Origin of the sequence: Pseudomonas sp. lyk4-TYG-107, from assembly GCF_030209055.1 — a bacterium.
GTDB lineage: Bacteria > Pseudomonadota > Gammaproteobacteria > Pseudomonadales > Pseudomonadaceae > Aquipseudomonas > Aquipseudomonas putida_A.
Window position 1 is genome coordinate 57672 of the sequence record NZ_JARVST010000019.1, and the last position, 56979, is coordinate 114650.

Here is a 56979-nt window from a genome sequence, read left to right on the forward strand (position 1 = left end):
GCGTTGCGGTAATGCTCGAGAGCATCGCGGGCGTGCAGGTGTTTCTCTTCCAGCGAGCGGATCTGCTCGTCCTTGTCCTGCAGGCGCAATTCGAAATCAGCCAGCGCCTGATTGAGTCCGGCGTTGCGGGTTTGCTCGGTCTGCAGCATCGAGCGGGTTTCTTTTAGCGCTTCGGATTCCTTGGCCAGCGCCGCGCCTTGAATGTCGTGCTGTTGTTCCAGTTGCTCAAGTGCCTGGCGCACCTGCTTGAGTTCCGCTTCCAGGGTTTCGCGCTGCTCTTCGAACTGCTCGCGCGCTAGTTCGATCGGCTCTTGCGCCTGTTCTTTCAGGCGCTGGGCGAGACGCGAGACCAGTGCGGTCAGTTCGTCATTGATCGGTTCCGCGGACGCTTCGACCGGTTGGCTGCCGTCATCCAGCTCTTTCAGATAGCGATGGATCGTGGTTTTCGAACCGGTGTTGCCCAGTTCGATGCGTACTGCATCGATGCTGGGGTGTTCGCCTCGGGCCAGAATCGCTGAGCGCGCGATCTGCACCACTGCTTTGTTAACGCCACCACGGGCCATTTTAACTCCTACCATTACGTACTGTGGTACATGCCACCAAAGTACGCAGTGTACCACGCTGAAAATAAAGTTAAATGCTTGATTAATCACAGGCGGGATATACTGGTATTACCCAATGTCAGACCCCTGAATCGGGTTTTTCATCCAGCAATCAGTACGCCTGCGAGAACACTGCCCATGAGCGAGATCGATCGCTACCTGCAAGCCGCCACCCGTGACAACACCCGCCGCAGTTATCGTTCTGCGATCGAGCATTTCGAAGTGAAGTGGGGCGGCTTCCTGCCAGCGACCGCCGACAGCGTGGCGCGGTATCTGGTCGAGCATGCCGGGGTGCTGTCGATCAACACACTGAAACTGCGGCTGTCAGCGCTGGCGCAGTGGCACAACAGTCAGGGTTTTGCCGATCCGACCAAGGCGCCGGTGGTGCGCAAAGTGTTCAAAGGCATTCGCGCACTGCATCCGGCGCAGGAAAAACAGGCCGAACCGTTGCAATTGCACGATCTGCAGCAAGTGGTCGACTGGCTGGAGCAGGAAGCCAGTAGCGCCAGGCAGAATCAGGATCGTCCGCAGCTGCTCAAGGCCTATCGCGATCGGGCGCTGATTCTGCTGGGCTTCTGGCGGGGCTTCCGCAGTGACGAGTTGTGCCGTCTGCAGATCGAGCACGTGCAGGCGCACGCCGGCAGCGGCATCACCCTCTACCTGCCGCGCAGCAAGGGCGACCGCGACAACCTCGGGCAGACCTATCAGGCGCCGGCGCTGCTCAAGCTGTGCCCGGTGCAGGCTTATATCGACTGGATCACCGAGGCAGCCCTGGTACGCGGTCCGGTGTTTCGCGGCGTTGACCGCTGGGGCCATCTGAGCGAGGAGGGCTTGCACGCCAACAGCATCATTCCGCTGTTGCGTCAGGCGCTCGAGCGCGCCGGCATCCCGGCCGAGCGTTACACCAGCCATTCCCTGCGCCGCGGCTTTGCCACGTGGGCGCATCAAAGCGGCTGGGATCTGAAATCGCTGATGAGTTACGTCGGCTGGAAGGATATGAAGTCAGCCATGCGCTATGTTGAAGCCAGCCCCTTTCACGGGATGGCCCGGATTACGGATAAACCGGCTTCGTCGTAGATATGGTTTTCTTCTATTAATACAGTCTGCTAATAGCGAAAACAAATCAGCAGCATCAGGTTTGCCAATGAGCCATCCGTCGAGTGAGTGGGTAGGATTCACCCATCGAATTCACAACCCTGACGGAGAGTCATCAATGCCTATCATCAACAGCCAAGTAAAACCGTTCAAAGCTACCGCATTCAAAAACGGCGACTTCGTACAAGTCTCGGACGCTGACCTGAAAGGCAAATGGTCCGTAGTGTTCTTCTACCCAGCCGACTTCACCTTCGTGTGCCCAACCGAGCTGGAAGACCTGGCCGACAACTACGCTGCGTTCCAGAAACTGGGCGTGGAAATCTACAGCGTTTCGACCGACACCCACTTTGCTCACGCTGCCTGGCACAACACCTCGCCAGCCATCGGCAAAATCGAATACACCATGATCGGCGACCCGACCCACGTCATCTCCCGCAACTTCGACGTGCTGATCGAAGAAGCTGGCCTGGCTGACCGTGGCACCTTCGTGATCAACCCTGAAGGCCAGATCAAAATCGTTGAACTGAACGATGGCGGCGTTGGCCGTGACGCTTCCGAGCTGCTGCGCAAGATCAAGGCTGCTCAGTACGTTGCTGCTCACCCAGGCGAAGTTTGCCCGGCCAAATGGAAAGAAGGCGAGGCCACTCTGGCTCCGTCCCTGGACCTGGTCGGCAAGATCTGAGTCTGTGAGACACGCAACACAGGGCGGGACTCCGCACCTACTTCAGTAAGCTGCACCGCCCATTGAAAAAGCCCGGGCGAGATTCGCTCGGGCTTTTTTTCGCCTCGAATAAAGACACAGGAGATCGCCCGTATGTTGGACGCCAATCTTAAAGCCCAGTTGAAATCGTACCTGGAACGGGTTACCCAGCCGATCGAGATCGTTGCTTCCCTCGACGACGGTGCGAAATCCCGGGAAATGCTTGACCTGCTGAAAGACGTTGCCAGTCTTTCGAGCCAGATTACCCTGATCGACAGCGGCACCGATGCCCGCAAGCCGTCGTTCTCGATCAACCGTCCGGGTGCCGACATCAGTCTGCGTTTCGCCGGCATCCCGATGGGCCATGAATTCACCTCGCTGGTGCTGGCCCTGTTGCAAGTCGGCGGCCACCCATCGAAAGCCAGTGCCGAAGTGATCGAACAGATCCGCTCGCTCAAAGGTGAGTTCAACTTCGAAACCTACTTTTCGCTGTCGTGCCAGAACTGCCCGGACGTAGTCCAGGCGCTGAACCTGATGGCTGTGTTGAACCCGAACATCCGTCACGTCGCCATCGACGGCGCGTTGTTCCAGGACGAAGTCAACGATCGCAAGATCATGGCCGTGCCGAGCATCTACCTCAACGGTGAGAACTTTGGCCAGGGCCGCATGGGCCTGGAAGAAATCCTCGCCAAACTCGACACCGGCGCCATCGAGCGTCAGGCCGAGAAAATCAGCGCCAAACAAGCCTTTGATATGCTCGTAGTTGGCGGTGGCCCGGCCGGTGCGTCGGCCGCGATCTATGCCGCCCGTAAAGGTATCCGCACCGGTGTTGCGGCTGAGCGCTTCGGCGGTCAGGTGCTCGACACCATGGCCATCGAGAACTTCATTTCCGTGCAGGAAACCGAAGGCCCGAAACTGGCGACGGCGCTGGAAGAACACGTCAAGCAGTACGACGTCGATATCATGAACCTGCAGCGCGCCGACAAGCTGATTCCCGGCAAGAATGGCGAGTTGCACGAAGTCCATTTCGCCAGCGGTGCGACCCTGAAAGCCAAGAGCGTGATCCTGGCGACCGGTGCGCGCTGGCGTGAAATGAACGTGCCGGGCGAGCAGGAATACCGTAACAAGGGCGTGGCGTACTGCCCGCACTGCGACGGCCCGCTGTTCAAAGGCAAGCGCGTGGCGGTGATCGGCGGCGGTAACTCCGGCGTTGAAGCGGCCATCGACCTGGCCGGTATCGTTGCCCACGTGACACTGCTGGAGTTCGACGTGCAACTGCGTGCCGACGCGGTACTGCAACGCAAACTGCACAGCCTGCCAAACGTCACCGTGATCACCAGTGCGCAAACCACTGAAGTCACCGGTAATGGCGAGAAGGTCAACGGCCTGCGTTACAAGGATCGCAATACTGACGAACTGCGCAGCGTCGAGCTGGAAGGGATTTTCGTACAGATCGGTCTGCTGCCGAACACCGACTGGCTCAAAGGCACCATCGAGCTGTCGCCGCGTGGTGAAATCATCGTCGACAACCGTGGCGAGACGTCGATCCCGGGGATCTTCGCGGCCGGCGACGTGACCACTGTGCCGTACAAGCAGATCGTGATTGCAGTGGGCGAGGGCGCCAAGGCTTCCCTCAGCGCGTTCGATCACTTGATCCGTACTTCGGCGCCGGCGTAAAACGGCAGTCGCTGAAACGAAAAAACCCATGAGCGATCATGGGTTTTTTTATGCCTGCCACAATTTGAAGGTGGGAGCGGGCTTGCTCGCGAAAGCGTCCTGTCAGCCAGCATTTTCGCTGAATGACTCACCGCTTTCGCGAGCAAGCCCGCTCCCACAAAGGCTTTTATGTGGTCAGTTACAGCGGCGCAGGCTGGATGATTTCAACCCAGTAGCCATCCGGGTCCTTGATGAACGCCAGGCTTTTCATACGGCCATCAGTCAGGCGCTTCTGGAAATCACAGCCCAGCTCTTCAAAACGTGCGCACGCGGCAACGATGTCTGGCACCGAGATGCAGATGTGGCCGAAACCGCGTGGGTCGGTGTTGCCATTGTGATAGGCGAAGTCGGCGTCGTTTTCGGTGCCGTGGTTGTGGGTCAGTTCCAGAATGCCGGGGATCGACTTCATCCATTCGGTGCGGGCGGCGGCGTCGGCCGGGATCTGCGCCTTGTCGACCAGTGCGAGGAAGTACAGGCTGAATTCGGCTTCCGGGAAATCACGCTTTTCAACCAGCGAGAAGCCCAGTACGCGGGTGTAGAAATCCAGCGACTTGGTGATGTCCTTTACACGCAGCATGGTGTGGTTGAAGACGAAGTTGCGGGTTGCGCTGTCTGGAGTGGCGGTGACGCCGGGGAAAGTGTTCAGTTCGTGCAGGCTCATAGGCCCTCCGTAACAATGGGGCGAGTGAATGGGCGCAATGATACGCATGCGGGGCGGCATCGCCAAACCGAATGCGCGGCTTGCTCTGTGGGCGGCCGGGCCTCAGACTTTGCAGCTCAATCTGCGAGTGCCTCTGGTAATGATCCGACCGTTCAAAGCGCTGTTCGTTTGCCTTTTCTCATCGCTGCTTGCCGGTCCGGCGCTGGCGGATCAGCCCAGTATCACCTGGCCTGCAGGCTGGGAAGTAGAGGCGCTGCCTGATCAAGCCCCTCAGGTTTCGCGCCAGCGCGCGGTGAAAAACGATGCTGACGGCAATCAGGTGATGGTGATGGAGTTGACCATGAGCCAGGTTGAGGCAGGCCATCAGGTCAATGTGCAGGGTGTCCTGCTGGAAATGCGCAAATCTATTCAGAAAGACTTCTTCCAGGGTGGCTATCAAAGCGTTTGCAACAAGATACATCCGGCAAAACTCGCCGTTCTGGATGCACTGGAGACCACCTGCACGATCACCGAAAACGGCCGTCATGTGTTGTCGCAAACATTGGTTGCTGCGGTCGCGACGGATAAGGCTTATGTACTTTCTTACGCGGGTCAGGCTGAGGTTTATAAGGCGAGCGCCGAGGAAATAGTCGCAGTGAGAAACAGCTTGAAACTTTAAGCGTCTGTTTGCACCGCTACGGGTTTAGATACCCGAAGGAATTAAGCACAAAGTTTAGCGGTCGTTGCGGTTGCAACATCCCGGCGCAAAATGTTTAGCCTCACGGCTTGTGGGTGTTAAAGCAGATTGATAACTAGCGTGGCGGAAATCGTTGCTTTTGTTAGATATTGTCGAAAAAAAGCCCTGCATAGAGCAGGGCTTGTTTGTTGACGCAAGATTAACCGCGTAACCAGGAATCAACGGTGGCAGCACCGTACTGTTCTTTCCAGGCTTTCAGGCCGCGGTGATTGCCGCCCTTGGTTTCGATCAGTTCACCGGTGTGCGGGTTCTGATAGATCTTGACCACGCGAGCGCGGCGGGTTTTCGGTGCGGCAGACACTTGCAGGCCGGACTTGGACGGGTTCGGATCGAGGATGGCGATGATGTCTTTCAGGCCTTTGCCGTAGGTTTTCATCAGCCCCTGGAGCTTTTCTTCGAATTCGATTTCTTTCTTGAGCCCGGCATCGTTCTTCAGCGATTCCAACTGCTTGAGCTGTTCCTGAAGGGCCTTTTCAGCTGCACGAAATTCAGCGAGTCTGGACAATATCTTTACTCCAATAGTGTGTTTGGCTGATACCAACCGCAAACAAAGCTATAAGCCAAGAGCCTTGAAGCGACTCGGTGATAATGGCTCACCTGCCAATCTTGCACAGGCTGAAAAAATTGTAGTAGTTAATGCGCCAAGAGTAAATCCTGATCTTGTCGTCATGTAACAACAGTGGTGTTTTGTATCAATTTGGTGCGCCCGGTCGCAGCGCCGGGCTTAATTTATTTTTAGTTAATGGTGACTTAATGCATCGATGAAGTCGGCGCCAAGCATGGGTTTTCCGAACAGATAGCCCTGCAGGAAGTTGACGTGGTGTGCGGTCAGATAGTCAGCCTGAGCCTGAGTCTCTACACCTTCGGCAACAATACCCAAATCGAGCTTGGCCGACAGTTCGATAATCGTGTCCAGAATATGCCGCGACAGCGCATCAATGCCGATCATCGCGACGAAACTCTGGTCGATCTTGAGAAAATCGACATTGAATGTTCGCAGGTAGCCCAGACTTGAATGGCCGGTACCGAAATCGTCGATGGCGATCATCACCCCCAGCGCGTGCAACTGCTCGAACAATAGGTGCGTGACATCGGTTGGCTCAATCAGCTCGCGCTCGGTCAGCTCCAGCACCAGGTTGATACTGCCGGGGGCAAAAGCAGCGAGAAACCCGCGACAGTCTTCGACCAGTTGCAGATCCTGGCAATGGCTGGCGGTGATGTTGATGCCGATGTGGAACGGTTTGTCGAACTCCGCCGACAACGGGCCGAGCAGGGCGGCTGTCTGCTGCATCAGCGAACGAGTCATGGGCACGATCAGGCCTGAATGTTCGGCAAACGGAATGAACAGATCCGGACGCACCAGACCCTCCTTAGGGTGATTCCAGCGCATCAGCACTTCAGCGCCGGACCACTTCCGGCTGTCGCCATGCACCACCGGCTGGAAGTAGGGAATGAATTCGCCAGCCTCCAGCGCGCGCAGCATCTCATGGCTGGGCGAAGTGGCGCGCCGTTGCAGGACATGGGCGATAGCGCCCGCGATCACCCCGAAAAATATCAGCAGACTGAACAGCGGCGGGTATTCGCCGGCCATGTAGCGCCACGTTTGCCCCTGCGAAAAGCCTGCACTGACACTGAAGGCATAGCGCGAAGACGCGAGCATACTCTGCGCCACCGGTAACGGCGGCAGGGCGCCTTGATGCACCTTGCCATCGACGGACAGCCAGTTATCGCCGACCTGCAACAACAGCAGCGTCTGCCGGCCGATCAGGCGCAGGATGTTGCTCAGGTGATAACCATCGAGGGTGGTCAGCGCGCCACCGCGACCTTCGCTGAGGCGATACACCAACAGCGCGGTGTTGGGCGTGACGGGGTTGCCATTCATCAACCACAGTTTGCCCTGCGTATAGTCGCCCGGATTCACGGCCTCCTTGAACTCCCCGAACAGCGAGCTGCAATAGAGGTTGTTGTCCCACACCAGATTGGTCGAGCGCACAAAAGGTCGACGCGTCACCTGCTCACGCAAGGCCAGTTTCACGCTATCGCAGGGCTGGCCGGCCAATGGCAACAATTCACTGGCGGCCTGGGCGGTGTTGTCGAGCATCAGTTCAAACTGGCGCAACGCCTCCTCGGCAGTATTTTGTGTGCTCTGTTGCAAGGCGCGTCCGGCTTGCAGATACAGAATCCCGCCGCCTAGCAGGACGGGCAAAACACCACAAAGCAGGCTCACAAAAATGCGTACGCTGCGTTTGCGGCGGGGTCTGACGGTCAAGGGCATTGGCGCATCCTGTCGCGATGGGGTGGAACTCTCGAATGCAGGCCTGGCAACGGCGCACCGGTGAAAAACAGCGAAGTCAGAAGGGATGATAGATGGCCGTTGGCGCTTGTGCCGCTCACGGCTGGTTGATCTGCGTGGCGAGTTCGATAAATGCCCGCGTGGCGGGCGAAGCCTGACGCTGATCGAGGACTGCGAGGCCGATCAGGCGTTGTACCGCCGGCAACAGCGGTTTCTTCAGGTAACGGGGCGCTGGATCGTCCGGCAATGAGCCCTCGGCGACAACGGTGATGGCATCGCCCCGGCTGACGACGTCCAGCGTACTGAGCAATTGCGAGCAACGATAGCGAATGTTCGGTTGCAGGCGCGCGGCGCTGAACAGACGCGAAACCAGTTCCGATGAGCCGGCCTCGGTCAGCACAAATGGGTCGGCACACAGATCCTGGAGGCTCAGCGCCCCATGTGCGGCCATTGGGTGATCGAGGGGAAGCAGCGCAACCATCTGATCTTCGACCAGAGCAAAAGTGTCGAAGCGTTCCTCGGGCAACACCACAAAACCGACGTCGATTCGCCGCTCTTCCAGCCATTGCAGAACCTGCCGATCCGGCGCCTCATCAATGTGCACTTCGATGCCCGGATGCACTTCGCGATAGCGCTGCAGAATCTTCGGCAGCAACTTGATTGATGACGTCGGGCCGAACGAGCCAATACGCAACGTGCCGGTTTTCATGCCCCGCGCATCGGCCGCTTCCTGGCGCAACGTGTTGGCCAGACCGAGCATGGCCCGTGCGCGTTGGAGCAACTGCTCGCCGATATCGGTGAGCTCCACCTGCGACTGGTGCCGCCGCAACAACTCCACGCCCAACTCCTGTTCCAGCGATTTCATCGCGTGGGATATCGCCGACTGCGAAATCCCCAGACGATGGGCGGCGAGGGTAAATCCGCGCAGTTCGGCGACCAGCGAGAAGATCTCCAGTTGCGTGAGGGTCATGAGTTTTTACTCATTTTACGATGAGATGGCATGAGGGGAATGATACGCCATCCTTCAACTTCTTTCGTTTGGAACATCATGCGCAACCTTGAGCAAACCCACCTAACGGCCTCCGACCGGCCGGTTTACCTGACGCTGGCAGCGGTAACCATGATTTGGGGCGGGACCTTTGTCGCCGGGCGTTTTCTGGCGGGCAGCATCAGCCCGTTGTTCACCGCCAGCCTGCGCTTCCTGCTCGCCAGCGTGGCGTTGCTCGGGTTTCTGTGGATAGCGCGTATCCCGTTGGCGCGACCGACACCCGGGCAATGGCTGCAACTGACGTTGCTCGGGTTCTTCGGCATTTTCCTCTACAACCTGTGCTTCTTTTATGGCCTGCAGTACATCAACGCTTCACGGGCTTCGTTGATTGTCGCGTTGAACCCGGCCGTGATCGGTCTGGCCTCGTGGTTGTTGTTCAAGGAGCGCCTGGGTCGGGCGAAAGTCGCCGGTATCGCGATCTGCATCACGGGCGCCGGCCTGGTGATTGTCAGCCGTGACCCGCAATTACTTGCCGTGACACCCGATGCGTGGATCGGTGATCTGTTGATTTTTGGCTGCGTGTTGAGCTGGGGTGTTTACTCGCTGTTTTCCCGGGGGCTGAACCAATCCATCGGCCCGCTGCAGACCGTGACCTTTTCCGTGTTGATCGGTAGCGCGATGCTGTGGGCGCTGGCGACGCTAAGTGGCGAGGTGAGCGGGGCAGCCTTGATCAGCATTGGCACGGCACAATGGCTGAGTCTGATTTACCTCGGCGTGTTCGGCTCGGCGCTGGCCTACATCGGCTACTACGACGGCATCCGCAAAATCGGCGCGACCCGATCCGGCGTGTTCATTGCCCTTAATCCGCTGACCGCGGTGGTGCTCGGCGCGTTGCTGCTCGGCGAGCAGCTGACGTTGAGCATGTGCCTGGGCGGCGGGTTGGTGCTGACCGGGATTTACCTGTGCAACAAACCCCTTGCACCGATGCGAAAAAGGCGGATTTTATAGAGAGGGCAGACAACCCTATTTACGCTGTGTAGAATCGGGTTACGCATACAATAATAAACGTCTTCTGGCAGCAGAAGCCTCGCCCGCAAGAGCCTTGGGTCGACAATGAAGATATTCGGGTTTCAACTGATCTACGGTGACTTCCTCGCTCGCAGTGTGCGAGGCATCTCCTGCGCACCTCCCGCCGGTCTCAGCATTACTGACAAATAACTCTGGTTAATTGATAAGAATGATGAGGCGTCACCATGGCAGATTTATACGAAAACCCAATGGGACTGATGGGCTTTGAGTTCATCGAGTTCGCATCGCCGACTCCTGGCACCCTGGAGCCGATCTTCGAGATCATGGGCTTCACCAAAGTCGCGACCCACCGCTCCAAGAACGTGCACCTGTACCGTCAGGGCGCGATCAACCTGATCCTCAACAACGAACCCAATAGCGTCGCTTCGTACTTCGCGGCCGAACACGGCCCGTCGGTGTGTGGCATGGCGTTCCGCGTGAAGGATTCGCAAAAGGCCTACAGCCGCGCACTGGAACTCGGTGCTCAGCCGATCCACATCGAAACCGGCCCGATGGAGCTGAACCTGCCAGCGATAAAGGGCATCGGCGGCGCGCCGCTGTACCTGATCGACCGTTTTGGTGAAGGCAGTTCGATCTATGACATCGACTTCGTGTTCATCGAGGGCGTTGATCGCAACCCGGTCGGTGCCGGTCTGAAGATCATCGACCACCTGACCCACAACGTGTACCGCGGCCGCATGGCCTACTGGGCCAACTTCTACGAGAAGCTGTTCAACTTCCGCGAGATCCGCTATTTCGACATCAAGGGCGAATACACCGGCCTGACCTCGAAAGCGATGACCGCACCGGACGGCATGATCCGCATCCCGCTGAACGAAGAGTCGTCCAAGGGCGCCGGGCAGATCGAAGAGTTCCTGATGCAGTTCAATGGCGAGGGCATTCAGCACGTGGCGTTCCTCACCGACGACCTGATCAAGACCTGGGATCAGTTGAAGAAGATCGGCATGCGCTTCATGACCGCGCCGCCGGACACCTACTACGAAATGCTCGAAGGCCGCCTGCCGAACCACGGCGAGCCGGTTGACCAGCTGCAATCGCGCGGCATCCTGCTCGACGGCTCGTCGAACCCGGACGACAAGCGCCTGCTGCTGCAGATCTTCTCGGAAACCCTGATGGGCCCGGTGTTCTTCGAATTCATCCAGCGTAAGGGCGATGATGGTTTCGGCGAGGGCAACTTCAAGGCCCTGTTCGAATCGATCGAGCGTGATCAGGTGCGTCGTGGTGTGCTCGCAACCGAGTAATCCTCCACCAGAATGAAAAAATCCCGGCTTGCAGTCATGCACAGCCGGGATTTTTTTTGCATCAGCAAAACTGTGGGAGCGGGCTTGCTCGCGAATTCGGTCTTTGGTTCAAGGTCTTTGTTGACTGAACTGACGCTTTCGCGAGCAAGCCCCCTCCCACGGTAGTTTTGTGTTGCTTTTAAGACCTGCGTTGTCGCATCAGGTGTTTGAAGCCTTCGAAGATCAGCACCACAACGGCGAGCCAGATCGGAATGTAGGTCAGCCACTCGCCGGCCTTGATGCTTTCACCGAGCAACAGCGCCACGCCGAGCAGCAACACCGGCTCGACGTAACTGAGCAAACCAAACAGGCTGAACGGCAGCAAGCGGCTGGCAATGATGTACACCACCAGCGCCGAAGCACTGATCAGACCGAGCAGCGGAATCAGCCAGAGCAAGCCCGGATACTGATCGAACACGGCGAAGCCTTGCTCACCACCGCGCACGAACCAGTACGCCACCGGCAGCATCAAGGTCATGTCGACCCACAGACCGCCCAGGTTGTCGGTCTTCAGGCGTTTGCGCAGGACGAAATACAGCGGGTAACCGACCACGACCACCAGGGTCGCCCAGGAAAATCCGCCGACCCGATACAGCTCGTTCGCCACGCCGAGAACGGCAAAGAACACCGCGATTTTCTGCAGGTACGACAGGCTGTCGCCGTACACAATGCGACCGGTCAGTACCATCGCCAGCGGCAACAGGAAATAACCCAGCGACACATCGAGGCTGTAGCCGTTGAGCGGCGCCCACATGAACAGCCACAACTGCACGCCGAGCAAACCTGACGAAACAATCAGACCGCCAATCAGCTTTGGATAGCCCGCCACCTTGCGCAGCAACTCCAGCACCCGCCGCCATTCACCCGACACCAGCATGAACACGGTCATGCACGGCACGGTGAGCAGCATCCGCCAGCCAAAGATTTCCACGCCGCTCAACGGAGTGAGCAGCGAGGTGTAGTAATACATGACGGCAAACAGCACCGAAGCTGAAACCGATAGAGCGATACCTTTAGACAAACTGTCCTCGCGGATGGGTGATCAAACAGAGCGCGCAGGATACGTGGTTTTTGTGCTGAATATTGGCCGGGGCGGTCAATATTTCCCACATCCTGAAGATAAGCACAAAACCTGTGGGAGCGAGCCTGCTCGCGAAAGCGGTGTGCCAGACAACGCAGATGTTGAATGTGCCGGCCTCTTCGCGAGCAGGCTCGCTCCCACAATGGATTTGTGTTGCCCTCGTAATCTGCTGACGCCGCTGATGCCCGGCTTGTGAGGCTTTCAGGCCTGACGCGGTTTACGGCCTGACACAAAATGGCTCACATCGTTAAACCCCGGCGTCGAAGCATGCCCCGGCGTCACCAGCGAGTCGATAAACGCTTCATCCTCCGCCGTGATCTGCACCGCCTGCGCCTTGGTGTAAGCATCCCACTGCTGTTCGGTGCGCGGCCCGACAATCGCCGAGGTCACCGCGCTGTTGTTCAGCACCCAGGCAATCGCGAATTCGACAATCCCGACGCCACGGCCCTGGGTGTACTGCTGAATCTGCTGGGCGATGCGCAGCGATTCCACGCGCCATTCGGTTTCCAGAATGCGTTTGTCCTGACGCCCGGCGCGGCTGTTGGCGTCCGGGGTTACGTCGGGTGCGTATTTGCCGCTGAGCACGCCACGGGCTAGCGGGCTGTAAGGCACCACGCCGAGGCCATAGGTTTGCGCGGCGCTGATCTGCTCGGTCTCGGCCTGACGGTTGACGATGTTGTACAGCGGCTGACTGATCACCGGGCGGTCGATACCGAGTTTGTCAGCGATGCGAATCACCTCGGCGATGCGCCAGCCGCGATAGTTCGACAGGCCCCAGTAACGGATCTTGCCCTGGCGAATCAGGTCGCCAATTGCCGATACGCTGACTTCCAGCGGCGTGTTGTGGTCTTCGCGGTGCAGGTAATAGATGTCGAGATAGTCGGTGCCAAGACGGGTCAGGCTGGCCTCCAGACCATTGAAGATGTGCTTGCGGCTCAAGCCGCTGCGGTTCGGCACGCCGTCCGCCGGGCCGAAACCGACCTTGGTTGCCAACACCCATTCGTGCCGATGGCGGGCAATCGCCTCGCCGACGATTTCTTCCGAGCGGCCGTTGGTATAGACGTCGGCAGTGTCGATGAAATTGATGCCCTGATCCCAGGCCTTGTCGATGATGCGCAGCGAGTCCTCGGCGCTGGTTTGCTCGCCAAACATCATCGTGCCGAGGGTGAGGGTGGACACCTGCAACCCCGAGTGCCCCAGTGTGCGATAGCTCATGCCGAAATCCTTTTATCGGGTGGGAAAACTCCAATCAAATACCAGAAGCATCCGACGGGGCAAAGTGAATTATCGACTGAGCGCTGCGCAACGCGTCTGCAAAAACGCCTGCAACACCCGAACGCGCTCGGACACTTGCACCCGATGCGGGCACAGCAGATTGAACGGCACGCTCTCGCCATGCCAGTCATCGAACAGCGTCAGCAGGCGTCCGCCGCGCACATCCTCGGCGACGTCCAGCCAGGCTTTGTAGGCAATGCCATGCCCGGCCAGGGCCCAGCGCCGCGCGACTTCGCCGTCATCGCTGAAGTAATCGCCGTGTACTTCAACCTCCAGCGTTTCGTCCTCGCGACTGAAGCGCCAGGTGTTGTAGGGCCGACCATTGCGCAGGTAGAGCAGGGCGCTGTGTTCGCACAGTTCGCCGGGATGTTGCGGTGTGCCATGGCGGGCGAGATAGTCCGGGCTGGCGCAGGCAACACGGCGATGCGCCGGCAGAATCGGTATCGCCACCAATGTCGAATCGCTGGGCACGCCAAAGCGCAGTGCGACGTCCACGGTTTCGCGGAACAGATCGGCGTGCCGATCGTTGAGCAGCAATTGCAGTTGAATATTCGGGTGTTCACGTTTGAAGTCGTCCAGCCACGGCAACAACACGTTGCGTCCGAAGTCCGAGGGCGCCGCCAGTTGCAGCACACCGCTGAGGCCTTCGCCGTGTTGCTTCAGTGCCTGCTCACCTTCGGCCAGGGCGGACAGGGCAATGCGTACGCTGTCGAGATAACGCCGACCTTCTTCGGTCAGGCGCATGCTGCGGGTAGAGCGCGCGAGCAGGCGGATGCCGAGGCGGGTTTCCAGACGCTTCAGCGCGATGCTTGCGGCGGCCGGCGTCAGTTCCAGCGCGCGGGCAGCGGCGGAGATGCTGCCGGAGTCGGCCACGCGTACGAAGATCTCCAGATCGAGAATCGAGCTCATTGGTAAAAATCCTTTAAAGATCTGTGCGTTTTTGCGGGATTTTTCCGTGATTGGCAAGTCGGGGCGTTGTAATCATTAAGCAAAAAAGATCGCAGCCTGCGGCAGCTCCTACAGGGAAACGCGTATTTCCATGCAGGAGCTGCCGCAGGCTGCGATCTTTTGATCTGGAAGCGTGATTACGCGCGCAGCGTCCGCGTCATGCGCAATGCCAGCAAACTGCCGCCGACAATCACACCCGCCAGCAGATACAACGCCGCATCGGTCGAACCGGTGCTGTCCTTGACCCAACCCACCAGGTACGGGCTGAGGAAACCGGCCATCTGCCCCATCGAGTTGATCAACGCCAGACCACCGGCCGCCGCGCCCGCGCTCAACAGGGCAGTCGGCACTGGCCAGAACATCGGCAGGCCGGTCAGCGCGCCCATGGTTGCAAGGGTCAGGCCGAGGATGGCGATGGCCGGGTTGGCGGCGAAGTTCACGGCGATCAGCAGACCGAGCGCGCCCATCAGCATCGGTACGACCAAGTGCCAACGCCGTTCTTTGCGCAAGTCCGCCGAACGCCCGACCAGCAACATGAAAACCGCCGCCAGCAGATAGGGGATCGCACTCAGCCAGCCGATCACCAGGTTGTCGCTGAAGCCGAGGTTCTTGATGATCGACGGCAGCCAGAAGTTGATCGCGTACACGCCGCTCTGGATGCAGAAGTAGATCAGGCCAAAGGCCCAGATCGCCGGGTTCTTGAACACCGCGAGCAGCGAGTCGGAGGTGGTTTTCGGCTTGTTCGCCAAGTCTTCGGCCTGATCCGCCTCAAGCACCGCGCGCTCGTGCGGGCTCAGCCACTTGGCATTGGCGAAGCTGTCGCTGAGCAGGAAATAGGCGAGGGCGCCGAGAATCACGGTCGGAATACCTTGCAGCAGGAACATCCACTGCCAGCCGGCCAGTCCACCTTGCCCGGCGGCGAAGTGATTGAGAATCCAGCCGGAGAACGGGCTGCCAAGCAGGCCCGAGACCGGAATTGCCGACATGAACAGCGCCATGATCCGTCCACGGCGGAACGTCGGGAACCACTGCGAGAGGTACAGCACCACACCCGGGAAGAACCCGGCTTCGGCCGCACCGGTGAACAGGCGCAGGGTGTAGAACTGGGTCGGGGTGGTGACGAACAACAGGCAGGTCGACAGCGTGCCCCAAGTGATCATCATCAGCGCGATCCAGCGGCGCGGGCCGAATCTGGTCAGCGCCAGGTTGCTCGGCACGCCGCACAGCACGTAGCCGATGAAGAAGATCCCGGCACCGAGGCCGTATACGGTTTCACTGAACTTCAATGCGTCGAGCATCTGCAGTTTGGCGAAGCCAACGTTGACCCGGTCGAGGTAGTTGAACAGGTAGCAGATGAAGATGAAGGGGATCAAACGCAGGGTGATGCGTTTGTAGACGGCGTTTTTACCGTCGTCGATGGTCTGGGTAGCTGCGGCGCTCTGCGACATAGCGGCTCTCTCTTTATTATGATTTTTTGCGATGCACAGGTTAACGTTGATCGCCCCGAGAGTCTCGGCCACCTGTGGCCGGATTGTCTTTGTGCCTGAGCACAGGGTTTGCCGCCAGACCCTGTGCGGGTGAACAACCGTCCGCCGCCGCTGCTTAAGGATTTTGCCGATCATGTTCGAACTCGATCACGACCTCGCTCAGGATATCGTCGACCGGGCCATGGCCATTTTGCCCTACAACGTCAACGTCATGGACAGCCAGGGCCTGATCCTTGGCAGCGGCGAGCCGGAGCGCATCAACACCCGTCACGAAGGTGCGCAACTGGTGCTGGCCAACGGGCGGGTGGTAGAGATCGATGCACAAACCGCCGTGCACTTGAAGGGTGTGCAGCCGGGCATCAACCTGCCGCTGATGCTTGATCAACGCCTGATCGGCGTGCTTGGCATTACCGGCGAACCGGAGCAACTGCGCACCTACGCCGAACTGGTGCGCATGACCGCCGAAATGCTCGTCGGCCAGCGCAACCAGCAGGCCGAGCAGCAATGGCGGCGCCAGCGTTGCGATGACCTGTTGGCGTTGCTGTTGAGCGACGCCGGCGACTCGCCGCGACTGATCGATGAGGCGCAGCAACTGGGGCTCAAGCCGCAGTTGACCCGGGTGCCGTATCTGTTCGAACTGGGTCTGGAGCATGGGCCGGGGCAAACCGTCGAGGCGTTGAGCGCGTGGTTGACCTCGCGCTATCCGGACAGCTGGTGCGTGAGTTCGGCCAAGTCGTCGCTGCTGTGGTGCCGACCCGCAAGTCAAACGGTTGAGCATGATCGCCTGCTGGAAAAACTCGATGGCCTGGGCTGGAACATTCTGCGCATCGCTGTGGGTGGGCAGGCGGATGGGCTGGCCGGGTTACGCCGCTGTTATCGGCGGGTTGGCGATCTGCTGGCTTATGGCCGGGAAGTGCTGCCGAATTCGCGATTGCTGACGCTCAATCGCTATCGCTTGCCGGTGATGCTCTGGCGCCATCGCAACGATGATGCGCTGGATGAGTTGCTCAAACCGTTGCGCAAGGTCATCGCCAAGGACGGCAACGGCCAGTTGCTCGCAACCCTGCGCAGCTGGTGTGAACACGACGGGCAGAGTCAGGCCTGCGCCGATGCGCTGGGCATTCATCGCAACAGCTTGCGTTACCGGATGGAGCGGATTGCTGAGTTGAGCGGGGTTGATCCGCTGAAACTCGACGGGATGCTGGCGTTGTACCTCGGGGTGCAGTTGCTTCCTCAGACTGAGCCGGACTGATCGGGTGTTTTCACCGACGCCTTCGCGAGCAGGCTCGCTCCCACATTTGAAATACATTCCCCTGTGGGAGCGAGCCTGCTCGCGAAAGCGTCGGTACATTCGACACAGTCTTTTGTAGAAATGAACAATAAACGCCAACCGCCCTTGTGCAGCGGACCGGCGTCAATGCGCAGGCCGACTGGCAGCATGAGGTGCATTGGAACTGGAGAATTCGCATGAAGATCGTCATCGCCCCCGATTCGTTCAAGGACAGCCTGAGTGCCCAAGGCGTTGCCGAAGCCATTGCGCTGGGGCTGGCGCAGGTCTGGCCGCACGCAACACTGGTCAAATGCCCGATGGCCGACGGCGGCGAGGGCACGGTGGAATCGATTCTCGCCGCTTGCGAGGGTGAACTGCGCCGCACCCGAGTACGCGGGCCGCTGGGTGCGCCGGTCGACGCCGCGTGGGGCTGGTTGCCACACAATCACACCGCGATCATCGAAATGGCCGAGGCCAGTGGTTTGCAATTAGTGCCTACGGGGCAACGCGATGCCTGCATCACCAGCACCTTCGGCACCGGCGAACTGATTCGCGCCGCGCTGGATGCCCGCGCGCAACGGGTGATTCTGGCGATTGGCGGCAGCGCCACCAACGACGGCGGCGCCGGCGCGATGCAGGCGCTCGGGGTGAAATTGCTCGATGCGCAGGGTCAGCCATTGGTGCCGGGCGGCTTGGCGCTGGCACAACTGGCGCGACTGGACTTGAGCGAGCTTGATCCGCGTCTGGCCCACGTGCGCTTCGACATCGCCGCCGACGTTAACAATCCGCTGTGCGGCCCGCACGGCGCCTCGGCGATTTTCGGCCCGCAAAAGGGCGCGTCGCCGGCGCAAGTGCAGCAACTGGATCAGGCGCTGGGGCATTTCGCCGAGCTCTGCGCGCAAGCGTTGGGCAAGGACGTTCGCGATGAGCCGGGCAGTGGTGCAGCGGGCGGACTGGGTTTTGCGGCCAAGGCGTTTCTCGGTGCGCAATTTCAGGCCGGCGTAGAGGTGGTCGCCGAGTTGGTGGGCCTGGCTGAAGCGGTCAACGGCGCCGACCTGGTGATCACTGGCGAAGGGCGCTTCGACGCGCAGACCTTGCGCGGCAAGACCCCGTTCGGCGTGGCGCGGATTGCCAAGCAGCACGGCGTGCCGGTGATCGTCATCGCCGGCACCTTGGGTGAGGGTTATCAGGAACTCTACGAGCACGGCATCGACGCCGCATTCGCCGTCACCAGCGGCCCGATGACCCTGGAGCAGGCCTGTGCCGAAGCTCCACGCTTGTTGCGCGAACGGGCGACTGACATTGCCCGCGTCTGGCAGATGGCCAAACTCAATGACTGACTTCCTGAAGATTTTGTGGAGAGGGGATAAATCCCCTCTCCACAGGGGGTTAGTGTCAAGGTGTTTTAGTGGTGAAACACCTTGAAAAATATTTTCGCTTTACACCAAATCTTCCTAAAGCGCCGCCGATACAGAGATCAGGCGCACACAGATTCCCTCGAACAGTGACGCCTGACTGGTCCCGCCCCCGAGGTCCAGTGATGATGGCAAGGACGCTCGCAGTTACCTCTATCCGAGAGTCCAATCATGTCCTTGCGTAACCTGAATATCGCACCCCGCGCCTTCCTCGGTTTTGCCTTTATCGCTTTGCTGGTGATTGTCCTTGGTGTGTTCGCCGTCAACCGCATGTCGACCATCCGCCAGGCTTCCATCGACATGGATACCAACCAACTGCCCAGCGTCACCTACCTTGGCGTGGTCACGGAAAACGTTCTGCGCCTGCGGATTCTGTCGTTCCGGATTCTGGTCAACCGCGACCCGGCAGGTCTGCAAGAAGCTCAAACGCGCATCGGCGTGCTGGTGGACAAGGTGCGCAGTGCTCAGGCCAGCTACGCCGCGTTGCCGGCAGAGAGCGAAGAGCGTGCGTTGTATCAGACGTTCGCGACCACGCTCGACAACTACCTGCAAGCGCAAAACCAGATGATGGAGCTGTCGCGTCAGGACAAGGTCGACGAGATGCGCACCTTGATCAACACGCGAATCAAGGACGGCACCGACCAGATGGGCGAGCAACTCAACAAGCTGATCGCGATCAACGCGGCGGGTGCGAAAGTCGCCTCCACCCAGGCCGGTGAGCATTACGACAGCGCCATTACCGGCATCATCGTTGTTGCCGTGGTCGCCGCGCTCGCCACGGTCGTGTTGGCCCTGCTGCTGACCCGCAGCATCGTCACCCCGTTGAACCGTGCGGTACAGGCTGCGCAAACCATCGCTGGCGGCAACTTGACCCAGTCGATTGAAGTCGACGGCAAAGACGAAGCCACCCAACTGCTGCAAGCCCTGTCCACGATGCAGATCAACCTGCGCAAAACCATCGAACAGATCGCCGGTTCCGCGACTCAGTTGGGCGCGGCTGCCGAAGAGCTGAGCGCGGTCACCGAAGAGGCTTCCCGTGGCCTGCAACAGCAGAACAACGAGATCGAACAAGCCGCCACCGCCGTCAACGAAATGACCGCCGCTGTGGAGGAAGTCGCACGCAACGCGGTATCGACCTCCGAAGCCTCGAACCAGTCGACCCAGGCTGCCCGTGAAGGTCGCGATCAAGTGGTGAAAACCGTCGACGCGATCCAGACCATGACCCATGACGTGCAGAGCACCGCGCAAATGATCGAAGGCCTCGCCGCGCAGGGGCGCGACATCGGCAAGGTGCTGGATGTGATCCGCGCCATCGCCGAACAGACCAACCTGCTGGCCCTCAACGCGGCGATCGAAGCAGCGCGTGCCGGTGAGGCCGGACGCGGTTTTGCGGTGGTAGCGGACGAAGTACGCGCCTTGGCCCATCGCACTGCGCAATCGACTCAGGAAATCGAAAAAATGGTCGCTGGCATCCAGAACGGTACCGGCGAAGCGGTGTCGTCGATGCAGCAAAGCAACCAGCGCACCCAGACCACTCTGGAAATGGCCCGCGCTGCGGGTGTGGCGCTGGAGCAAATCACCCAGTCGATCCACCAGATCAACGAGCGCAACCTGGTGATCGCCAGCGCCTCGGAAGAACAGGCGCAGGTCTCCCGTGAAGTTGATCGCAACCTGGTCAACATCCGTGATCTGGCCACGCAGTCCGCCGCCGGCGCGAATCAAACCAGCGCCGCGACCCATGAACTGTCGCGTCTGGCGGTGGATTTGAATGCGATGGTGGCGCGCTTTGTGATTTGAGAAATACGCAGTTGCCTGAAGTGGGCCGAACCAGATGAGTGTTCGGCCCACCTCGAAGAGTCAGCGCTTCAAGACAGGTCCACGTTGACTTGCTTAAACGAAGATAGTTGCCCAAGGTTTCCTGCACGATCGCGCAGCCTGTAAAACGCGAACATGGTGCCGGAGCCTATCCCACGGATAGTCGCGCCACTCAGTTTGATAACGGTAGATGAAGTTGCGTCACGCACCGTTTCAATGATGACCGGCTTCGACGCAAGTGAGCCAAAGTGAAATTCGATACTGTCGCAGGCTAGCTGCTGCATATAGATGCCAATGGTTACCAGAACTTCATCATTGTGGGTGGCGAGATACTGCTGTGTGATCCCCTCACTGTCGATTTCTGGTGGAAATTGCGGAGGCTCTCCCGGATTGCCGAAGTTGGGAGCCGTTAGATCAACCGTAATCGGCGTGCTTCTTGCCGGCGCTGTATTCCCGCCAATATTGACGATATATGAAACCTCGTGCTCGCCTTCCTGTGCCAGGCAGGTCTCAGGGATATGGGCCGCAAATGGGAAAAGCGCCGGGTCGATGGGTGTCGTAAAAGGATAGTCCGCCACCGGTTTCTCATTTAACAACAGCGTCAACAGTACTTGCACTGGCACTGGTTCAGGAGGTGAACACTGCCAGTCTGGAATCAACACCTTTAGTGGCGATACCAATGCACTCAATGGCAACAGGTTAACCTGACTGCCAGGGAAATTGGGTTGCGCATCGGGGATTTCCGGTGCGTCCAATAAGATGATTTTTTCATTTAGATTCGTCATCGTTTCAACACTCCGTCGTTTCTATTAGAGGTGGCCGCAGTTGTTTCCTCATGTTGATTAAGCGAGCATTTGTGAAGTGGGTCTACTGTCAACTCTGACAGGTAGTCAGTCGACCGCTAATCGACCACAGTACGAAGTTCTTCTTTAAATTCATCCAAAGGACAAAGCGGCTGGCGCGGTTTGTGATTTGACCTAGGGTGAAGGCTGGAAACCGCGCAATCAGGAGACGTGCATGCGCTATTCAGCCTTGACCCAACGCATCGCCGGGGAGGGCGCCGCAGCCTGGCAGATTCATGACCGAGCGCTGGAGCTGCGCGCCGAGGGTGTCGATATCCTGCTGCTGAGTGTAGGGGATCCGGATTTCGACACGCCGTTGCCGATCATCCACGGCGCCATCGACAGTCTGCTGGCCGGCGATACGCATTATTCCGAAGTGCGTGGCCGCTTGGCGCTACGCAAATTGATCGCCGCCCGCCACCAGCGGCGCAGCGGCCAGATGGTGGATGCCGAGCACGTGATCGTGCTGCCCGGCGCGCAATGCGCGGTGTATTCGGTGGCCCAATGTCTGTTGGATCCGGGTGACGAAGTGATCGTCGCCGAGCCGATGTACGTGACCTACGAGGGTGTGTTCGGCGCGTGCGGCGCGACGGTGGTGCCGGTGCCGGTCAGGCCGGAAAATGGCTTTCGCGTTGACCCCGCCGATGTCGCTGCGCGGATCACGCCGAAGACCCGCGCGATGTTGCTCAACAGTCCCAACAATCCTTCCGGCGCGAGCCTGTCGCTGCTGATCTGGCAAGAGTTGGCGGCGCTGTGCGTGCGCCACGATTTGTGGCTGATCAGTGATGAGGTCTACAGCGATCTGCTCTACGAGGGCGAACACATCAGCCCGGCGAGCCTGCCGGGCATGGCCGAACGCACGGCAACCATCAACAGCCTGTCGAAATCCCATGCCATGACCGGTTGGCGCATTGGCTGGTCGATCGGGCCGAAGGTGCTGGCCGAGCATCTGGTTAACCTGTCGTTGAGCATGCTTTTCGGCCTGCCGGATTTTGTGCAGAAAGCAGCGGAGGTCGCGTTGGCAAGCGATCTGCCGGAGGTGACGCAGATGCGCGAGGAATATCGGTTGCGCCGCGATCTGGTGTGCGAGCGCTTGCGTGGTTGCCCGGGGTTGCAACCGATTCGCCCGGATGGCGGGATGTTCGTGATGGTCGATGTGCGCCAGACCGGGTTTGGCGCGCAGGCGTTTGCCGAGCGATTGCTGGAAGGTTATGGGGTCTCTGTGCTGGCTGGCGAAGCGTTCGGGCCGAGTGCGGCGGGGCATATTCGTATCGGGTTGGTGCTGGATCGGGTGCAGCTGGCGGATGCCTGTGCGCGGATTGCGTTGTGTGCGGTGCAGCTGTTGCAGGCGCGTAGTGCCTGACAGTGTTGTGTTGCCTGAACTGGCCTCTTCGCGAGCAAGCCCGCTCCTACAGTGGATGGGTGTGTACATAATGTTATCTGTACACACCGAACCCTGTGGGAGCGGGCTTGCTCGCGAATGCAATCCGCCATTCAGCGCATTTTTCAGCCCTGCCAAGCCACCGGATTCACCAGATTCACTGGCTTCTCCCCAGCCAAAGCCGCCAGCAGATTGTCCACCGCACACCGCGCCATCGCCTCCCGCGTCTCATGCGTTGCCGAACCCATGTGCGGGGTTGCCACCACATTATTCAGCTGCAACAACGGCGAATCATGATTCAGCGGCTCACGCTCGAACACATCCAGCCCCGCCGCACGAAGACGCTGATGGCGCAACGCGTCGATCAGCGCCGCTTCATCCACCACTTTGCCGCGCGAGATATTGATGAAGATGCTCTCGGGGCGCATCAGCGCAAACTGCTCGGCGCCGATCAGGCCTTCGGTTTGCGCAGTCAGCGGCAGGGTCAGGCAGATGAAATCAGCCTCTTGCAGCAGTGCCTCAAGGCTGCGGTACTGCGCCGCAAAACGTTCCTCAACCGCCGGTTTGCGCGACTGGCTGTGATAAAGCACCGGCATGCCAAAACCGAAATGCCCGCGCTGCGCGAGCGCTTCGCCGATGCGGCCCATGCCGATGATGCCCAGGGTCTTGCCGTGTACATCGGTGCCGAAATGCGCCGGGCCGATGTTGCGATGCCACTGGCCGCTGCGCACCATGTTCGCCAGCTCGACCACGCGCCGGGCGGTGGCGAGGATCAGGGCGAAACCGGTGTCGGCGGTGGTTTCGGTGAGCACGTCCGGGGTGTTGCTGAGGAGGATCTTGCGCTGAGTCAGGTAGTCGATGTCATAGTTGTCGACACCCACCGAGACGCTGGCAATCGCCTCAAGTTGTGGCGCCAGATCGAGCAGCGCGGCGTCGAGTTTCAGGCTGGCGCCGAGCAAACCGTGGGCGCCGGGCAGGGCGTCGCGCAGTTTCATCAAGCCGTCGGCGTCGAGGCTTTCGATCAGCGTCACTTCACACTGTTGCTGCAGACGCGACATCAGCGCCGGCGAGAGTTTCTTGTACAGCACGACTTGCTTTTTCATGAGCAAAAATCTCTTCAGGAATGCGCCGGCACGGGACGCGTGATTACGGCTTTGGCCACGACGCGATCACTGGCGCCAGGCTTGAGAAAAATCGTCAGCACCACCGACAGCAGCAACGCGCCACTCATCAGCAGGTACGAGGCACCGGGCGAACCGGTGGAGCTGTTCAGGTAGCCGACCAGGTACGAGCCGCCGAACGAACCCAGCGCGCCCATGCTGTTGATCAGCGCCATGGCACCGCCGGCGACGTTGGCCGGCAGGATCTCCGGAACGATGGCGAAGAACGGCCCGTAAGGTGCGTACATGCAGGCACCGGCGATCACCAGCAGTGTGTACGACCACCAGAAATGTTCCGCGCCCAGGGCGTAGGAGCCGTAGAACGCAATGGAGGCGATCAGCAGTGGCGGCCAGACGAAGCGTTTGCGCTTCTGCAGTTTGTCCGAGCCCCACGACACCGCGAGCATGCCGATCACCGCCGCCAGATACGGCAGCGCCGACAGCCAGCCGGCCTCGATCATGTCCATTTGTGCGCCGGCCTTGAGGATCGACGGCAACCACAGCACAAAGCCGTAGACGCCGATGCTCCAGCAGAAAAACTGCAGCGCCAGAATGATCACCTTCGGCGAGCGGAATGCTTCGGCGTAGTTCTTCACCGCTTTGATCCCGACCTGTTCGGCGGCGAGAGCGCTTTCCAGGTCGTGCTTTTCCTGTTCGCTCAGCCACTTGGCCTGAGCAGGACGATCATCGGCCAGTTTCCACCAGATAAACGCCCAGAGCACCGCCGGCAAACCTTCGATGATGAACATCCAGCGCCAGCTGAAGTGCTGCACCAGATAGCCCGAAACCACCGACATCCACAGCATCGTTACCGGGTTGCCGAGGATCAGAAAGGTGTTGGCCCGCGAGCGTTCGGCGCGAGTGAACCAGTGGCACAGGTAGACCAGCATCGCTGGCATCACGGCCGCTTCGACCACGCCGAGCATGAAGCGGATCACGATCAGCCAGTAGGCGTTGGACACGACGCCAGTCAGGGTGGCGAGGCCGCCCCAGAAAATCAGGCTGAAGAAGATCAGCTTTTTCACGCTGTGCTTCTGCGCGTAGATCGCTCCCGGTACCTGGAAGAAAAAGTAACCGAGGAAGAACAGCGCGCCGAGCAATGAAGACAGGCCCGGGGTGATCATCAGGTCGGCGGCCATACCGGAGGCGGCGGCAAAGCCGTAGTTGGCGCGATCCAGATACGCCAGGCTGTAGGTGATGAACACGATGGGCATGATGTACCACCAGCGGCGGGCGGCGAGGGTTGCGGTTTTCATGGTGTTGCTCCTGAGCTTGTTGTTTTTGTCGCAGCAGGTTCAATTAATGGGTTGTCTGAGCGGGCCTCATCGCTGGCAAGCCAGCTCCCACAGGTATCTCGGATAAGTCGACTATTGCATTCCCACCGCCGAACCCTGTGGGAGCTGGCTTGCCAGCGATGGCGGCCTCGAATTCGCTGGAGAGTTCAGACCGGGTCGGCAACCCCTCCATATCCCCGCGACTCTGCACCGCCCGACTGCCAATCCAGTTCGCGCGTTGCACCGCCTCGGCAAAACTCTGATGCTCCAGCAGGGCACTGATCATGCCGACCGCAAAGCCATCACCCGCACCCACGGTGTCGACCACGTTGGCCACCGGCACCCCGGCGACAAAACCCTGATCCAGATGCGTGCGGTAATAGGCACCTTGCGGCCCAAGCTTGATCGCCACGGCTTCGGCGCCCTGATCGAGATAAAACGCTGCGATGTCCGCCGGGTCTTCGAAGCCGGTCAGCAAGCGACCTTCGCTCAAGCCCGGCAAGACCCAATGGGCGAGGGCGGCGAGGCGGTTGATCTCGCGGATCATCTCTTGCTCGGTGGCCCACAGGCTCGGGCGCAGATTGGGGTCGAACGACACGCTGCGCCCGGCATGGCGCATGCGTGTCATCAGCTCGAACGACATTTCCCGGGCGCTGGCTGACAGTGCCGGTGGAATCCCGGTGGCGTGCAGGTGACGGGCGCTGAGCAAGGTATCGGTGATCGACTGGACGGACAGACGACTGGCCGCCGAGCCACGGCGGAAATACTCGACCTGCGGATCGCTGCCGTCGTCGTTACGCGACTTGAACTGGAAACCGGTCGGGTGCTGGTGATCGACCGCGACGTGACTGCAATCCAGACCTTCCTTGATCAAGGTCTCGACCACGAAACGTCCGAGGGAATCGGCGCCGACCCGGCTCAGCCACGCGACGTTGAAACCCAGGCGCGACAGGCCGATAGCCACATTGCTGTCGGCGCCTGCGATGCGTTTGTGAAAATGCTCGACTGCAGCCAGATCACCGGTCTGCTCGGCGACCAGCATCGCCATCGTTTCGCCAAACGACAGAATATCGATGTCAGACATGGGCAGGCTCCAGACGCGATTGACCAAGGCGGGCGAGGGCGGCGACGTGCTCGGTGGTCAGTGCCACCAGGTCATCGCCCTGCAACGGGTATTCGGCGGCACGCATAACGCCTTGGGCCATGTGCCGCAGCAGTTGTTCCCACAAATGCAGGTCGCTGACGGCGGGCGGCACGGCGACCAGTTTGCCGTCGGCGCGGCGGGCCACGGCTTTGCAGTGCACGTAGCCGACGTGGCGTCCGAGCAGGCGTGCGGCGTTGGCGGCGGACTGGTCTTGCCACTGCCAGTTGCCGATATCGAAGGTCATCTTGATCGGCAAATCATGCTGCTCCACCGCCGCGAAAAAACGCTGGAACGGCTCGATGCGGCCGCCCTGCAGGGTCTGGTCGTTTTCCACCAGCAGCTGCACCGGGCTGGCCCCGAGCAGCTGTTTCAGCGCCTGCAAATCACAGTTGTCGGTGAAGTAACCGAGCGAGACTTTCAGCCATTTCGAGCCAAACGCTTCTGCATGTTGCAGGGCGTTGATCAGCTCGGGATTGGGCAGCGCCTGACCGGCGAGCCACAGTTCGCTCGGCGACGAATAGATGCTTTGCAGTCCCTGCGCCCGAGTGACGGCTTGCAGTTGCTCGGGCACTTCGCGGGTCAGCAGCTCTTCGCGCCACTCGATGCGATCAGCGCCAGCGGCGGCCAGCACATCGATGAAGAAGTCCTGCCCGCGTTGGCGCACAAGTTCGGCGCCGTAGCTGGACAGACTGATGGAAACGGCAGGTTTATTCATTGTTATCTACCTCTGAAACCGGTTTCATTTTTGTTCAAAAAAATCTGATTGATCTTCGTCGGGCGTTCGGGCGCCATCGCGAGCAGGCTCACTCCTACATTTGGAATGCGCTCCCCCTGTAGGAGTGAGCCTGCTCGCGATGGCGCCATAACAGTCACCGCAAAGATCCTCGGGTAGACCCGCGCTCAACCAGCACCGGCGCAAAATCCACTCTGCGCGCTACCTCGACATCCCCCCGCAAACGCTTGAGCAAACACTCAAACGCCCGCGCGCCAATCTCGGCTGTGGGCTGGGCGAGGGCGGTAATCCCGCTGCCGACCAACGGGTACCAATCCAGATCATCCAGGGCAATCAGCCCGACATCCTCGAACAATCGGCAACCGATTTCGCGCAAGGCCAGGGTGCAGGCCAACGCTGCCACGCCATTGGCGCAGAACAGCGCTTTCGGCCCATTCGCCGGTTGTTTCAAAAAGTGCTGAAGTTGAGTGGCGAGTTCTGCGCCGGTTTCCAGCACCGCCCCGGTCAACCCGGAGCGCTGGGCGATCTGCGTCTGAAAACTGCTGACCCGCTCGATCCGCGAACTGGTGCCGTCAAACGGCTCAGTCACCAGCAACACATCGCGATAGCCGCGCTGCTCAAGGTGCGTCAGGGCCATCTCGACCGCCTGCGGATTGTTCAGCCCGACCATGTCGCTGTCGAGGCCATCGACCTTGCGGTCCACCAGCACCAAGGGCATTTCCCGGTGCAACTCGTGGAGTTCGTCACGGTGATGGCCAAGGGTGTTCACGATCAGCCCCTCGATGTTGTACGAGCGCAACAGCGCCAGATGCTGGCGTTCCTGCTCGTCGTCGCGGTCGGTGTTGCACACCACCAGGCTGTAGCCGTGCGCACGGCAGGCGGTTTCCACCCCGTGCATCACGGCAATCGAATAAGGGTTGCGGATATCGGCCACCAGCATGCCGATCAGGCGCGTGCGCCCGCGTTTCAGACCACGGGCCATCTGGTTCGGGCGATAACCCAGCTCACTGATCGCCTGCTCGATACGCAAGGCGATGGCATCGGAGAGCAGGGCGCGGTCGTCGCCGATGAAGCGCGAGACGCTGGCCTTGGATACGCCGGCGCGTTCGGCAACATCAAGCATGGTCACGCGGCTGCGCTGGGCGGCGGAGAAGTCGTTCACGGTCTGAAACCTATTATTGGATTTATTCGTTTCATGCGCCGCGATGGCGCTGAAACCGGTTTCAGGAAACACCAGAAGCTGACACTCCGTCAAGTGAATGCGCGTGGTACTTCAACTTGGCGCCGACGGGCGGTGCTCAGCGTTATTGAAGTATCTGCGCAATGCTCAGCCAAACAGGCCGGCAGCAATATTGATCGAAAAGCCCAGAATCGCGGTGTTGAACACAAAGCCGATCAATGATTGCGCCAGGACGATCTTGCGAATGTCGCGGGTAGCCACGCCGACATCGGCAGTCTGCACCGCCACGCCGATGGTGAAGGAGAAATACAGGAAGTCCCAATAATTGGGCGTGGTCAGACCTTCAGCGAAACGCAGGGCCGGTTCCTTGCCGTCCCAGGTGTAAAACAGGCGCGCGTAGTGCACACAGAAGATCACCCCGATCACCAGCCAGGAACCTACGACGGTGACGGCGGTGAACGCGTAATGCAGAAGTTTGTGATGGGTATCCAGATCCTTGGTGCCGGCCAGTTCCAGGGTGATGGCGGCCAGGCTGGCCAATGCGGCGATGCACACCACGAACAGCACCAGTCCGGCATTCTCGTCTTCGACGACGGCGATGCGTTTGACGTCCGGTGCCTTGGCTCGGGTGGCGAGCCAGAACATCAGGATCAGGTAAGTCCAGACGCCGGCGTTCCAGCCGATGAGGATTTTGCTGACGACGGAGTCGGCAGGGACCAGCAGGCCGGTGGCAAGGCCGACCAAAGCGGCGGCGGACAGGCGAGGGTGGGTGCGGGCGAGAAAGCGCATGAGGACTCGATGGGCCAGGATGTTTTTACACCTTAGCCCAGCGACGTCTCGGATGACCACTGACTTGACTGTTCGAATGACCTTGTGGGAGCGGGCTTGCTCGCGAAAGCGCTGTGTCAGCTACATGAATGCTGACTGATACGATGCCTTCGCGAGCAAGCCCGCTCCCACAGGGATCAGTGGTGTTTGCTGAAGCGTCGTACGAGCTTCATCACTACCACGAAGAACAACGGCACGAAGATCACCGCCAGCGTCGCCGTGATCATCCCGCCGATCACTCCGGTGCCGATAGCTTGCTGGCTCGCCGAACTGGCGCCAGTGGCGATGGCCAACGGCACCACGCCGAGGATGAACGCCAGCGAAGTCATGACGATCGGGCGCAGACGCAGGCGCGCGGCTTGCAACGTCGCGTCGATCAGGTCGTGACCTTCGTCGTACAGGCTCTTGGCGAATTCGATGATCAGGATCGCGTTCTTCGCCGACAGACCAATGATGGTAATCAGCCCGACCTTGAAGAACACATCGTTGGGCATGCCGCGCAAGGTCACCGCCAGTACTGCGCCGAGCACACCCAGCGGCACCACCAGCAGCACCGAAGTCGGAATCGACCAGCTCTCGTACAACGCCGCCAGGCACAGGAACACGATCAGCAACGACAGACCGAGCAGGATCGGCGCCTGACTGCCGGACAAACGTTCCTGCAACGACAGCCCGGTCCACTCCTGACCCAGACCTTTCGGCCCCTGAGCGACCAAGCGTTCAATCTCCGCCATCGCTTCACCGGTACTGTGCCCCGGCGACGGTTCGCCGGAAATCGCAATCGCCGGATAACCGTTGTAACGGGTCAGTTGCGCCGGGCCTTGCGTCCATTTGGCCTGAACGAACGCCGACAGCGGCACCATGCGCCCGGCGTTGTTGCGCACGTGCATTTTCAGCAGATCATCAACCTGACTGCGCTGATCGCCTTCGGCCTGGACCACCACCCGCTGCATGCGCCCCTGATTGGGGAAGTCGTTGATGTAGGAAGAACCCACGGCGGTGGACAGCACGTTGCCGATATCAGCAAACGACACGCCCAGCGCATTGGCCTGCTTGCGGTCTACCTCCAGTTGCACCTGCGGCGCTTCGGCCAGCGCGCTTTCGCGAACGTTCATCAGCACCGGGCTTTTTTCCGCGGCGGCGAGCAGTTCGCTGCGCGCCTGCATCAATGTCGCGTGGCCGAGGCCGCCGCGATCCTGCAGACGGAATTCGAAGCCGCTCGACGTGCCGAGGCCGTCAACCGGCGGCGGCAACACAGCGAACGCGATGGCATCCTTGATCTGGCTCAGGGCGATATTGGCGCGATCGGCAATCGACGTAGCCGAATCGTCGCTGCCGCGCTCCGACCAGTCCTTGAGGGTGGTAAACGCCAGCGCCGCATTCTGCCCGCTGCCGGAGAAGCTGAAGCCGAGAATCACCGTGCTGTCGCCAACCCCCGGTTCACTGGCGTTGTGCGCTTCGATCTGCTCGACCACCTGCACCGTACGGTTTTTGCTCGCACCCGGCGGCAACTGAATGTCGGTGATGGTGTAACCCTGATCCTCAACCGGCAGGAACGAGGAGGGCAGACGCGCAAAGCACAACCCCATGCCGATCAGCAGCACGCCGTAGATCAGCAGATAACGCCCGCTGCGCTTCAGCGCGTAGCCGACCCAGCCTTGATAACGATCGGTCAGTTGCTCGAAGCGGCGGTTGAACCAGCCGAAGAATCCGCTTTTCTCGTGGTGCTCGCCCTTGGCAATTGGCTTGAGCAGCGTGGCGCACAGTGCAGGCGTCAGAGTCAGGGCCAGGAACGCCGAGAACAGGATCGAGGTCGCCATCGACAGCGAGAACTGCCGGTAAATCACCCCCACCGAACCCTGCATGAACGCCATCGGGATGAACACCGCCACCAGCACCAGGGTAATGCCGATGATCGCCCCGGTGATCTGCTTCATCGCCTTGCGCGTCGCCTCTTTCGGCGACAGTCCTTCAGTGGCCATGATGCGCTCGACGTTTTCCACCACGACGATGGCGTCGTCCACCAGAATGCCGATCGCCAGCACCATGCCGAACATGGTCAGCACGTTGATCGAAAAGCCCAGTGCGAGCATGGTGGCGAAGGTGCCCATCAGGGCCACTGGCACTACCAGCGTCGGGATCAGCGTGTAGCGGATGTTCTGCAGGAACAGGAACATCACCGCAAACACCAGCAGCATCGCCTCGCCCAAGGTGTAAACCACTTTGGTGATCGAGACTTTGACGAACGGCGAGGTGTCGTACGGAATCTTGTATTCGACGCCGGCCGGGAAGTAGCGCGACAGTTCGTCCATCTTCGCCCGGATCAATGTGGCGGTCGCCAGCGCATTGGCCCCAGGCGCCAACTGCACGCCGACGGCGGTGGACGGCTTGCCGTTCAGGCGCGTGCCGAACTGGTATTCCTGACTGCCGACTTCGACCCGCGCCACATCGCCGATGCGCACGGTGGAGCCGTCAGGATTGGCCTTGAGCACGATGTCGGCGAACTCTTCTGGCGTCGACAACTGCCCCTTGACCAGAATGGTCGCGGTGATTTCCTGCGAGGACGGATTGGGCAAGTCGCCAATGCTACCCGCCGACACCTGGGCGTTCTGCGCGACGATGGCGGCGTTGACATCGGCCGGGGTCAGGTTGAAACCGATCAGCTTCTGCGGATCGATCCAGATCCGCATCGCGCGTTCGGCGCCATACAGCTGAGCCTTGCCGACACCGTCGATGCGTTTGATCTCGTTCATCACGTTACGCGCCAGATAATCACTGAGCGCTACGTCATCAAGCTTGCCGTCGCTGGAGGTCAGGGTGATCAGCAACAGGAAGCCGGCAGAGACTTTCTCCACCTGCAGGCCTTGCTGATTGACTGCCTGCGGCAGGCGCGACTCGACCACTTTGAGGCGGTTCTGCACATCCACCTGAGCCAGTTCCGGGTTAGTGCCCGGCTGGAACGTCGCTTTGATCGTCGCGCTGCCGAGGCTGCTCTGCGATTCGAAGTACAGCAGGTGATCGGCGCCGTTGAGTTCTTCTTCGATCAGGCTGACCACGCTTTCATCGACGGTCTGCGCCGAGGCGCCAGGGTACACCGCGTAGATTTCGATCTGTGGCGGCGCGACATCGGGGTACTGCGCCACCGGCAATTGCGGAATGGCCAGCGCACCGGCCAACAGGATGAACAGGGCGACGACCCAGGCGAACACCGGGCGATCGATAAAAAACTGCGGCATATGAAAGCGTCCTGCTTACTGACCAGAGGTCTGGGCAAGTGGAAGAGGGGTGTCGTCGATCTGCACTTTTTCGCCTGGACGGGCGTGTTGCAGGCCTTCGATGACAATGCGGTCGCCGGGCTTGAGGCCGCCGGTGACGATCCAGCGGTCGTTCTGCACCGCGCCCAGTTGCACCGGCTGCTGGGCGACGCGCATCTGCTCGTCGACGGTCAGCACCTGGGCGATACCCGCGCTGTCACGCTGCACCGCACGTTGCGGCACGGTGATGCCGTTCTGTACGGTGGCTTGTTGCAGACGTACACGGATGAAGCTGCCCGGCAGCAGGTCGAGATCGGGATTGGGGAACTCGCTGCGCAGAATGATCTGGCCGGTGCCCGGATCGACGCTGATGTCGCTGAACAGCAATTTGCCCGGCAACGGGTAGAGGCTGCCGTCATCCTGAATCAGCGTGGCCTTGACCTGATCCTGACCGACTGCCTGCAACTGCCCGGAACGGAACGCGCGACGCAGTTCGTTGAGTTCACGGGTCGACTGAGTAAGGTCGGCGTAGATCGGGTTGAGCTGCTGAATCAGCGCCAGCGGCGTGGTTTCGTTCTGCCCGACCAGCGCACCTTCAGTGACCAATGCACGGCCGACCCGCCCGGAAATCGGCGCGGTGACGGTGGCGTAGCCGAGGTTCAGCTTCGCGCGTTCCACTGCAGCTTTATTGGCCGCCACATCGGCGGCGGTTTGCCGGGCATTGGCGCGGGCGTTGTCGTAATCCTGAGCGCTGATAGCCTTGTCGTCGATCAACTGCGCGTAGCGTTGTTCCTGCAGCCTGGCCTGGAAGGCATTGGCCTCGGTCTTGCGCAACGCGGCTTCGGCGCTATCGAGATCAGCCTTGAACGGTGCCGGGTCGATGCGAAACAGCACGTCACCCTTTTTCACGTCGCTGCCTTCACGGAAGGTCCGTTGCAACACCACCCCGGCCACTCGGGCACGCACTTCGGCGATGCGTGGCGCGGCGATCCGCCCGCTCAGTTCGCTGCTGATCGACAGGGGGCGGGCCTCGATGGTCTCGATGCGCACGGTAGCTGGCGGCGCTTCTTCTTCGGCCTTCGAGGACGAATCACAGGCGCTCAGCAACAGCGCAGCGGCGATCAGGCCGAGCCCGGCCAGCAGATTTTTCGACATGTACCACCCCCAATATTGAAGCCCGCATCCTAAGGCCAGACGCCGAGGGTAGCGGTGAAGCTTTGTAGGCGCTGTGTGAAATTGTGTAAGGGTTTTACTCAGGGACGGGCGAGGGCGTATATCCTTTACGCCTTGAAATTTATTGCGACAGATAAACCGCCATCGCGAGCAGGCTCACTCCTACATTGGAACTGTGCCAGACACGAACCTTGTAGGAGTGAGCCTGCTCGCGATGAGGCCCAAACAGTCGCCACTGCATTTTCCTGGAACACCCCATGCCCAACATCCTCCTGGTCGAAGACGACACCGCCCTCGCCGAACTGATTTCCAGCTACCTGGAGCGCAACGGCTATTCCGTCAGCGTGATTGGCCGTGGTGACCACGTGCGCGAGCGGGCACGGATCAATCCGCCGGATCTGGTGATCCTCGACCTGATGCTGCCGGGCCTCGATGGCTTGCAAGTCTGCCGCTTGCTGCGCGCCGATTCGGCGACGCTGCCGATCCTGATGCTGACCGCCCGCGACGACAGTCACGATCAGGTGCTGGGCCTGGAAATGGGCGCCGACGATTACGTCACCAAACCCTGCGAGCCACGGGTTCTGCTGGCCCGGGTGCGTACTTTGCTGCGGCGCAGCAGCCTCGGTGAACCGATGACGGTCAATGACCGGATTGTGATGGGCAATCTGTGCATCGACTTGTCCGAGCGCACCGTGACCTGGCGCGAGCAACCGGTGGAACTGTCCAGCGGCGAATACAATTTGCTGGTGGTGCTGGCCCGGCATGCCGGGGAAGTGCTGAGCCGCGACCAGATCCTGCAGCGTCTGCGCGGCATCGAGTTCAACGGCACTGATCGTTCGGTGGACGTGGCGATTTCCAAGCTGCGGCGCAAGTTCGACGACCACGCCGGCGAGGCGCGCAAGATCAAGACCGTGTGGGGCAAGGGCTACCTGTTCAGCCGCTCCGAGTGGGAATGCTGAGCTAATGTTCAGAATCCTCTTTCGCCTGTATCTGGTGACGATCGTCTCCTACAGCGCGGCGATCTATCTGGTGCCGGATCTGGTGATCATGGCGTTCCGCGAGCGCTTCATCACCTACAATCTCGACTATTCGCGCGGCCTGCAATCGCTGATCACCCGGCAGTTTCACGCGGTGCCGCAGGACCAGTGGCCGGCACTGGCGCAATCGATGGACAAGGACTTCCAGCCGCTGCACATCGCACTGGCGCGCATAGACGACGCCGGGTTCACCGCCCCCGAGCAAGTGCGCTTGCGCGCCGGGGAAAACGTGGTGCGTATCGGCGATTGGGGATGGCGCACCTTGGCGGTCACGCCGCTGAACGATGACGTTGCCGTGCAAATGGTGGTACCGCCGGATCCGCTGGACGTCAATCTGTTGTACTGGAGCATCAACGTGCTGATCGGTGCGAGCATGCTCGCCTGCCTGCTACTGTGGATTCGCCCGCACTGGCGCGATCTGGAGCGCCTCAAGGGCGCTGCCGAACGCTTCGGCAAGGGCCACCTGAACGAGCGCACGCAGATCCCCGCCAGTTCCAACATCGGCAGCCTGGCCAACGTGTTCGACACCATGGCCGGCGATATCGAAAATCTGCTCAACCAGCAGCGCGACCTGCTGAATGCGGTGTCCCACGAATTGCGCACGCCGCTGACCCGTCTGGACTTCGGTCTGGCCCTGGCGCTGTCCGATGATTTGCCGGCGACCAGTCGCGAGCGCCTGCAAGGACTGGTCGCACACATTCGCGAACTGGATGAGCTGGTGCTGGAACTGCTGTCTTACAGCCGCCTGCAGAACCCGGCGCAGTTGCCGGAACAGGTCGAAGTTTCGCTGGATGAGTTCATCGACAGCATTCTGGGCAGTGTCGATGAAGAACTGGACTCGCCGGACATCGTCATCGATGTGCTGCTGCACGGTCAGCTCGAACGTTTCACGCTGGATCCGCGCCTGACCGCCCGAGCGATCCAGAACCTGCTGCGCAATGCCATGCGCTATTGCGAAAAACGCATTCAGATTGGCGTGCAGGTCAGCCCCGATGGTTGCGAGATCTGGGTCGACGACGATGGCATTGGCATCCCGGATGACGAGCGGGAGCGGATTTTCGAACCGTTCTATCGCCTTGATCGCAGCCGTGATCGGGCTACCGGTGGGTTTGGCCTGGGTCTGGCCATCAGCCGTCGGGCGCTGGAGGCGCAGGGCGGGACCTTGACGGTTGAAAGTTCGCCGCTGGGTGGGGCGCGGTTCAGGTTGTGGTTGCCTGTCATGACTTGACCCGAAACCTGTGGGAGCGGGCTTGCTCGCGAAGGCGGAGTGTCAGTCGACATAAATTAATCTGACACACCGCTTTCGCGAGCAAGCCCGCTCCCACAGGGGGTTTGTGTTGGTCAGATCAGTTGGTTCGACTGAATCAAGCCAACCCCGGCCGTCTGCATCCGCTCCATCGCCGCTGCCAGTGACCCATCCCTGTCAATGGCACCACAGGCATCCAGCACCACGAACGCGTTGAACCCCGCCGCCCGTGCATCCAGCGCAGAAAACATCACGCAGAAATCCAACGCCAGACCGACCATGTACACCGTGTCGATACCGCGCTCCTTCAGATAACCGGCCAGACCGGTGGTGGTGCGCCGGTCCGCTTCGAGAAACGCCGAATAGCTGTCGATGTCCGGATTACAGCCCTTGCGGATGATCAGTTGCGCGTGCGGCAGGTTCAGCTCGGGGTGAAACTCGGCGCCGGCAGTGCCTTGCACACAATGCTCCGGCCAGAGTACCTGCTCGCCGTAGGGCAACTGAATTACCTCGTAAGGCTGGTGTCCGGGGTGGCTTGAGGCAAAGGACGCGTGGCCGCTCGGGTGCCAGTCCTGGGCAATCACCACCTGTTTGAACAGGCCACCGAGGCGATTGATCAGCGGCACGATCTGATCGCCTTCGGGCACGGCCAACTGGCCGCCGGGGATGAAGTCGTTCTGCACGTCAATGACCAGCAGGGCGGTGCGGGGTGAAATCTGCATCGGGGCTTCCTCCTTGGATAATCACCCGCTCAGCATAGTGGAGCGGCACTCACGCGCCCAGCTTGTCGACCAGGTGTTTTGCCAGGTCTTCCAGCGCCAGCGCCGGGTTGTGCCCGATCAACATCCACGCATGCTCACCTTCGGTCCAGTACACCACGTTCATTTCGTGGCGCCGTTCGTGCGCCAAAGGCTGGCTGCCACTGTTGGAGCGAGTCACGCACAAGGCCAGCGGCCCGTGTTTCGCATCGAGATAGGTCAGTTGCGCAATCGGCACACCGTCGTACTCGAGCATTTGTGCACGCTTGAGTTCGGCGCCCGGCAACTTCACCAGTGCCGGCGACAGACTCAGCCCCAATCGTGCATCCACCGCACGCAGTTGCACGCGCTGGCTGGCTTCGTCACTGGGCAAATGATCGAGCGTTTGCGGCACATACAGCGCCATATAGTCGCCCACCAAGGCGCGCCAGTTATGCGCTTGCTGTGACTGCCAGGCGAGAAACAGGCGATCGGCCAACACGCCGCCCGCCAGCAGACTCGCGGCGGCCGCACCGATGAACCAGCGTCGGCTCAGGCCTGGCTGCTGAGGGGCGGGGATGGCATCGAGGCGCGCCTGCAAACGTTCCAGCGGTGCCTGTTGCGCCAGTTCGTCATAGGCATCCTTGTACGGCAGGCTGCTGCGTTCGAACCATTGCACGCGCAGGCTGAGCAACGGGTCGTCGGCAATCGCGCTGTCGAGCTGGCTGCGATACGCGGGGTCCAGCTCGTCATCGAGGTAGGCCACCAGTTGTTCGTCGGAGGGCCTGTTCATGGGTGGTCACCTCCGGTGGTTTTCGGCACGGCTTGCAGGGGCGGATATTCAGCCAGTTTCAGTCGCGCGGTGGCCAGACGGCTCATCACCGTGCCGATCGGCACTTGCAGGATCTCGGCGACTTCGCGGTAGGACAGGCCTTCGACATAGGCCAGGTACACGGTTTCGCGTTGGGTCTCCGGCAACGCATCGACCCGGCGGATCACCTGCGCCGCCATCACATGAGTCTGCGCGGCGTATTCGCCATCGAAGGCCAGTTGCCCGTCGGCATCGACCTGACCGGCGCCCTGACGCACCCGGCGGGCGCGCACTTCGTTGAGCCAGATTGAATGCAAGATGCTCAGCAGCCAGCGATCCATGCGCGTGCCGGCCACATATTGGCCGACACGTTCCAGCGCCCGCACACACGTGGCCTGCACCAGATCCTCGGCCACGTGACGATTGCGCGACAGCAGCAGGCCGTAGCGCCACAGCCGCGCCAGATGCTGTCCGAGTTCCGCTCTGAATGCCTGATCGCTGACGATGATGGCGTTCCTTTATCTATGTCAGGTTTTCGATGAATCGTTGATGGCTTCAGCCAGGTCCTGGTATTCCTCGCAGGCGGTGCCGCAAATCGATTTGATCTGCTGCAATTGCTCCTGCGCCAGGTCGACGCGGCCTTTGATCACATAGGCTTCGCCGAGGTATTCACGCACTTGCGCGTACTGCGGATCGAGTTTCACCGATTGCAGGTAATAGCCGATGCCTTCATCGGTACGCCCCAGTTTTCGCGTGGCGTAACCGCGATAGTTGAGGGCTTTGGCGGTGTTCGGTTGTTGCAGGGTGTCGAGCAGGGCCAGGGCCTCTTCGTAGCGACCGTCCTTGGCCAATCGGTAGGCATAGTCGGTGCGATCGACATCCCGTACGGCGCTGCTGGTCTGCAGCACACATTTCTGTGATTTGCTGTCCCAGACCTGGCCTTTGGGGCAGTTGGGCTTCTGCACGGGCGCGCTTTCATCACCGTTGGCAAACGCCATCGATGCGGACAACACGGTGACCAGCAGCAACGGGGCGGCGAACATAACGGAACGGATAGTCATGGGCAAGGCTCCACAGAGGGTTATGTTTCACTTTGAACACCACAGCCCGGCATTTTATTCATTGCTTTGTCAGGCTCTGTTCAAGGTACGCGCAAATCGCGGCGTTATGCTCGGCTACGCCTGCCGTCCATCCAGCGCTTTGCCATGCCCCGGCGCTGACACACGAGGAACTGCCATGAAAGATCAGGTCCATCACTCCGCTGCTGCCGGCTACAAGACTGCCGCTGACACCTACATCAAGGGCCGCCCGGACTACCCGCCGCAGGTCAGCCAGTGGCTGACCCAGACGTTGGGTCTGGACAGTCACAAGACCGTCATCGATCTGGGCGCCGGCACCGGCAAGTTCACCGGACGGCTGGCGGCCACCGACGCGCAGGTGATCGCCGTGGAACCGGTGGCGCAGATGCTGGAAAAACTTTCCGCTGCCTGGCCGCAGGTGTTGGCGGTGAGCGGTACCGCGACCGATCTGCCACTGCCTGACGCGTCGGTGGATGCAGTGGTCTGCGCGCAGGCGTTCCATTGGTTCGCCACCCCGGAAGCCCTGACGGAAATCGCCCGCGTGCTCAAGCCTGGCGGCAAGCTTGGCCTGATCTGGAACCTGCGCGATACGCAGGTCAGCTGGGTGCCGAAACTCGATGCCATCGTCAACGCGCTGGAGGGGGACACGCCGCGTTACTACACCGGTCAATGGCGCGAAGCGTTTCCGCATCCGGCGTTCGGGGCGCTGCAGTTGCAGCAGTTTCATCACGGACACACCGGCTCGCCCGAGGACGTGATTTTCAATCGGGTGCGCTCCACCAGCTTCATTGCGGCCTTGCCGCAGGCGCAGCGCGACCAGGTTGATGAGCAGATTCGCGCGTTGATTGCCTCGGAGCCGGCGTTGCGTGGGCGGCATGTGCTGACGGTGCCTTATGAGACGGCGGCTTATGTGGCGGTGAAGGTCGGTTAGATCGGCGGTGCAGCCCTTCGCGAGCAGGCTCGCGAAGAGGCCAGCCCTGACACTGCATCTCTCGAAGCAGTCCCGCATTTGGCCGAACCGCCATCGTGATGCCTTGTTATAGTTCGGGCCTCATTTTCTGCCCGGTAAAGGATCACTGCCATGACTCAATACACCGCCTTCAGCGTCGAACTGGCCGACAACATCGCGCATGTGCAGATCAATCGCCCGGAAAAGATCAACTCGATGAACGCCGCGTTCTGGAGCGAGATCGTCGAGATTTTCCAGTGGATCGATGACACCGACGAAGTGCGGGTGGTGGTACTGAGTGGCAACGGCAAACACTTTTCCTCGGGCATCGACCTGATGATGCTCGCCGGCGTCGCCAATGAGCTGGGCAAGGACGTCGGCCGTAATGCGCGCCTGCTGCGGCGCAAGATCCTCACCCTGCAAGCCTCGTTCAACGCCGTCGACAACTGCCGCAAACCGGTACTGGCGGCGATTCAAGGCTATTGCCTCGGCGGTGCGATCGACCTGATCGCCGCGTGCGACATGCGCTACGCCGCCGAAGACGCGCAATTCTCGATCAAGGAAATCGATATCGGCATGGCCGCCGATGTTGGCACTTTGCAACGGTTGCCACGGATCATCGGGGACGGCATGCTGCGTGAACTGGCTTACACCGGGCGCACTTTCGGCGCAGATGAAGCGCGCAGCATCGGTCTGGTCAATCGTGTTTACACTGACAAGGAGCTGCTGCTCGAAGGCGTGATGGACATTGCTCGCGAGATCGCCAGCAAATCGCCAATCGCGGTCACCGGCACCAAGGAAATGATCAGCTACATGCGCGACCATCGCATCGACGACGGCCTCGAATACGTTGCCACCTGGAACGCCGCCATGTTGCAATCCACCGACTTGCGCGTGGCCATGGCCGCCCATATGAGTAAACAGAAACCCGAATTTCTGGATTGAGAAACCATGACAGCTCGCTGGACCACTGCAGTACTGGACACCGATCAACCCGGCGGCTGGGCCGTGGCGCGCAGTCCCGAAGGCTTTCTGTTCGATGACAACGGCGCACTGTTCCCGCGGGAATGGCTCAAGCGCCAGGACTTGTCGGTCCTCACTGAACACGGCATCGGCCACCTCGATGGCGAGCCCGTGTATCTGCTGGAGCTGCGCAGTTCCAGCGAGGTGCCGGGCTGCAACTGGAAAGGCCTGCGGGCGTTCATGCTCGATGGCGATCACACGATCTACAAAGTGCTGGGCTATGCCGCGCAGATCGGCACCTGGGCGCGTGAACATCGCTTTTGCGGCAACTGTGGGCAGGCGATGACGCAGGTGCCGCGCGAGCGAGCGATGTATTGCCAGCCGTGCGATCTGCGCAGTTATCCGCGCATTTCGCCGAGCATGATTGTGCTGATCACCCGGGGCGACGAAATCCTGCTGGCGCGCTCACCGCGTTTCGTCACCGGGGTCTACAGCACACTGGCCGGGTTTGCAGAACCGGGGGAGTCGGCCGAGGATTGCCTGATTCGCGAGGTGCGCGAGGAAGTCAGCATCGAAGTGAAGAACATCCAGTACATGGGCAGCCAGTGCTGGCCGTTCCCGCATTCGATGATGCTCGGCTTCCATGCCGAATACGCCGGGGGCGAGATCGTCTGCCAGGAAGACGAGATCGAAGACGCCCAATGGTTCAACGTGCACGATCTGCCGCCGTTGCCGGCGTCAAAATCGATTGCCCGTTATCTGATCGACGTCTACGTGGCCCGCCGCTTAGGCCACGCTGAACCAGTGTTGCCAGGCTAGGCGCACGGTCAAACCCAATACCACGGTGATGAACACCGGACGAATGAACTTGGCGCCGCCGCTGATCGCGGTGCGCGCCCCGAAGAACGCGCCGACCATCACCGACAGGCCCATGCTCAGGCCGATGATCCAATCCACTTGCCCGGAGAACACGAACACCGACAGCGCCGCGATGTTGCTGACGAAGTTCATGCTGCGCGCCACGCCGCTGGCCTTGACCAGATCGATCGGGTAGAGCAGCAGGCTGCTGACGGTCCAGAACGCACCCGTGCCAGGGCCGGCCACGCCGTCGTAGAAACCGAGGCTGAAGCCTTGGGTCGATTGCCATTTCTTCTTGATCGGCGCGTCGCTGTCCAGTGGCGCTTTGGGCGTGCCGCCGAACAACAGATACAGGCCACAGGCGAAGACGATCACCGGCAGCATCTTGTTCAGCCATTCCGCCGGCAGGTAGTGCGCGACGATGGCACCGGTGAGCGCGCCGACCAGGGTGCCGACGATCGCGTGCATCCACTGCCGGGGGTGGAACAGTTTGCGTCGGTAGAAGGTGAAACTGGCGGTGGCCGAGCCGAACGTCGAACTGAGTTTGTTGGTGCCCAGCACCAGGTGCGGTGGCAGGCCGGCAGTGAGCAGCGCCGGGGTGGTCAACAGACCGCCGCCGCCGGCAATGGCGTCGATGAAACCGGCAATGAAAGCGACAAGGGCCAGAACGGCCAGAGTGGTGAGGTCAACGCTGAGTTCGAAAGGCATGGAATCGGCTTATTCGGCAGGGCGCAGAAGGGCTGCGGGGAAGGGCTGACATGTTACTCATTTCCAAGTGTTGCGGCGACCCGTAAAGCCCCATCGCTGGCAAGCCAGCTCCCACAGAGATCTCTAGTGAACACAAATGTTGCGAACATACCGGAAACCTGTGGGAGCTGGCTTGCCAGCGATGAGGTCAGCTCAGACACCAACTATTCAACTGTTGCCCAACCAACACCTCGACAACAAATCACCCTCCAACAATGCAACTCCATCAGCCTCAAGCCCAATAAAACCGGCCCTCTGGACGCTGGCACGCTTGCTGCTCTGTCCCATTGACCTTCCCAATGTCCCGAGGACACGCCAATGAGCAAGCAAGCCGTGAAATTCGCCTACTGGGTGCCGAACGTCAGTGGCGGCCTGGTGGTCAGCAAGATCGAGCAGCGCACCGACTGGGGCATCGACTACAACCGCAAACTGGCGCAATTCGCCGAAGCGGCGGGGTTCGAGTACGCCCTGACGCAGATCCGCTTTACCGCCGGTTACGGTGCCGAGTTCCAGCATGAGTCGGTGGCGTTCAGTCATGCGCTGCTGGCCGCCACCAGCAAACTCAAGGTCATCGCGGCGATTCTGCCGGGCCCATGGCAACCGGCGCTGGCAGCCAAGCAGTTGGCGACCATCGATCAACTCACCAACGGCCGGATTGCGGTCAATATCGTCAGCGGTTGGTTCAAGGGCGAATTTCAGGCCATCGGCGAACATTGGCTGGAACACGACGAGCGCTACCGGCGTTCCGAGGAATTCATCCGCTCGCTGCGCGGGATCTGGAGCCAGGATAACTTCAGCTTTCGCGGCGACTTCTACCGCTTCGACCATTACACCCTCAAACCGAAACCGCTGGGCCGCCCGGAAATCTTTCAGGGCGGCAGTTCCCGTGCGGCACGAGACATGGCGGCGCGGGTCTCGGACTGGTATTTCACCAACGGCAACAGTGTCGAAGGGATCAAGGCGCAGGTCGATGACATCCGGGCCAAAGCGGCGGCCAACAATCATTCGGTGAAGATCGGCGTCAACGCCTTCGTGATTGCTCGCGACACTGAAGAAGAGGCGCGTGCTGTACTGGCGCAGATCATCGATCAGGCTGACCCGGAAGCGGTTAACGCCTTTGGTGACGCGGCGAAGCAGGCGGGCAGGGCGTCGCCGGAGGGTGAGGGTAACTGGGCGAAATCGACGTTCGAGGATCTGGTGCAGTACAACGACGGCTTCAAGACCAACCTGATCGGCACGCCACAGCAGATTGCCGAGCGGATTGTGGCGTTGAAAGCGGTGGGGGTGGATCTGGTGTTGGCGGGGTTTCTGCACTTTCAGGAGGAGGTGGAGTATTTCGGCAAGCGGGTGTTGCCGTTGGTGCGGGAACTGGAGGCTGAAAGGACTGCCGCAGTAGCCTGACCCCAACAAATCTCCTGTAGGAGTGAGCCTGCTCGCGATTGCGTATGAACAGTCGATATTCAGGCTGACTGACACACCGCTATCGCGAGCAGGCTCACTCCTACAATTGGAACTATGTGAATTTACAGACCGAGATCGGAGAGCCCCGGATGATCATCCGGACGCCGCCCCAGCGGCCAATGGAACTTGCGCTCGCTTTCCTTGATCGGCATGTCGTTGATGCAGGCATAGCGCTGGAACATCAGCCCGTGCTCATCGAACTCCCAGTTTTCATTGCCGTAGGAACGAAACCAGTTGCCCGAATCGTCGCGCCATTCATAGGCGTAGCGCACGGCAATCCGCGTGTCAGAGTAGGCCCAGAGTTCCTTGATCAGGCGGTAGTCGAGTTCCTTGGCCCATTTACGGGTCAGGAAGGCCTTGGCTTCTTCGCGGTTGTTGGCGAACTCGGCGCGGTTGCGCCATTTTGTGTCGAGGGTGTAGGCCAGCGACACCTTCTCGGGATCGCGAGAGTTCCAGCCATCCTCGGCCAGACGTACTTTTTCGATAGCCGATTCACGGTTGAACGGCGGTAAAGGCGGACGCACTTGGGCAGCAGTCGACATTGTCAGTCTCCCGATCTAATTAACGATTAAACAACGGTTGAGGCTTATTTAAGGCGTTACAGGTCCAATAACTTACGCGCCATGCATTGCGCATTATCAGCGGCACTGTGATCACCCATCACAAGCGCTACGGTAATGGCGCCGTCAATCAGGATCAGCAATTGTCTGGCCAGACGTTGCGGATCTTCGACGCCATGTTCGGTACACAGCTCGCACAGGTAGTCGAGCAGCTTCTGTTTGTGGTCTTTGGCGACCTGGCGCACCGGGTCTTCGGGGTCACCGGTCTCGCCACTGGTATTGATGAAGGCACAGCCGCGGAAGCCTTCCGAGGCGAACCAGCCCTTGAGTACGGTAAACAGGTTGAGCAGGCGGTCGGCCGGGGTTTCGGCCTGATCGACGGCGCTGCGGTACCAGTGCATCCAGCGCACGTCGCGGCGTTGCAGGGCGGCGACGGTCAGTTCTTCCTTGTTGGCGAAGTAGCGGTAGATGCTTTTTCTGGAGACGCCGGCGGTTTTCACCAGAAGATCCATGCCGGTGGCGGCGATGCCACTTTTGTAGATCAACTTTTCGGTGACATCCAGAATGATGTCGCGGGTCGAGGTGTCAGTGATTTCGTTCATGCGGCTAACAGTAGAACGATCGTTCTCCTTGGTCAAGCAGTGATTTTCAGATTGCTTTCGCGAGCAGGCTCGCTCCCACAGGGGAATGCATTCGCGAGCCTGCTCGCGAAGGGGGCATTACAGACAGTAACAAGACCCGAACCGGTTGATGGTGTAAGCTCTCGGGTTCTTCGGATTCGACCCATTGCGAGCCCTATGCCGTTGCTTTTCAAACGCTCTTTGCTGCCCAAACTGCGCAGCTTTCCGCTGACTGCCGAGGCCGTGACCATTCTGTCCGGCGCCGCCGAGTTCCGTCGTTGCCTGCTGGAGAAAATCGCTGAGGCGACCCGGCGCATCTACATCGTTGCGCTGTATCTGCAGCACGACGAGGCCGGTCAGGAAATCCTCGATGCCTTGCACGCCGCCAAGCTCAAGCGCCCGGAGCTGGAGATCGTCGTGGTGGTTGACTGGCTGCGCGCCCAGCGCGGGTTGATCGGCGCCGGCAAACAGCCGGGCAACTCGGCGTGGTATCAGGAAATGACCCGCACCCATCAGAGCGAAGTGCCGGTCTACGGCGTACCGGTGCAGACCCGCGAACTGTTCGGCGTCCTGCATCTGAAAGGCTTCGTGATCGACGATTGCGTGGTTTACAGCGGTGCGAGCCTGAACAACGTCTACCTGCACAAGTTCGACAAGTACCGTTTCGACCGCTACCACGTGCTGCACAGCCGCGAACTGGCGGATTCAATGCATCACCTGGTCAAGCACGGTCTGATCGAATCCAAGGCTGTGCATCGCCTCGACCTGCCGAACCTGCCGACTACCCGCAGCTTGCGCAACGACATCGGCGACCTGCGCAGCCGTCTCAAATATGCGGCGTACGACACCAGCGCCGGCAGCACCGCGCATACCGGCCTGTCGGTAAGTCCGCTGCTGGGCGTGGGCAAGAACAACCCGTTGAACCGGGTGATTGTCGAGCTGATCGCCAGTGCGCAACAGCAGCTGACCATCTGCACGCCGTACTTCAACCTGCCGCTGCCGATCATCCGCGAGGTCAACCGTGCGCTGGCCCGTGGGGTGAAGATCGACATCGTGGTCGGCGACAAGACGGCCAACGATTTCTACATTCCGCCGAGCGAGCCGTTCAAGGTGATTGCGGCGCTGCCGTATCTGTACGAAATCAGCCTGCGGCGTTTTGCCAAGCGGCATCAGCGCAACATCGACAGCGGCCAGTTGAACCTGCATCTGTGGCGTGATGGCGACAACAGCTATCACCTCAAGGGCATGTGGGTCGACCAGCGCTATACGCTGCTGACCGGCAACAACCTCAATCCACGGGCGTTCCGTCTCGACCTGGAAAACGCGCTGTTGATCGATGATCCGCAAGGCGAGTGGCTTGAGCCACGGGCGAAGGAACAGCAGGAGATTTTCCGCAACACCACGCGGATTGCCAGCTTCCAGAACCTGGAAACCTTGCCGGAGTACCCGGCGGGGGTGGCGAAGTTTTTGAAGCGTGTGAGTCGGGTGCGGATCGAGCGGTTGCTGTACCGGATTTTGTAAACTTTCAGATTATTCGGTGCGGTTAAAACCGCTATCGCGAGCAGGCTCACTCCTACAGGGGAATGCATTCCAACTGTGGGAGTGAGCCTGCTCGCGATGGGGCACTTAAGGCCTCTACATCAATCAGTTCAAACCGAGCTTGCCACGCAATGTGGACAGATCTTCCGCCAAGGTATTGACCGGGCCAACCAGCGCCTTGCGATCGTTGTCCTTCACCTTGTCATAAGTCTCGAAACCACCGTCCTTGGTCTTGTACTTGGCAAGGATCTTGTCCACGGTGGCGAAGTTCTTGTCGACTTTGGCAACAAACGCCTTGTCCTGTTTTTCGATCTGCGGACGGAACAGGTCGACGATTTTCTTCGCGCCGTCGATGTTGCCCTGGAAGTCGTACAGGTCGGTGTGGCTGTAACGGTCTTCTTCACCGGAGATCTTGGTCGCGGCAACCTCTTCCAGCAGAGCAGCCGCACCACCGACAACTTTCTCCGGCGGGAAGGTCAGGCCGGCGACGCGGGTCTGCAGGTCTTTCACGTCGCTGTCCAGCTTGTCAGCCAGAGCGGTCAGGCCTTCAGTGGTTTTCTCCGAGAACAGCGAATATTCAATGCGGTGAAAACCGGTGAAGTCTTCAGCCTTCACGCCTTTTTCGTGGTCGTCGACGCGCGAGTCGATGGACGCATCAAGGTCACTGAACAGCTCGGCAATCGGCTCGATCGACTCGTAGTAGACGCGGGTCGGCGCGTAGAGCTTTTGCGCGGTGGCCAGGTCACCTTTTTTCACCGCATCGGTGAATTGTTTGGTGTGGCTGCCCAGTTCATCCAGTTGCTCGGTGACGTAGATCTTGTAGTCCGACACCGGGCCGACCAGATCCAGTGGCGCCGTCGCGGCGAACGCCGACAGCGGGGTGTTGAGCAAACCGAGGGTCAGCAGTAACGCGAGTGGCGACTTTTTCATGGAGCGGCTCCGAGGTTTTTTATGGTTAGGCAGCTGTTTTGGGTTGGGTGGCGTTGAGCAGCGAGCGACCGATGAAATCCTTGTCGCCGGTGACACCCGGAAGGGTGAAGAAGTAACCGCCGCCGACCGGTTTGAGGTATTCCTCAAGCGGCTCGCCGTTGAGCCGGGTCTGCACGGTGATGAAGCCTTTTTCCAGATCGGCCTGGTAGCAGATGAACAGCAGGCCCATGTCGAGCTGGCCGTTCTTGTTCACACCGTTGGAGTAGTTGAACGGCCGGCGCAGGATCAGATTGGCCTGGCTCGCGGTGGTGCGCGGGTTGGCCAGGCGAATGTGTGCGTCGAGCTTGGTCAGTTTGCCTTCCGGGTCTTTGCTGTAATCCGGGACTTCGGTCTCGTGCTGCGAGCCCATCGGCGCGCCAGTGGTCTTGACCCTGCCGATGATGCTTTCCTGTTCCTGCAACGGCGTACGGTCCCAGCGCTCGACGAAGTTACGGATGATCCGCACCGCTTGATAGCTGCCGTGGGCCGCCCAGGCCGGCTCATCGCTGCCCGGTTGCACCCAGACGATCTTGTCCATGGCCTTGGCGTCGTTGGAATCGGGGTTGGCCGAGCCGTCACGGAAACCGAGGAAGTTACGCGCCGATTGCGCCGGCACACCCGGTTTGGCCGGAGCTTGCGGCGGCACGCTGCCTTCCTGCTTCCAGCGCACCAGCAGCAGGTCCGGCAGGTTCTTGACGATGTCGCGCAAGGCGTGAATGTTGGTGTCGGCAGTGTTCGAGCAGAACTGCAGGCTCAAGTCGCCGTGGCAGCAATCGGCCTCCAGCGCATCGTTGGGGAAGCCGACCATGCGTTGCAGGCGCTTCGGTTTGGCGGCGGCCAGACCGAAGCGCTCGTCGAACAGCGATTCGCCTACCGAGACGGTGATGGTCAGGTTGTCCGGGGTCACCACCGGGCCGAGAATGCCGGAATCCGGCGGCGGCAGTTTCGGGTCGATCTGCGCCACCGGGCCGCCCTTCATCAGGAACGCGATGCGCTCGTTGAGGGTACGGAACAGCCGCTCAAGGTCTTCGCGATCGCTAGCCAGTACGTCGAACGACACGAACATGCCGGACGCCGGACGCGGGGTGACGATCCCGGTCTGGTGCACGCCGTGGAAATCATGGCGGTCTTCGGTCTTGTCGCTGCTCGGCGCTTCGGTGACTTGCGCCGGCGCTGCAGCCATGGCCGGGCAGCTCAGGGCCGAACCGGCCAGGGCGACGCCGGCGACACCCATGCCCATCAGCAGGCGGCGACGTTGCAGATCGAGGTTTTGCAATTCTTTCATCGGTATTCGTCTTCTGCTTACAGGCCGGAAAGGCCGAGGGCGGGATCGATGCCATCCAGAGCGTCAGCCAGGGCCTGAGCCTTGTCGGCGATCTGTTTGCGTTGTTCACCACTGACCGTGTCGTAAGTGGCGTAGCCGTCCTTGACCTTGAAGCTGTTCAGTACGCTGTCGAAATCACTCAGCGCCGCGTCGATTTTCGGCAGCAGATCCGGCGCCGATTTGGTCAGCATTGGCCGCAGCAGCTCGACCACTTTGTGCGCGGTTTCCAGGTTGCTGGCGAAGCCATTGAGATCGGCGTGGCTGTAGCGTTCCTCTTCACCGCTGGCGGCGCGCACGTCGGCCAGGGTGTTGAGGTTGCGCACCACGATGCTCACCAGTTGCTCCGGTGGCAGCGATTGGGCCAGCAGTTGCTGTTTTAGGGTGGTGACGTCGGCCAGCAGGCGCTCGGCGACCGGGTTCAAGCCGTCGAGGCTGCGTTGCTGGAACAGTGCATATTCGACGCGGTGGAAGCCGACGAAGGCCGGATCCTGCTCACGCTTTTCGAAATAATCGGCGCGGGCATTGATGCTGTTGTCCAGTTCCGCCAGGCGTTGCGCGGCTGGGGCCAGGCGCTGGTAAGCGGCACGCGCCGGCAGGTACAGCGCCTGCGCCTGACTCAGGTCGCCGCTGCTGATCGCCTGATTCAGGGCGGTCACGGCTTTGATCAGCGCGCTGCTCTGGCTCGCCAGATACACGCGGAATTCCGACAGTGGCCCAACGAAAGCGACCATCGATGGCTTGGCCTTGGCGGCAGCATCGGAGGCTGCCGTCGGCGTCACGTGCAGTACGCCACGCGGATTGCTCAGCAGACCGCAAGTGATCGCGTAGTCGCCGGGTTGCAGATTGGCGTTGATCACCTGGCTCAGGCCCGGCGCGATGTTTTCGCGCTCTTCGATCACCAGCACGCCGTCGAGGATTTCCCATTCCACCGCCCGGTCGGAGCGGTTGACGATGCGGAAACTGGCGCGACCGGCGGGAACCGTCAGCTCGTTCGGCTCGCAACTGTGCGCGTTGATGTTGACCACCACTTCGTCATGGTTGTGCTGACGCTTGGCCGCGGCCATTTTCGAGGCGTAGTAGAACAGGCCACCGGCGGCGATCATCACGACCACCGAACCGGCCACCGCCCAGCGCAAGGCGCGGGGAGGCGAGGCCTGAGGAGTATTAGGCTTTGACATGGAGGCCCTTATTGGCTGGAAACGGAAGACGATTTGCCGGCGGCGTCAGCGCTGGAGGAGGGCGCGGCGGGGTAGAAAAACATCACCAGCGCCAACACCAGATAGATCAGGTACGCACCGAGGGTGCTGACCGTCGGCGCATCCTGATAACCGAACATGCCGGCCAGCACTGAGCCCAGCGGGCCGTCCATCGGCAGCGTCGCGCTGAAGTCGAACAGCACGGTCTGCAGGTGATTCCACACACCGGCTTCATGCAGGGCTTGCACCGAATTGGCGAGGATCCCGGCGGCGACCACCAGAATGAACAACCCGGTCCACTTGAAGAATGCCGACAGGTTCAGGCGCATGCTGCCGCTGTAGATCAGGAAACCGACAACGATTGCCAGCACCAGGCCAAGCAGGGCGCCGATCGGCGCGCCCGGGCCTTCGCTCTGCTGGAACACAGCGAGCAGGAAGAACACGGTTTCCAGGCCTTCGCGAGCCACGGCGAAGAACACCATGGCGATCAGCGCGATCACTTGATGCTTTGACGAGGTCAGGGCGTGATCGAGCGAGGCTTGCAGCGAATGCTTGATCGAGCGCGCAACCTTGCGCATCCAGAACACCATCGAACTGAGAATGCCCACCGCGACGAGTCCGACAATGCCTTCAAACAACTCCTGCTGTTTCTGTGGGAATTCGGCGCTGACCAGTTCCAGGCCACCGCCAACCAGCAGTGCCAGAGCGGCGGCGAGGAAGACGCCGATCCACACTGCCGGCATCCACTGGCCACGACCGGTCTGTTGCAGGTAGCTGGCGATGATGCCAACGATCAGCGCGGCTTCAATGCCTTCGCGCAACATGATCAGAAAGGGAACGAGCATTCGGTGTCCACTAAGTCATTCGAAGAAGTTACAAGTTGTAACATAATGACAACCATTCTCACATGACAATGATTGACATAAACCTGAACGCAAGCTGAACAACCTGTTTTTTGCCACGCACAAATCCCTGTGGGAGCGGGCTTGCTCGCGAAGGCGGCGCGTCAGTCGATAAGGATGTTGCTGACACATCGCCTTCGCGAGCAAGCCCGCTCCCACAGGGGATTCGTGCTGAATTCGCATCCTGCGTTAAGATGCCACTCACTCGAAAACAACAAGGTCTGCCTCGCTCCATGTCGGAAAAAGACACCATCGCCGTGCAACTGGTGCGTGAAGCGCTGCTGCAAAGTTGTGCCCCGGGCGTGGCCACGGATGAAGTCTTGAACAAGGTCGGGATTGCTCCGGCGCTGCTGCACAGCGAGCAAGGTCGGGTGCCTGCCTCGCAATACGCCAGACTCTGGCGCTTGCTGGCCCGGCGCGGCGATGACGAGTTCTTCGGCATGGATCCGCGTCGGCTAAAGTCCGGCAGCCTTGAGTTCCTTTGCCGCAGCGCCATGGCGCAACCGACGCTGGCCACCGGTCTGGGCATGGGCCTGAATTTCCTCTCCTTGATGCTGGAAAAAATGCCCGCGCAATTGGCGCATCAGCAGAGCCTGGCGGAAATCGTCCTGTTCGAAGACGATCCCGAGCCGCGTCGGGCGTTTACCTATTTCACCTACTGGATGATCGTCCACGGTGTGGCCTGCTGGCTGGCGGGGCGGCGGATTCCGATTCTGGCGATCGAACTGCGCTGCGCCGAGCCGGATTTCTGCGACGACTACCGGGTGATGTTCTCGGAAAACCTGCGCTTCGAGCGTCCGCGTACGCGGATGATCTTTGCTGCTGACTGTCTCGACCTGCCGATCAAGCGTTCGGCTGAAGAATTGAAACGCTTTCTGGCCCATGCACCCGCGAACATTCTGGTGAAATACCGCGACCCGGAAAGCCTTGCCAGCCGAATCAAGCAGGATCTGCGGCAGCTACCCGCCGGACAGTGGCCGGAAACCGACGCCCTGGCGCAACAGCTGTGCATGTCCGCCTCGACCCTGCGCCGACGATTGTCCGAGGAGGGGCAGACCTATCAGGGGCTCAAGGACAGCGTGCGCAAGGAACTGGCAATCAGTTGGCTGGCGGAGCCGTCGATCAGTTTCGTCGAAATCGCGACGCGGCTGGGGTTTGCCGATGCGAGCTCGTTCTACAAGGCGTTTCGCAAGTGGTCGGGATCGAATCCGGGGCATTACCGCACCCTGATCCTTAACGAAGCGGTCTGATCCGGATTGTTTGTAGCCTGATCAGGCCTCTTCGGGAGCAAGCCCCCTCCCACATTTGAAATGCATTTTTCCTGGTATTTGCAGCCTGCCTGGATTGCTCAGGTGGCCATCATTTGAAATGCATTGTTCCTGTGATGTGCAGCCTGCCTGGCTTACCCAGGTGGACTTCCATTTGAAATGCATTCCTTCTTTGATTGCAGCCTCCCTTGCTTTTGTGGCTGATCCCTCATTGTGAAATGCAATTCCCTGTGGGAGAGGGCTTGCTCCCGAAGGCGTCAGTCCAGCCTGTACATCTCTCGAACCTTGGCCAAACCAGTCAGCCACTTTGATGGCTTTGACCATTGCCGCTTCAGCGCCGCAGCGCGACTATCCCTGTGTTGTTTACGGTTCCCAGCCTAATAAAAACACCGAGGGATTCTGGCAATGCGCGATTACTTGTCTGCCACCGAACAGTTCAACTATCAGCACACCGTGGACGCTGCGCTCAGCGGCACGCTGGAGGCGCTCAACGCCTGCGTCGAATGTTGCGACCGCCACGCCTTGCCGGGGCGCATTGCGTTGTTCTGGGAGGGCCGCGACGGTGCGAGTGCCACGTACACCTTCAGTGAGCTGCAAGACCAAGCCGCGCGTTTCGCCAATTTCCTTCTCGAACAAGGCGTGCAGAAGGGCGACAAGGTCGCCGGCCTGCTGCCACGCAACATCGAATTGCTCATCACCGTGTTCGCCACCTGGCGCATCGGCGCGGTGTATCAGCCGTTGTTCACCGCATTCGGCCCCAAGGCCATCGAACATCGCCTGAACAGTTCCGGCGCCAAAGTGGTGGTCACCGACGCGGTCAACCGGCCGAAACTCGCTGAAGTCAGCGAATGCCCGACCATCGTCACCGTCGGCGGCGCCAAGGGCCAGGGCATCGTCCGTGGCGATTTCAGTTTCTGGGCCGAGCTGGCCAACTATTCCAATCTCTGCGAGCCGGTGCTGCTGAGCGGCGAAGACCCGTTCCTGCTGATGTTCACCTCGGGCACCACCGGTCCGTCGAAAGCACTGTCGGTGCCGCTCAAGGCGATCGTCGCGTTCCAGAGCTACACCCGCGACGCGGTAGATCTGCGTCCCGAAGATTCGTTCTGGAACGTCGCCGATCCGGGCTGGGCCTACGGCATCTATTTCGGCGTCACCGGCCCTATGTCGATGGGGCACCCGATCACCTTTTACGATGGCCCGTTCACCCTCGAAAGCACCTGCCGGGTGATCAACAAATACGGCATCACCAACCTCACTGGCTCGCCGACCGCGTACCGCTTGCTGATTGCCGGTGGCAACGAGTTCGCCAAGTCGATCAAGGGCAAGCTGCGCATCGTCAGCAGCGCCGGCGAACCGCTGAACCCGGAAGTGATCCGCTGGTTCGCCGACAATCTCGACGTGGTGATTCACGACCATTACGGCCAGACCGAACTGGGCATGGTCCTGTGCAACCATCACGGTCTGGAGCACCCGATCCACCTCGGCGCCGCCGGTTTCGCCTCGCCGGGCCATCGCATCGTGGTGCTCGACGAGCAGTACAACGAACTCGGCGTCGGCCAGCCGGGCATTCTCGCCATCGACCGCACCCAGTCGCCGATGTGCTGGTTCGGCGGCTACGAGGGCGTGCCGACCAAAGCCTTCGTCGGCGATTACTACCTCAGCGGCGACACGGTGGAATGGAACCCGGACGGCAGCATCAGCTTCGTCGGCCGCAGTGATGACGTGATCACTACTTCCGGCTACCGCGTCGGCCCGTTCGACGTCGAAAGCGCGCTGATCGAACACCCGGCGGTGGTCGAAGCCGCCGTGGTCGGCAAGCCGGATCCGGAGCGTACCGAACTGGTCAAGGCCTTCGTCGTGCTCAACCCGCAATACCGCGCCGAACCGGCGCTGGCCGAAGAGCTGCGGCAACACGTGCGCAAGCGTCTGGCCGCGCATTCGTACCCGCGTGAAATCGAATTTGTCAGCGAATTGCCGAAAACCCCAAGCGGCAAATTGCAGCGCTTTATCTTGCGCAACCAGGAAATCGCCAAGGCTCAAGAGGCTGCGGCGCATAACGTTTCAGCTTGAATCAGGAAGTCAGTCATGCAGATCGAGAACAAGGTTTTTATCGTCACCGGCGGCGCCTCCGGCCTGGGTGCGGCCAGCGCTGAATTGCTGGTCAGTGCCGGCGCCAAAGTGATGCTGGTGGACATGAATGCCGAAGCGGTAGCCGCGCAGGCGCAGCGCCTCGGCGCGCACAGCGTGGTGGCTGACATCAGCGATGAAGCCGCCGCCGAAGCTGCGGTGCAGGCAACGCTGAAAGCCTTTGGCAGCCTCAACGGTCTGGTCAACTGCGCCGGTATCGTCCGTGGCGAAAAGATCCTCGGCAAGAACGGCCCGCATGCGCTGTCGAGTTTTGCCCAGGTGATCAACGTCAACCTGATCGGCAGTTTCAACATGCTGCGTCTGGCCGCGGCGGCCATCGCCGAGAGCGAAGCCAATGCCGATGGCGAGCGCGGGGTAATCATCAACACCGCTTCGGTCGCTGCGTTCGACGGCCAGATCGGCCAGGCCGCGTATTCCGCCTCCAAAGGCGCGATCGCCAGCCTGACCCTGCCGGCCGCCCGTGAACTGGCGCGTTTCGGCATCCGCGTGATGACCATCGCCCCGGGCATTTTCGAAACCCCGATGATGGCCGGCATGACCCCGGAAGTGCGCGAGTCGCTGGCCGCTGGCGTGCCGTTCCCGCCGCGTCTTGGGAAACCTGCCGAGTACGCCGCGCTGGTTCGGCATATCATCGAAAACAGCATGCTCAATGGTGAGGTGATCCGTCTCGACGGCGCCTTGCGCATGGCCGCCAAGTAAGGAGGATTTGTCATGACTATTGCCAACGATCCTATTGTTATCGTCAGCGCCGTCCGCACCCCGATGGGCGGTTTTCAGGGCGAACTGAAAAGCCTCACCGCGCCGCAACTCGGTGCTGCCGCTATCAAGGCAGCGGTTGAGCGCGCCGGGGTTGCCAGCGATGCGGTCGACGAAGTGTTGTTCGGTTGCGTATTGCCGGCCGGCCTCGGTCAGGCGCCGGCGAGGCAGGCGGCACTGGGTGCCGGGCTGGATAAATCGACGCGCTGCACCACCGTCAACAAAATGTGCGGCTCGGGCATGGAAACCACCATTCTCGCTCACGACATGCTCTTGGCCGGCAGCGCCGATATAGTGATCGCCGGCGGCATGGAAAGCATGTCCAACTCGCCATACTTGCTCGACCGTGCTCGCGCCGGTTACCGCATGGGCCATGGCCGGGTGCTCGATTCGATGTTCCTCGACGGCCTCGAAGACGCCTACGACAAGGGCCGTCTGATGGGCACCTTCGCCGAAGACTGCGCCGAAACCAACGACTTCAGCCGCGAAGCCCAGGATGCGTTTGCCATCGCTTCGACCACTCGGGCCCAACAGGCGATCAAGGACGGCAGCTTCAAGGCCGAGATCGTGCCGCTGACCGTGACCGTCGGCAAAGAGCAGGTGCTGATCAGCAACGACGAGCAGCCGCCGAAAGCCAAACTGGACAAAGTCGCCTCGCTGAAACCGGCGTTCCGCGAAGGCGGCACGGTGACGGCGGCCAACTCCAGCTCGATCTCCGACGGTGCGGCGGCACTGGTGCTGATGCGCCAGTCGCAAGCGCAGAAACTCGAGCTTAAACCGCTGGCGGTGATTCACGGCCACGCGGCATTTGCCGACACGCCGGGCCTGTTCCCGGTGGCACCGATTGGCGCGATCAAAAAGCTGGTGAAGAAGACTGGTTGGGCGTTGAACGAGGTCGATCTGTTCGAAATCAACGAAGCGTTCGCCGTGGTGGCGATGGCGGCGATGACCCACCTGGAAATCCCCCACGACAAGCTCAACGTGCACGGCGGCGCCTGCGCGCTGGGCCATCCGATCGGTGCCTCGGGCGCGCGGATTCTGGTGACCTTGCTCTCGGCCCTGCGCCAGAAAAACCTGAAACGCGGGATTGCGGCGATCTGCATCGGCGGCGGTGAAGCCACGGCCATGGCCGTGGAATGCGTGTATTAACGTTGGCAACGGACCCTGTGGGAGCGGGCTTGCCCGCGATGGCGGTGGGTCAAACAGCCAATATGTTTACTGACACGGCCCCATCGCTGGCAAGCCAGCTCCCACAGGGTTATGTGTGGTAACCCGGATTTAAGTTAAGGATTCACCATGATTCCCAACGAAGACCAGACCCAGATCCGCGACATGGCCCGACAGTTCGCCGAGGAACGGCTGAAACCGTTCGCCGCCGAGTGGGATCGCGAGCATCGTTTCCCCAAGGAAGCCATCGGCGAGATGGCCGAGCTGGGCTTCTTCGGCATGCTTGTGCCGGAGCAGTGGGGCGGCTGTGACACCGGCTACCTGGCGTACGCCATGGCCCTGGAGGAAATCGCCGCCGGCGACGGCGCCTGCTCGACCATCATGAGCGTGCACAACTCGGTGGGCTGCGTGCCGATCCTCAAGTTCGGCAACGACGATCAGCGCGAACGCTTCCTCAAACCGCTGGCCAGCGGTGCGATGCTCGGTGCGTTCGCATTGACCGAGCCGCAGGCCGGCTCCGACGCCAGCAGCCTGAAAACCCGCGCGCGTCTGGAAGGTGAGCACTACGTGCTGAACGGCTGCAAACAGTTCATCACTTCCGGGCAGAACGCCGGGATCGTGATCGTGTTTGCGGTGACCGATCCGAGTGCCGGCAAACGCGGGATCACCGCGTTCATCGTGCCCACCGATTCGCCCGGCTACAAAATCGCCCGGGTCGAAGACAAGCTCGGCCAGCATGCGTCGGACACCTGCCAGATTCTGTTTGAAGACGTGAAGGTGCCGGTCGCCAACCGCTTGGGTGAGGAGGGCGAAGGCTACAAAATCGCCCTGGCCAACCTCGAAGGCGGGCGGGTCGGCATCGCCTCGCAAGCGGTGGGCATGGCCCGCGCTGCGTTCGAAGCGGCCCGCGACTATGCACGTGAGCGCGACACTTTCGGCAAACCGATCATCGAGCACCAGGCGGTGGCCTTCCGTCTCGCCGACATGGCCACGCAGATCGCCGTCGCCCGGCAGATGGTGCATTACGCGGCGGCCCTGCGCGATAGCGGTCAGCCGGCGCTGGTCGAGGCTTCGATGGCGAAACTGTTCGCCTCGGAAATGGCCGAGAAAGTCTGCTCGATGGCGTTGCAGACGCTGGGCGGTTACGGTTATCTCAACGATTTCCCGCTGGAACGCATCTACCGCGACGTACGCGTGTGCCAGATCTACGAAGGCACCAGCG

General features: G+C 60.6%; 52 protein-coding genes (2 of these 52 running past the window's edge). 22 read left to right on the forward strand and 30 right to left on the reverse strand.

The window, feature by feature from the left end:
* Positions 1 to 563 carry the 5' portion of a DNA-binding protein gene (locus QRN61_RS15580; RefSeq protein ID WP_027612008.1) on the reverse strand. It extends 454 nt beyond the left edge of the window, so the window shows 563 of its 1017 coding nt (coding positions 1-563); it begins with the start codon at positions 561 to 563; the stop codon falls past the left edge of the window.
* 177 nt (positions 564 to 740) lie between these two features.
* On the opposite strand from QRN61_RS15580, the gene QRN61_RS15585 reads away from it, so the two are divergent.
* The 3 genes from QRN61_RS15585 to ahpF all read left to right on the forward strand — a co-directional run bounded on the left by QRN61_RS15585 (position 741) and on the right by ahpF (position 4074).
* Entirely contained in the window at positions 741 to 1679 is a 939-nt protein-coding gene (locus QRN61_RS15585) for a site-specific integrase (RefSeq protein ID WP_007963337.1), read from the forward strand.
* Positions 1680 to 1815: 136 nt separating this feature from the next.
* Positions 1816 to 2379, forward strand: a complete 564-nt coding sequence (ahpC, locus tag QRN61_RS15590) for an alkyl hydroperoxide reductase subunit C (RefSeq protein WP_003224621.1) — start codon at positions 1816 to 1818, stop codon at positions 2377 to 2379.
* 132 nt (positions 2380 to 2511) lie between these two features.
* The gene (ahpF, locus tag QRN61_RS15595; RefSeq protein ID WP_285374120.1) at positions 2512 to 4074 is read left to right on the forward strand and encodes an alkyl hydroperoxide reductase subunit F; all 1563 of its coding nucleotides are present in this window, start codon (positions 2512 to 2514) and stop codon (positions 4072 to 4074) included.
* 178 nt (positions 4075 to 4252) lie between these two features.
* Here ahpF and gloA read toward each other — a convergent pair whose 3' ends face one another.
* Positions 4253 to 4774 (reverse strand): lactoylglutathione lyase, encoded by a 522-nt coding sequence (gene gloA / locus QRN61_RS15600; RefSeq protein WP_007963339.1) that lies wholly within the window; start codon positions 4772 to 4774, stop codon positions 4253 to 4255.
* 139 nt (positions 4775 to 4913) lie between these two features.
* On the opposite strand from gloA, the gene QRN61_RS15605 reads away from it, so the two are divergent.
* Complete coding sequence (locus tag QRN61_RS15605; protein WP_097089854.1) at positions 4914 to 5432, forward strand: DUF4946 domain-containing protein; 519 nt, start codon at positions 4914 to 4916, stop codon at positions 5430 to 5432.
* Between the two features lie 217 nt (positions 5433 to 5649).
* On the opposite strand, the gene QRN61_RS15610 is transcribed toward QRN61_RS15605, so the two are convergent.
* The 3 genes from QRN61_RS15610 to QRN61_RS15620 form a co-directional block, all read right to left on the reverse strand.
* Positions 5650 to 6015: a histone-like nucleoid-structuring protein, MvaT/MvaU family gene (locus QRN61_RS15610; protein WP_285374121.1), complete on the reverse strand. Its 366-nt coding sequence runs from the start codon at positions 6013 to 6015 to the stop codon at positions 5650 to 5652.
* A gap of 234 nt (positions 6016 to 6249) precedes the next feature.
* Positions 6250 to 7785 carry an EAL domain-containing protein gene (locus tag QRN61_RS15615; protein WP_285374122.1) on the reverse strand — a complete coding sequence of 512 codons (1536 nt, stop codon included), beginning with the start codon at positions 7783 to 7785 and terminating at the stop codon, positions 6250 to 6252.
* A gap of 115 nt (positions 7786 to 7900) precedes the next feature.
* The gene (locus QRN61_RS15620; RefSeq protein WP_285374123.1) at positions 7901 to 8773 is read right to left on the reverse strand and encodes a LysR family transcriptional regulator; all 873 of its coding nucleotides are present in this window, start codon (positions 8771 to 8773) and stop codon (positions 7901 to 7903) included.
* A gap of 78 nt (positions 8774 to 8851) precedes the next feature.
* On the opposite strand from QRN61_RS15620, the gene QRN61_RS15625 reads away from it, so the two are divergent.
* Entirely contained in the window at positions 8852 to 9799 is a 948-nt protein-coding gene (locus QRN61_RS15625) for a DMT family transporter (protein ID WP_285374124.1), read from the forward strand.
* A 245-nt stretch (positions 9800 to 10044) separates the two neighbouring features.
* Positions 10045 to 11121, forward strand: coding sequence for a 4-hydroxyphenylpyruvate dioxygenase (hppD, locus tag QRN61_RS15630; protein ID WP_115989844.1), 1077 nt, complete (start codon positions 10045 to 10047; stop codon positions 11119 to 11121).
* 178 nt (positions 11122 to 11299) lie between these two features.
* Here hppD and rarD read toward each other — a convergent pair whose 3' ends face one another.
* From rarD to QRN61_RS15650, 4 genes are all read right to left on the reverse strand, one after another.
* Positions 11300 to 12181: an EamA family transporter RarD gene (gene rarD, locus QRN61_RS15635; protein ID WP_027611999.1), complete on the reverse strand. Its 882-nt coding sequence runs from the start codon at positions 12179 to 12181 to the stop codon at positions 11300 to 11302.
* 261 nt (positions 12182 to 12442) lie between these two features.
* Positions 12443 to 13456, reverse strand: a complete 1014-nt coding sequence (locus QRN61_RS15640) for an aldo/keto reductase (RefSeq protein WP_027611998.1) — start codon at positions 13454 to 13456, stop codon at positions 12443 to 12445.
* 69 nt (positions 13457 to 13525) lie between these two features.
* Positions 13526 to 14425: a LysR family transcriptional regulator gene (locus QRN61_RS15645; protein ID WP_027611997.1), complete on the reverse strand. Its 900-nt coding sequence runs from the start codon at positions 14423 to 14425 to the stop codon at positions 13526 to 13528.
* A 176-nt stretch (positions 14426 to 14601) separates the two neighbouring features.
* Positions 14602 to 15912 carry an MFS transporter gene (locus QRN61_RS15650; RefSeq protein ID WP_103368989.1) on the reverse strand — a complete coding sequence of 437 codons (1311 nt, stop codon included), beginning with the start codon at positions 15910 to 15912 and terminating at the stop codon, positions 14602 to 14604.
* Positions 15913 to 16084: 172 nt separating this feature from the next.
* Here QRN61_RS15650 and QRN61_RS15655 point away from each other — a divergent pair, with 172 nt between their 5' ends.
* The 3 genes from QRN61_RS15655 (at position 16085) to QRN61_RS15665 (ending at position 20433) form a co-directional block, all read left to right on the forward strand.
* Complete coding sequence (locus tag QRN61_RS15655; RefSeq protein ID WP_150370519.1) at positions 16085 to 17203, forward strand: sugar diacid recognition domain-containing protein; 1119 nt, start codon at positions 16085 to 16087, stop codon at positions 17201 to 17203.
* 215 nt (positions 17204 to 17418) lie between these two features.
* Positions 17419 to 18561: a glycerate kinase gene (locus tag QRN61_RS15660; protein WP_150370521.1), complete on the forward strand. Its 1143-nt coding sequence runs from the start codon at positions 17419 to 17421 to the stop codon at positions 18559 to 18561.
* A 246-nt stretch (positions 18562 to 18807) separates the two neighbouring features.
* The gene (locus QRN61_RS15665) at positions 18808 to 20433 is read left to right on the forward strand and encodes a methyl-accepting chemotaxis protein (RefSeq protein WP_150370522.1); all 1626 of its coding nucleotides are present in this window, start codon (positions 18808 to 18810) and stop codon (positions 20431 to 20433) included.
* A gap of 68 nt (positions 20434 to 20501) precedes the next feature.
* On the opposite strand, the gene QRN61_RS15670 is transcribed toward QRN61_RS15665, so the two are convergent.
* On the reverse strand, positions 20502 to 21236 hold the full coding sequence (locus QRN61_RS15670) for a hypothetical protein (protein ID WP_150370523.1): 735 nt from the start codon (positions 21234 to 21236) through the stop codon (positions 20502 to 20504).
* Between the two features lie 232 nt (positions 21237 to 21468).
* Here QRN61_RS15670 and QRN61_RS15675 point away from each other — a divergent pair, with 232 nt between their 5' ends.
* A complete protein-coding gene (locus QRN61_RS15675) occupies positions 21469 to 22656 on the forward strand; it encodes a pyridoxal phosphate-dependent aminotransferase (protein WP_115989839.1) in 1188 nt (395 codons plus the stop codon).
* Positions 22657 to 22799: 143 nt separating this feature from the next.
* On the opposite strand, the gene QRN61_RS15680 is transcribed toward QRN61_RS15675, so the two are convergent.
* The 8 genes from QRN61_RS15680 to QRN61_RS15715 form a co-directional block, all read right to left on the reverse strand.
* Positions 22800 to 23777: a 2-hydroxyacid dehydrogenase gene (locus tag QRN61_RS15680; protein ID WP_285374125.1), complete on the reverse strand. Its 978-nt coding sequence runs from the start codon at positions 23775 to 23777 to the stop codon at positions 22800 to 22802.
* A 14-nt stretch (positions 23778 to 23791) separates the two neighbouring features.
* A complete protein-coding gene (locus tag QRN61_RS15685) occupies positions 23792 to 25090 on the reverse strand; it encodes an MFS transporter (RefSeq protein WP_097089677.1) in 1299 nt (432 codons plus the stop codon).
* A 43-nt stretch (positions 25091 to 25133) separates the two neighbouring features.
* Entirely contained in the window at positions 25134 to 26192 is a 1059-nt protein-coding gene (locus QRN61_RS15690) for a sugar kinase (RefSeq protein WP_285374126.1), read from the reverse strand.
* Complete coding sequence (locus QRN61_RS15695; protein ID WP_285374127.1) at positions 26185 to 26967, reverse strand: sugar phosphate isomerase/epimerase family protein; 783 nt, start codon at positions 26965 to 26967, stop codon at positions 26185 to 26187. Before QRN61_RS15695 ends, QRN61_RS15690 begins: the two co-directional genes overlap by 8 nt.
* 154 nt (positions 26968 to 27121) lie before the next feature.
* Positions 27122 to 28147 carry a LacI family DNA-binding transcriptional regulator gene (locus tag QRN61_RS15700; RefSeq protein ID WP_285374128.1) on the reverse strand — a complete coding sequence of 342 codons (1026 nt, stop codon included), beginning with the start codon at positions 28145 to 28147 and terminating at the stop codon, positions 27122 to 27124.
* A gap of 165 nt (positions 28148 to 28312) precedes the next feature.
* Complete coding sequence (locus tag QRN61_RS15705) at positions 28313 to 28954, reverse strand: DUF1345 domain-containing protein (protein ID WP_027611985.1); 642 nt, start codon at positions 28952 to 28954, stop codon at positions 28313 to 28315.
* Between the two features lie 176 nt (positions 28955 to 29130).
* Positions 29131 to 32229, reverse strand: coding sequence for a multidrug efflux RND transporter permease subunit (locus QRN61_RS15710; protein ID WP_285374129.1), 3099 nt, complete (start codon positions 32227 to 32229; stop codon positions 29131 to 29133).
* A 15-nt stretch (positions 32230 to 32244) separates the two neighbouring features.
* Positions 32245 to 33402 carry an efflux RND transporter periplasmic adaptor subunit gene (locus QRN61_RS15715; protein ID WP_285374130.1) on the reverse strand — a complete coding sequence of 386 codons (1158 nt, stop codon included), beginning with the start codon at positions 33400 to 33402 and terminating at the stop codon, positions 32245 to 32247.
* A gap of 275 nt (positions 33403 to 33677) precedes the next feature.
* Here QRN61_RS15715 and QRN61_RS15720 point away from each other — a divergent pair, with 275 nt between their 5' ends.
* Positions 33678 to 34379 carry a response regulator gene (locus QRN61_RS15720; protein ID WP_003224662.1) on the forward strand — a complete coding sequence of 234 codons (702 nt, stop codon included), beginning with the start codon at positions 33678 to 33680 and terminating at the stop codon, positions 34377 to 34379.
* A gap of 4 nt (positions 34380 to 34383) precedes the next feature.
* On the forward strand, positions 34384 to 35685 hold the full coding sequence (locus tag QRN61_RS15725; protein WP_285374131.1) for an ATP-binding protein: 1302 nt from the start codon (positions 34384 to 34386) through the stop codon (positions 35683 to 35685).
* A gap of 113 nt (positions 35686 to 35798) precedes the next feature.
* Here the strand turns inward: QRN61_RS15725 and pncA are convergent, their stop codons facing one another.
* The 4 genes from pncA to QRN61_RS15745 form a co-directional block, all read right to left on the reverse strand.
* Positions 35799 to 36425, reverse strand: a complete 627-nt coding sequence (gene pncA, locus QRN61_RS15730) for a bifunctional nicotinamidase/pyrazinamidase (protein WP_285374132.1) — start codon at positions 36423 to 36425, stop codon at positions 35799 to 35801.
* Positions 36426 to 36474: 49 nt separating this feature from the next.
* Positions 36475 to 37233, reverse strand: coding sequence for an anti-sigma factor (locus QRN61_RS15735; RefSeq protein ID WP_285374133.1), 759 nt, complete (start codon positions 37231 to 37233; stop codon positions 36475 to 36477).
* Positions 37230 to 37688 (reverse strand): sigma-70 family RNA polymerase sigma factor, encoded by a 459-nt coding sequence (locus tag QRN61_RS15740; protein ID WP_256214190.1) that lies wholly within the window; start codon positions 37686 to 37688, stop codon positions 37230 to 37232. Before QRN61_RS15740 ends, QRN61_RS15735 begins: the two co-directional genes overlap by 4 nt.
* Before the next feature lie 90 nt (positions 37689 to 37778).
* Positions 37779 to 38312: a tetratricopeptide repeat protein gene (locus QRN61_RS15745; RefSeq protein WP_097089691.1), complete on the reverse strand. Its 534-nt coding sequence runs from the start codon at positions 38310 to 38312 to the stop codon at positions 37779 to 37781.
* A gap of 175 nt (positions 38313 to 38487) precedes the next feature.
* On the opposite strand from QRN61_RS15745, the gene QRN61_RS15750 reads away from it, so the two are divergent.
* The 3 genes from QRN61_RS15750 to nudC all read left to right on the forward strand — a co-directional run bounded on the left by QRN61_RS15750 (position 38488) and on the right by nudC (position 41061).
* Complete coding sequence (locus QRN61_RS15750) at positions 38488 to 39261, forward strand: class I SAM-dependent methyltransferase (protein WP_285374134.1); 774 nt, start codon at positions 38488 to 38490, stop codon at positions 39259 to 39261.
* Positions 39262 to 39411: 150 nt separating this feature from the next.
* The gene (locus tag QRN61_RS15755) at positions 39412 to 40224 is read left to right on the forward strand and encodes a crotonase/enoyl-CoA hydratase family protein (RefSeq protein ID WP_285374135.1); all 813 of its coding nucleotides are present in this window, start codon (positions 39412 to 39414) and stop codon (positions 40222 to 40224) included.
* Positions 40225 to 40230: 6 nt separating this feature from the next.
* On the forward strand, positions 40231 to 41061 hold the full coding sequence (gene nudC, locus QRN61_RS15760) for an NAD(+) diphosphatase (protein ID WP_285374136.1): 831 nt from the start codon (positions 40231 to 40233) through the stop codon (positions 41059 to 41061).
* Here nudC and QRN61_RS15765 read toward each other — a convergent pair.
* Complete coding sequence (locus QRN61_RS15765; RefSeq protein WP_027611974.1) at positions 41029 to 41808, reverse strand: TSUP family transporter; 780 nt, start codon at positions 41806 to 41808, stop codon at positions 41029 to 41031. The genes nudC and QRN61_RS15765 overlap by 33 nt on opposite strands.
* Before the next feature lie 357 nt (positions 41809 to 42165).
* On the opposite strand from QRN61_RS15765, the gene sfnG reads away from it, so the two are divergent.
* Entirely contained in the window at positions 42166 to 43248 is a 1083-nt protein-coding gene (gene sfnG, locus QRN61_RS15770) for a dimethylsulfone monooxygenase SfnG (protein WP_285374137.1), read from the forward strand.
* A 122-nt stretch (positions 43249 to 43370) separates the two neighbouring features.
* Here sfnG and QRN61_RS15775 read toward each other — a convergent pair whose 3' ends face one another.
* Positions 43371 to 43850 carry a nuclear transport factor 2 family protein gene (locus tag QRN61_RS15775; protein ID WP_007963424.1) on the reverse strand — a complete coding sequence of 160 codons (480 nt, stop codon included), beginning with the start codon at positions 43848 to 43850 and terminating at the stop codon, positions 43371 to 43373.
* Between the two features lie 56 nt (positions 43851 to 43906).
* Entirely contained in the window at positions 43907 to 44470 is a 564-nt protein-coding gene (locus tag QRN61_RS15780) for a TetR/AcrR family transcriptional regulator (protein ID WP_103367197.1), read from the reverse strand.
* A gap of 195 nt (positions 44471 to 44665) precedes the next feature.
* On the opposite strand from QRN61_RS15780, the gene pssA reads away from it, so the two are divergent.
* Positions 44666 to 46009, forward strand: coding sequence for a CDP-diacylglycerol--serine O-phosphatidyltransferase (gene pssA, locus QRN61_RS15785; protein ID WP_115989828.1), 1344 nt, complete (start codon positions 44666 to 44668; stop codon positions 46007 to 46009).
* A 123-nt stretch (positions 46010 to 46132) separates the two neighbouring features.
* Here pssA and efeO (QRN61_RS15790) read toward each other — a convergent pair whose 3' ends face one another.
* The 4 genes from efeO (QRN61_RS15790) to efeU are packed head-to-tail and all read right to left on the reverse strand — an operon-like array spanning position 46133 to position 50361.
* Positions 46133 to 46957, reverse strand: a complete 825-nt coding sequence (gene efeO, locus QRN61_RS15790) for an iron uptake system protein EfeO (RefSeq protein WP_027611970.1) — start codon at positions 46955 to 46957, stop codon at positions 46133 to 46135.
* 25 nt (positions 46958 to 46982) lie between these two features.
* Positions 46983 to 48281, reverse strand: coding sequence for an iron uptake transporter deferrochelatase/peroxidase subunit (efeB, locus tag QRN61_RS15795; protein WP_285374138.1), 1299 nt, complete (start codon positions 48279 to 48281; stop codon positions 46983 to 46985).
* A gap of 17 nt (positions 48282 to 48298) precedes the next feature.
* A complete protein-coding gene (gene efeO / locus QRN61_RS15800) occupies positions 48299 to 49498 on the reverse strand; it encodes an iron uptake system protein EfeO (RefSeq protein WP_150370531.1) in 1200 nt (399 codons plus the stop codon).
* Positions 49499 to 49506: 8 nt separating this feature from the next.
* Positions 49507 to 50361 carry an iron uptake transporter permease EfeU gene (gene efeU, locus QRN61_RS15805; protein WP_150370532.1) on the reverse strand — a complete coding sequence of 285 codons (855 nt, stop codon included), beginning with the start codon at positions 50359 to 50361 and terminating at the stop codon, positions 49507 to 49509.
* Positions 50362 to 50651: 290 nt separating this feature from the next.
* On the opposite strand from efeU, the gene QRN61_RS15810 reads away from it, so the two are divergent.
* Entirely contained in the window at positions 50652 to 51668 is a 1017-nt protein-coding gene (locus QRN61_RS15810; protein WP_150370533.1) for an AraC family transcriptional regulator, read from the forward strand.
* A 21-nt stretch (positions 51669 to 51689) separates the two neighbouring features.
* Here the strand turns inward: QRN61_RS15810 and QRN61_RS15815 are convergent, their stop codons facing one another.
* Positions 51690 to 52010, reverse strand: a complete 321-nt coding sequence (locus tag QRN61_RS15815) for a hypothetical protein (RefSeq protein WP_150370534.1) — start codon at positions 52008 to 52010, stop codon at positions 51690 to 51692.
* A gap of 81 nt (positions 52011 to 52091) precedes the next feature.
* Between QRN61_RS15815 and QRN61_RS15820 the strand changes: the two genes are divergently transcribed.
* The 4 genes from QRN61_RS15820 to QRN61_RS15835 all read left to right on the forward strand — a co-directional run.
* Positions 52092 to 53756: an AMP-binding protein gene (locus QRN61_RS15820; RefSeq protein WP_150370535.1), complete on the forward strand. Its 1665-nt coding sequence runs from the start codon at positions 52092 to 52094 to the stop codon at positions 53754 to 53756.
* A 15-nt stretch (positions 53757 to 53771) separates the two neighbouring features.
* Entirely contained in the window at positions 53772 to 54533 is a 762-nt protein-coding gene (locus QRN61_RS15825; RefSeq protein WP_285374139.1) for an SDR family NAD(P)-dependent oxidoreductase, read from the forward strand.
* Between the two features lie 12 nt (positions 54534 to 54545).
* Positions 54546 to 55739, forward strand: coding sequence for an acetyl-CoA C-acyltransferase (locus QRN61_RS15830; RefSeq protein WP_150370537.1), 1194 nt, complete (start codon positions 54546 to 54548; stop codon positions 55737 to 55739).
* Positions 55740 to 55886: 147 nt separating this feature from the next.
* Positions 55887 to 56979, forward strand: partial view of an acyl-CoA dehydrogenase gene (locus QRN61_RS15835; RefSeq protein ID WP_150370538.1) — the 5' portion only. Its footprint extends 35 nt past the window's final position; only the first 1093 of its 1128 coding nucleotides appear in the window; its start codon is at positions 55887 to 55889; its stop codon lies beyond the right edge, outside the window.

Excerpts from the sequence above, each read along its gene's own strand:
- QRN61_RS15585 (WP_007963337.1), top strand. The coding sequence starts at position 741 with ATGAGCGAGATCGATCGCTACCTGCAAGCCGCCACCCGTGACAACACC.
- ahpC (WP_003224621.1), top strand. The coding sequence starts at position 1,816 with ATGCCTATCATCAACAGCCAAGTAAAACCGTTCAAAGCTACCGCATTC.
- ahpF (WP_285374120.1), top strand. The coding sequence starts at position 2,512 with ATGTTGGACGCCAATCTTAAAGCCCAGTTGAAATCGTACCTGGAACGG.
- gloA (WP_007963339.1), bottom strand. The coding sequence starts at position 4,774 with ATGAGCCTGCACGAACTGAACACTTTCCCCGGCGTCACCGCCACTCCA.
- QRN61_RS15605 (WP_097089854.1), top strand. The coding sequence starts at position 4,914 with ATGATCCGACCGTTCAAAGCGCTGTTCGTTTGCCTTTTCTCATCGCTG.
- QRN61_RS15615 (WP_285374122.1), bottom strand. The coding sequence starts at position 7,785 with ATGCCCTTGACCGTCAGACCCCGCCGCAAACGCAGCGTACGCATTTTT.
- QRN61_RS15620 (WP_285374123.1), bottom strand. The coding sequence starts at position 8,773 with ATGACCCTCACGCAACTGGAGATCTTCTCGCTGGTCGCCGAACTGCGC.
- QRN61_RS15625 (WP_285374124.1), top strand. The coding sequence starts at position 8,852 with ATGCGCAACCTTGAGCAAACCCACCTAACGGCCTCCGACCGGCCGGTT.
- hppD (WP_115989844.1), top strand. The coding sequence starts at position 10,045 with ATGGCAGATTTATACGAAAACCCAATGGGACTGATGGGCTTTGAGTTC.
- QRN61_RS15640 (WP_027611998.1), bottom strand. The coding sequence starts at position 13,456 with ATGAGCTATCGCACACTGGGGCACTCGGGGTTGCAGGTGTCCACCCTC.
- QRN61_RS15645 (WP_027611997.1), bottom strand. The coding sequence starts at position 14,425 with ATGAGCTCGATTCTCGATCTGGAGATCTTCGTACGCGTGGCCGACTCC.
- QRN61_RS15650 (WP_103368989.1), bottom strand. The coding sequence starts at position 15,912 with ATGTCGCAGAGCGCCGCAGCTACCCAGACCATCGACGACGGTAAAAAC.
- QRN61_RS15655 (WP_150370519.1), top strand. The coding sequence starts at position 16,085 with ATGTTCGAACTCGATCACGACCTCGCTCAGGATATCGTCGACCGGGCC.
- QRN61_RS15660 (WP_150370521.1), top strand. The coding sequence starts at position 17,419 with ATGAAGATCGTCATCGCCCCCGATTCGTTCAAGGACAGCCTGAGTGCC.
- QRN61_RS15665 (WP_150370522.1), top strand. The coding sequence starts at position 18,808 with ATGTCCTTGCGTAACCTGAATATCGCACCCCGCGCCTTCCTCGGTTTT.
- QRN61_RS15670 (WP_150370523.1), bottom strand. The coding sequence starts at position 21,236 with ATGACGAATCTAAATGAAAAAATCATCTTATTGGACGCACCGGAAATC.
- QRN61_RS15675 (WP_115989839.1), top strand. The coding sequence starts at position 21,469 with ATGCGCTATTCAGCCTTGACCCAACGCATCGCCGGGGAGGGCGCCGCA.
- QRN61_RS15680 (WP_285374125.1), bottom strand. The coding sequence starts at position 23,777 with ATGAAAAAGCAAGTCGTGCTGTACAAGAAACTCTCGCCGGCGCTGATG.
- QRN61_RS15685 (WP_097089677.1), bottom strand. The coding sequence starts at position 25,090 with ATGAAAACCGCAACCCTCGCCGCCCGCCGCTGGTGGTACATCATGCCC.
- QRN61_RS15690 (WP_285374126.1), bottom strand. The coding sequence starts at position 26,192 with ATGTCTGACATCGATATTCTGTCGTTTGGCGAAACGATGGCGATGCTG.
- QRN61_RS15695 (WP_285374127.1), bottom strand. The coding sequence starts at position 26,967 with ATGAATAAACCTGCCGTTTCCATCAGTCTGTCCAGCTACGGCGCCGAA.
- QRN61_RS15705 (WP_027611985.1), bottom strand. The coding sequence starts at position 28,954 with ATGCGCTTTCTCGCCCGCACCCACCCTCGCCTGTCCGCCGCCGCTTTG.
- QRN61_RS15710 (WP_285374129.1), bottom strand. The coding sequence starts at position 32,229 with ATGCCGCAGTTTTTTATCGATCGCCCGGTGTTCGCCTGGGTCGTCGCC.
- QRN61_RS15715 (WP_285374130.1), bottom strand. The coding sequence starts at position 33,402 with ATGTCGAAAAATCTGCTGGCCGGGCTCGGCCTGATCGCCGCTGCGCTG.
- QRN61_RS15720 (WP_003224662.1), top strand. The coding sequence starts at position 33,678 with ATGCCCAACATCCTCCTGGTCGAAGACGACACCGCCCTCGCCGAACTG.
- QRN61_RS15725 (WP_285374131.1), top strand. The coding sequence starts at position 34,384 with ATGTTCAGAATCCTCTTTCGCCTGTATCTGGTGACGATCGTCTCCTAC.
- pncA (WP_285374132.1), bottom strand. The coding sequence starts at position 36,425 with ATGCAGATTTCACCCCGCACCGCCCTGCTGGTCATTGACGTGCAGAAC.
- QRN61_RS15735 (WP_285374133.1), bottom strand. The coding sequence starts at position 37,233 with ATGAACAGGCCCTCCGACGAACAACTGGTGGCCTACCTCGATGACGAG.
- QRN61_RS15745 (WP_097089691.1), bottom strand. The coding sequence starts at position 38,312 with ATGACTATCCGTTCCGTTATGTTCGCCGCCCCGTTGCTGCTGGTCACC.
- QRN61_RS15750 (WP_285374134.1), top strand. The coding sequence starts at position 38,488 with ATGAAAGATCAGGTCCATCACTCCGCTGCTGCCGGCTACAAGACTGCC.
- QRN61_RS15755 (WP_285374135.1), top strand. The coding sequence starts at position 39,412 with ATGACTCAATACACCGCCTTCAGCGTCGAACTGGCCGACAACATCGCG.
- nudC (WP_285374136.1), top strand. The coding sequence starts at position 40,231 with ATGACAGCTCGCTGGACCACTGCAGTACTGGACACCGATCAACCCGGC.
- QRN61_RS15765 (WP_027611974.1), bottom strand. The coding sequence starts at position 41,808 with ATGCCTTTCGAACTCAGCGTTGACCTCACCACTCTGGCCGTTCTGGCC.
- sfnG (WP_285374137.1), top strand. The coding sequence starts at position 42,166 with ATGAGCAAGCAAGCCGTGAAATTCGCCTACTGGGTGCCGAACGTCAGT.
- QRN61_RS15775 (WP_007963424.1), bottom strand. The coding sequence starts at position 43,850 with ATGTCGACTGCTGCCCAAGTGCGTCCGCCTTTACCGCCGTTCAACCGT.
- QRN61_RS15780 (WP_103367197.1), bottom strand. The coding sequence starts at position 44,470 with ATGAACGAAATCACTGACACCTCGACCCGCGACATCATTCTGGATGTC.
- pssA (WP_115989828.1), top strand. The coding sequence starts at position 44,666 with ATGCCGTTGCTTTTCAAACGCTCTTTGCTGCCCAAACTGCGCAGCTTT.
- efeO (WP_027611970.1), bottom strand. The coding sequence starts at position 46,957 with ATGAAAAAGTCGCCACTCGCGTTACTGCTGACCCTCGGTTTGCTCAAC.
- efeB (WP_285374138.1), bottom strand. The coding sequence starts at position 48,281 with ATGAAAGAATTGCAAAACCTCGATCTGCAACGTCGCCGCCTGCTGATG.
- efeO (WP_150370531.1), bottom strand. The coding sequence starts at position 49,498 with ATGTCAAAGCCTAATACTCCTCAGGCCTCGCCTCCCCGCGCCTTGCGC.
- efeU (WP_150370532.1), bottom strand. The coding sequence starts at position 50,361 with ATGCTCGTTCCCTTTCTGATCATGTTGCGCGAAGGCATTGAAGCCGCG.
- QRN61_RS15810 (WP_150370533.1), top strand. The coding sequence starts at position 50,652 with ATGTCGGAAAAAGACACCATCGCCGTGCAACTGGTGCGTGAAGCGCTG.
- QRN61_RS15815 (WP_150370534.1), bottom strand. The coding sequence starts at position 52,010 with ATGGTCAAAGCCATCAAAGTGGCTGACTGGTTTGGCCAAGGTTCGAGA.
- QRN61_RS15820 (WP_150370535.1), top strand. The coding sequence starts at position 52,092 with ATGCGCGATTACTTGTCTGCCACCGAACAGTTCAACTATCAGCACACC.
- QRN61_RS15825 (WP_285374139.1), top strand. The coding sequence starts at position 53,772 with ATGCAGATCGAGAACAAGGTTTTTATCGTCACCGGCGGCGCCTCCGGC.
- QRN61_RS15830 (WP_150370537.1), top strand. The coding sequence starts at position 54,546 with ATGACTATTGCCAACGATCCTATTGTTATCGTCAGCGCCGTCCGCACC.